Source organism: Ktedonobacter robiniae (assembly GCF_016587375.1).
Lineage (GTDB): Bacteria > Chloroflexota > Ktedonobacteria > Ktedonobacterales > Ktedonobacteraceae > Ktedonobacter > Ktedonobacter robiniae.
On the sequence record NZ_BNJG01000003.1, the window covers coordinates 687,698 to 745,368 of the forward strand.

Below are 57,671 nucleotides of genomic sequence, written 5' to 3' on the forward strand. Positions count from 1 at the left end.
GGCGCGTCTGCGCACCTCGCGATCTGGAGAGTATGACATGTTACGCACGGTGCTCATGGGATACTCTTTCGTCTCGCCCTCTAGCTCCAGCGTTACCTTGAGCTGCGAGGTCAGGTTGCCATGCAGGCGACTCCAGGCCAGGCCACTACTCACATTCAGCTCAGAGGCCAGCATCTCCTCGGCAGGTGACATCAGGTGGCGCGCCTGAATCTGGGCGCGGCGCAAGAGATGCGCGTGTTGACGCGCCTGCTCGGATTTAGCGAGTAGCGCCTCCACATCCAGCGAGCCAATCCAGGCCGTGAAGCGCGTCCCCAACTGCGAGAGGCGCACATAGGCGTTCATCAGCTCACTCAGCTTCGCCTGAGCCAGCGTATCCTCCGAATTGGTATCTACAAAGCAATTGATGTAGGTAAATAGGGTCTCGCTGCGCTCCAGCACCTCGTTGTAGCGCGCCAGCACGGCCTCAAAGGCCTGCGCCAGGGCATCATCTACCACCAGCGCCGGGCGTTCGGCCACCTGGTACTGATCGAAGAGCGCGGCCAGCTCATCGATCTCGCGTATCCTGGCGACAAAGCCCTGCTCAAACTCAGGCGCTTGCAGGCCAGGATAGATCACGGTCATATCCCAATTGGGAAGCTTCTGTGTAGTAGTCACGTACGGTCATATCTCCTTTTCCATCCTCAATACTGCTATTGTAGCATGGAGCCTCGCGATCTGCATGGACCCTACAAGTTCTTTCGCTTCTGTATGTAGTACACAGGCCACTTCGCAATGCAGTGCGGCTTGCACATTGGCAAAATATGTGTTTTCCTGGAAACTGTAAAACTGTAGAATTGTAGGACTGTAGAATTGTAAAATGGTGAGTCCAAATTTCTAGAAAATGTCGTAAAGAAGGAGAAACAATGATGCAACTCCAAGAAGAACGCTTCTTCTCTCCTGATCCTGCGCAACGCCGAGTTGCTTTGAATTTATATACACAGGTCAAGGATCTGCCACTTGTCTGCGTTCATGGTCATGTCAATCCGGCGATGCTTGCCGCAAGCAGCTATGGCTGGGGGAGTCCTGTCGATCTCCTGATCATCCCCGATCATTATATTTTCCGTATGCTCTACTCCCAGGGTATTTCGCTAGAGGAGCTGGGTATAACTCCCAAGGCACAGGAGAGCCTCTTCACCCCGCCCGATCATCGCCAGATCTGGCAGACCGTCTGCGACCACTGGCATCTCTTCCGTGGCACGCCCTCCAGCCTCTGGCTGCGCGACGAGCTACGCAATATCTTTGGCATTGAGGAGAAAATGAACTCCGCTAATGCGCAAAAAATCTATGACCTCCTTGAAGAGAAGCTGCGTAGTCCAGTCTTTCAGCCGCGCCAGATGTTTGAGCGCTTTCACATTGAAGTGCTCGCGACCACCGACGCCGCTACGGATACCCTGGATCATCACCGAGCCATTCGCCAGTCTGGCTGGAGTGGACGCGTCATCCCTACCTTCCGCCCTGATGCGGTGGTCAATATCGATAATCAGCACTTCGCGGCCAATATAGAACGCCTGAGCGAGGTCTCGGCTAGCAAGATTAGCGGCTATCGCTCCTATATTGCCGCGCTTGAGCAGCGGCGGCGCTTCTTTAAGGAGATGGGGGCTACCGCCACAGACCACGGTGCGACCTCTACCTATACCGAGCACCTGAGTGAGACCGAGGCCGAGCGTATCTTCCAGCGTGCCTTGCGGGGTGAGGCCTCGACTGATGACGCACGCCGCTTTACGGGCCATATGCTCATTGAAATGGCTCGCATGAGTGTCGAAGATGGTCTCGTCATGCAACTACACCTCGGCAGCTATCGTAACCATAACGCTCTGCTTCACGAGCGCTTTGGAGCCGATATGGGCGCTGACATTCCGACGGCAAGCGAGTTTACGCATAACTTAAAGCCCCTGCTCGATGCCTTTGGACGCGAGCGCGACCTGACCTTGATTGTCTTCAATCTCGATGAGAGCACGTATAGCCGGGAACTCGCGCCGCTGGCAGGACACTATCCAGCCCTGCGCCTGGGGCCTCCCTGGTGGTTTTTTGATAGCCTGAATGGTATCCGCCGCTTCTTCGATAACATTATAGAGACGGCTGGTATCTACAATACGGTGGGCTTCAATGACGATACCCGCGCCTATCCCTCTATTCCAGCGCGCCATGACCTGTGGCGGCGCGCCAGTGCGGATTGGCTGGCTGGTCTGGTGGTACGAGGCATCATTGATGAAGAGGACGCCGCTGAAATGATAGTCGACCTGGCCTATCGGCTGGCCAAAAAGGCTTACAAATTGGAGGCATAGGAGCATCCTAAAGTTCAGCCTGGGCATAGAACTTTTCCCGCTTTCTCTACGTGTCACCTGAAGTGAGGGCTCCATGAGAAGAAGGTCTTTATGGAAAGAGCTGGCGTGGAGCACTGGCAGGTAATACTTAGAGAAAGGGGCATTATTGTGGGTAAGTTCATGAATGGCATTCTCGTTGGCGTTGGCGTAGGTCTGCTCGTCGCCCCAAAGAAAGGCGAAGAGATGCGCCGTATGCTAAGCGAGCGCTTCCTGAACCAGCCAAAGAGTCTGGAGAGTGAAAGCCGGGTCTCGCTCTCCCAGGAACCACGTATGGAACGTGGACCAGGGTCAACAGAACAGACTTCGACAATGGGACAGGGTCCATCGCTCATCCCGAAAGAGGAACCCACTCCCCATACTGTCATCACCCCACCTGAACCTGATATTAAGAGACGGCCCGATAAGCGCTTTGAGCGCTAAAAAGTGAAATTCACAAAGTATGTAGGGTCCGTGCATGCACGGACCCTACATACTTTGTGAATTTCACTTTGTGCCTGGTATTACTCCTCGCGCAGGTGGTGGCTGGCATCGACTCCATAATCCATGCCGTAGACCTCCTTCAAGCGCTGAATCTGCTCCTGGGTTTGTGGGCCAAAGGGTGCCTCACCAGCAAAGGCATGCAGGACAATGCCCTCCATAAGATCACCAAGTGACATATCCAGATACTCCGCAAGCCCTTTAAGAACCTTCACCATACGCTTCTCCATGCGCATACCTGTTTGCACACGCTCTACCACGATATCCTGATTACCATGCCTCTTGTCTGCCTGCTCCATACATTTCTCCTTTTCGCTATCTTTTTACCAATGTACCAATGTAACAAAAATAAGTATAGCCTATATTCTGGCCAGATGCAAGATTTACATTCACACTTTCAGGCATACAAAAATTTCTATTAGTACTTTTGTGCTGTTATTTTTTATTTCATTGTGTATCAAGATATATCAATGTATCCTGTAGGCAAGGCACAGCTATAAGAAACATATACTCTTGAGCCAGCCCTTCTGGCTGGCCGGCGTGTGTAGAAACGCTGTGTTGCGACCTCTTGAAGTCTGTTTATGGTTAGGAAGCGAGGCACTATGCGGAGGAGGAACACGAAGTCGACTTCATGGAAATGGACTTTCCCAGCTACATTTATGATGCTGCTCCTACTGGTTACCGCCATGATTGCGGCCCAGAGAACAGCGGCTCACGCCAAGTCTGCGCCCCGTTATACGATGCGGGGACATATTGCTCCAGTGCTGAAGCAGTACAAGCCAATGCACGCCGCGGATAGTCATCAAAGCATGCACCTTGCAGTCTCACTACGCCTACGTAATGAGGCACAGTTGGATGCACTGATAGCCGCACAGAATGACCCCCATTCGTCCTTGTATCACCGTTATATTACGCCAGAATACTTTACGGAACATTTCGCACCCGATGAACAGACTATTGAGCGCGTAAGCGATTATTTGCGGGCTAATGGTTTAAGCATAGACAACGTTTCTTCCAATCATCAGCTGATCAGCATGAGTGGAAGCATGGAGAATGCAGAGAAGGCCTTCGCTGTCTCGATCTCGGATTACCAGATCGATGGGCAGGTAGTCTATGCACCTACAGATGAGCCATCAGTGCCTGCTGAGCTGGGTGATGTGGTCCTGCATGTCTCGGGCCTGGACTCTATCGCCCACTATCGTCACTTTGCCCAGTTCGCGCCTCGTGCCAGCGCCGTCCCTGGCAGCGGTCCCGTTGGTGGCTATACGCCAGCCGAGCTGCGTGCGGCATATAATATCAACCCACTCTTGAACGCGGGTTACAATGGGAAGGGTCAGACAGTAGCGCTCTTCGAGCTGGATGGCTACACTCCCAGCAATGTGAATACATATCTTCAGCATTACAACCTGGGTTCAACCAAATATTCAAATGTGTTGATTGATGGCGCCAGAAATACGGCGGGCAGCGGCGCACCCGAGGTTGAGCTGGATATGGAGGTCCTCTCGGCTATCGCACCCCAGGCGACGCAGAAGGTCTACATTGGTCCCAACAGCGCGAATGGTGCCCTGGACATCTATAACCGCATTGTCAGCGACAATAGCGCTAAGGTGATTAGCATTAGCTGGGGTCAGTGTGAGCGCGATACTGGCACAGCCCTCGTCGACGCCATGGACAACGTCTTCAAACAGGGCGTGGCCCAGGGACAAGCCTTCTTCGCTGCTTCAGGCGACTCCGGGGCCTATGGCTGTGACGACAAACAGCTCAACGTCGATTATCCCGCCGGCGATCCCCATGTCGTGGGTGTGGGTGGCACGAAACTGAGCATTAATAGCGATAACACCTATGCCAGCGAGTCGGCGTGGAGCTCTCCAAGCGGTCAGCGCGTTGGTGGCGGCGGTGGCGGCATCAGCCAGCACTTCAGCCGTCCAGCCTACCAGGATGGCGTACAGTCGAATGCTAAACGTGCTGTGCCCGATATATCGGCAGACGCCGATATTAATAGCGGCTACTCACTCTACATTCAGGGTCACTGGGACATCGTTGGTGGCACCAGTGCTGCGGCCCCTCTCTGGGCCGGTATCGCTACCAACGTCAACCAGTACCTGCAAGCTCAGAACAAGCCAACTCTAGGCAGTGGACACGAGGCGCTGTATAGCCTGTACAAAAATCAGCAGCAGTATGCTCCCTACCACGACGTCACCAGCGGCAATAACCTGTACTACAAGGCCGCGCAGGGCTACGACATGGCCACTGGCATGGGTACCCCCGACGCCTGGAATATCGCTCGCGACCTCGCGGCTAAGAGCGATAGCACAACCAGCGGCGACAGCACTGGCACGACTACTGGTGGCGACACCAGTGGCAGTGGTAGCACCAATACCGGTGGTAACACTGGCGGAGATACCAATCCTCCTTGCTATCATCGCGGATATCGCCATAACAACTGTAACCCCAATACCAGCGGCTCTACGAATGGTGGCAACACTGGCTATCCGGGCTACCCCGGTGGCGGTTACCCTTATCCTGGTGGGAATAACGGCTACCCCGGTGGCAATAGCGGCTACCCCGGCTATGGCCCTAACTGGTAGCACATCCTCTATACTGGTATAAAAAAGCATGAACGTGGGTAATGGGCTGGTTATGCCAGCCCATTACCCACGTTCTCTACTACTAACTACTAAACTGCTGAGCTAGAGCGCGCAAACTCCATGACATGAGGATGCACCAGGTTCGCAAAGTCGGCATAGCGCACGCTCATAGTCTCTGTATGCGTCCCAACGGGAAAGGTAATCTCCTCCTGTGTTGTCAGGCTCTTCTCAACATAGACGGGTAAACCGTAGAGATTCCCAAAGGGAGGCATAGCGCCAACTTCACAATCTGGGAAGGCATCAGCCAGTTCCTTCTCCTGTGCCAGAAGCACCTCTTTAGCCCCCAGCGCGGTGCGAACTTTTTCAAGATCCACATAATATGAGGCGGGAAGCGACAGCTCGATCATCTTGCCATCGGCAAAGGCAATGACCTCCTTGGCAAACTTCTTGCTCGAAATGTGCTCGCACTCCGCAACCTGTTGAGCGCTCAAGGCCCGCTCATGCTGCTGCTCATGAAAAGGCACATGCTGTTCCTGAAGGTAGGTCTCCAGTCGCTCTTTACACTGCATTGAAACACCTCCATTTCTCAGCTACTGAAAAGCACTTGCGCATATTTACTGTCTATCTGAGGCGGGCAATATCAGTATAAAATGGAGGCGTAACTGTACCTTGTATAGCCTCAAACGTCCTTGCTTTGCACTACAGAGATAGAGAAATGAAGAGCAAGGTTGAGTACTAAACCTTACTCTTCATGGCTATTACCTATAAACAGGTAAAACTCGCATTGTACAATTGGTAGGCTGGTTCGTTTATACCTAAAGAAACCACATTCATAACTATGGAGGGCTAATTCTCTTGAGCGATTATCCACAATACCCACAACCACCCTATCAACCGCCCTACCAGGGCTCACAGCCTGATTATCCACCTCAGGCACCTTATGCGCCTTATCCACCACAGTCTGATCCGCAGGCACCCTATTCATCGTATTCACCGCAGTCTGGCCAACATGAGCCCTATCCGCCCTATCCTCAACCAGAGATGCAGGCACCCTATTCGCCCTATGCCCCACAGCCAGGTTATCCACCTTATCCTCAGCAACCGCCAAAGAAGAGCGGTCTTGGCAAGGGACTGGCAATTGGAGGCGTTGTCCTACTGCTCGTCCTGGTAGCGTGCGGCGTCATCACCGCATTGGCTTTCCGCGCCTCTAACACTATCACAAGCGCTACTAGTACTGCCACTACCAGCAGCAACAACGATACGAATACTGGAAGCACGCCCGATACAAATCAGTCATCAGGGGGCAGCAAACATTATACGGTAGGCCAGACCGTCAAAACGGGCGATACATGGGAGGTCACCGTTAATTCTGTGAAGACCTCTAACGGCGAGGACTATCTCAAGCCCGATGCTGGCAATATTTTTATTATCATCAATGTCACGACACACAATATTAGCGCTAAAGAGCAGATCATCAGTAGCCTGCTCAACTTTAGACTAAGAGAGGCTGATGGAACCGAGGCCAAGAGCGCCTTCCTGAGCTCTAGCGTTTCCAATCCACCTGATGGCAAGGTTGCCACCGGCGATAAGGTCAGAGGTGACCTCGTCTATCAGGTGCCCGCCAACCAGAAACAATTCACCTTCCTGTTTGACAACGATATCATGGAGAGTGGACAAACCATCTGGGATATCAACATCTAATTTCGTTGTCAAGCATAGACAAACCCATACAAACAAAAGAGCCGGGGTATCCCGGCTCTTTTGTTTGTATGGTAGTGTTTCTCTTTAGCCAGTGAGAATCTGGCAGATTCTCACTGAAACTTCTATTTGCCTTAAAGCGTGGAAAGGGAGACATTCTTAAATGCAAGGCCGATGCTTTAAGCAAAATAAAAAGAAAAGCTGCATGATAAAGGAGTGTAATGTCTATGAATTTTACGAATCAGCAACAATATGCGAACGCCTGGCAGCAAGGAAACTATAACCAGATCCCCCACCAGGAAGCCTGGCAGAACTATAATCAGTTTGCCCAGCAGGCCTCGCCACAGGAGCTAGAGCAGGCCCATCAGCAGGTCTATGCGCAGATGCCACCTGAGCAACGCGGTGGACTCTTGCAGAATTTGCTTGGTGGATTGACACAACGGGGATTCTCCCCTCAGCAGGCGGGAGTACAAAATACAGATCCCTATTCGATGTCGCCTGCTGAGGCCGCGCGCGTGACCAGTTATACTCAGCAGAAAGATCCCGACCTGCTGAAACAGATCTTTGGCCCCGGTGGCGCGCTCAGTAGCCCCCTTGCAAAGGTCGCAGTAGCAGGTGTGGCGGCCTATGCGGCCAATCGCTTCCTGGGCGGACAGGGCAATCCACTGGGTAGCGCATTCGGTGGCAACAACAACAATAACAATCATGGTGGCTTACTCTAAAAGAATGCTGTTTGTGGGCGAGGGAGGTATACAACACCTCCCTCGCCCATTTTATTTCTCCCTTGATATCACCTTTCTACCACTCTGCTATAGCGCCATCTACAGTATGCTAGACGGGGTTATGCCAGGTATGACCACGCGTCGCAGCCTTCCTAGCTGCATATTTATCGATAGATATGCCCAGGACCAGAGGGGGCCGCGATATATCCATCCCGAAAAATAGCATCCAATACCCTCTCTTATGCTTAGTAACTGTCGATTATTGTATATGTAACATATGTGTAGACGTATTACATGTTACGTTGTACCTAAACATGGTCATAGCGAAACTTTTTGGCCTCCAAGCTTCGTGCTCTAAGCGAGACATAGTTGTGTGCGTGTGTAGTAGAAGGGAGCAACATGTGAGAGGACCCACCACCGATCAACAACGGGATGTGCTCCTGAACACACTGAAAGATGCCATATTTATCGTCGAGGATAATGGGCTGTGTCATATGAACCGGGAGGCTTATCATTTACTCTCCCTGCCAGAAGGCCTTCCCCTTGAGCAAGCATGGCTAATGGGCCCGCTCTTTGAAATCTATGATGAGCGAGGGCGTCTCTTACCTGATACGCGTTGGCCGCAAAGCCATGTCTTTCGTGGCGAAGTGTTGATGGGACCCAAAGCAATGGATGTGTTTATCCGCACTTTTGATAAAAAAACTCATTTTGTGCATGTGCTGGGGACTCCCCTCTACCAGGAAGATGGCACGATTCGCTCTGTGCTCTTAATCTGTCGTGAGCTCCCTCTGGGCTAGAAGATCGCTTCTACCACCTTGTACCTCCTACCTTGAGACACTACATCAAAACTTCCAAAACTACCATATGCTTGAGCACAGCCCTGTTTTATGATGCCTCGAACGTGGTCTCTGGTATTCCTTTGAGGCGATCCGCGAGAGCAGTATAGCGCTTACGATCCAGAATACGGTTGACAGCCATACCAATTGCCTTTGTAGGGCCAACGAGAATAGCACGCCTCTGTGCTCGTGTCAGGCCGGTGTAGAGCAGGTTACGACTTAAGAGCATATAGTGCTGCGTAAAGAGGGGCAAAATGACGACAGGATATTCGCTGCCCTGCGATTTATGAATGGTTATGGCCCAGGCCAGGGAGAGCTCGCCCAGGTCGGCATAGTCATAATGCACCTCGCGCTCGGCAAATTGCACCACCAGTTCTTGCTCCTCCACATCAATGGCCTTAATCGTGCCCAGGTCGCCATTAAAGACCTCGCGCTGGTAGTCATTGACCTGCTGGATGACGCGATCTCCCACACGCAAATAGCCACTACCGCGTGCAAGCTCAGCGACCCCATATCGTCGCGGGTTGAGTAGTTCCTGCAAAAGGGCGTTGAGCTGGCGGGTACCGACATCGCCCCGTGTAGAGGGTGAGAGGATCTGGACCTCGCGTACCGGGTCGATTCCGTGCGCGGGCAGGTACTGCTGCACCAGGTGCGCGATGCCTTCCGCTCCCAGCTCAGGCTCCGCCGCCTCCAGCCATAAGCAGTCCGAAGCGCTAAACCTGGTTGTGGGAGTAAGTTGAGGAAACTGTCCGGCGTTGATACGATGCGCGTTCATAATGATGTGGCTCTCCGCCGCCTGGCGGAAGATCGAGGTTAGACGCACCACTGGCACCTGGCGCGAGGCAATCATATCGTAGAGTACCATGCCTGGCCCCACGCTTGGTAACTGGTCACTGTCCCCTACTAGCAGGATCTGGGCATGAGACGGCAAGGCCTTGAAAAGCGAGTGCGCGAGGAAGAGATCCAGCATCGAAACCTCGTCCACGACCAGGACATCTACCACCAGGGGATTCTCCTCATTATGGCGAAAGCCCATCGTCTTAGGATCAAACGCGAGCAGGCGATGGACAGTCTTCGCCTCGTGCCCACTGACCTCCGCGAGACGCTGGGCCGCGCGTCCCGTGGGGGCTGCCAGCAGCAGCGACTTGCCCATGGCCTTCCACAGGGCCACAATAGTACGCGTGGTAAACGTCTTGCCACAGCCAGGTCCGCCAGTCAGGACGAGCAGGCGTGAAGAGGCGGCCAGTTCCACTGCATGACGCTGCTCCTCTGAAAGCTCGATGCTTTTCTTCTGTGTATACCCCTCAATCCAGCGCTGGACACGCGCCTGGTCCACCTCCACTGGATGACGCACAAACGTGGAGAGACGCTGCGCCAATGCCGCCTCAGTATGGTAAAAGGCTGGTGAGTAGTAGATACGCTCCTGCGCCAGGTCCTCATAGCCTGCCTGGGCGATTAGTTCCTGCGCCTCCACCATCTGTCCAAGCAGAGCGAGGATGCGCTCGGCGGCAACGGGAAACTCGGACAGAGCTAGTTGTTCCACACCGCGCTCGACAAGGACCGTTTCTGGCAGAAAACAATGCCCCTCGTCCGAGGCCTGGCCGAGAATATGCAGGATTCCCGCCTGGTAACGAAAATCTGCGTCAGGCGCGATCCCCAGGTTGCGCGCAATGGTATCAGCGGTAATAAAACCAATGCCATAAATATCGGTGGCGAGTTGATAAGGATTCCTGGAAACGATCTCGATGGCCTCATCGCCGTACTGCTTATAGATTTTCACGGCATAGGTAGGGGAGACGCCGTGTCCCTGGAGGAAGATCATGACCTCTTTAATGGCTTTTTGTGCCGCCCAGGCGCTGGCGATCTTCTGCGCGCGCGAGGCCCCAATCCCAGGCACCTCCACCAGGCGCGCTGGCGTTTGCTCAATAATCTCCAGTGTATCAAGCTGAAAGTGGGCCACAATGCGTTTCGCCGTCACGGGTCCAATTCCCTTGATGAGTCCGCTCCCCAGGTATTTTTCAATGCCGGTCAGGGTGGCGGGCTTCGTCTCCTGAGCGGAGAGCGCCTGAAATTGCTCGCCATACTTGGGGTGCTCACGCCAGAAGCCGGTGAGGCGCAGGCTCTGCCCGGCGGCTATCGCGGGAAAGCGACCAACGACCGTCACCAAGTCACGCCGTCCAGGAACGTGGAAGCGCGCGACGGTATAGCCTGAGTCTTCCGCGTGGTACGTCACACGCTCAACAGTTCCCTGGATATACTCGCGTTTTGGTTGGGGGGATTGGTTGTTATGCGATTCTAGTTGTTCGGAATTGAAGGATGGCATGCCACTTTTGCTTTCTTTTGCGCCAAAGAGTGATACAAACAGTATAGCACAGCCAGGAGAAAGTTCACGCCACTAATAAGGGAGCGAGAAATAGAAGCTACTCCCCTGTTCTGGTTGGCTTTCAACCCAGATGCGGCCTTTATGCTGAGAGATAATGGCATGAGTGATATAGAGCCCTAAGCCCAATCCCTCTACTTTATCGCGCTCATGATGAGCACGATAAAAGCGCTCGAAGAGGTGCTTTTGATCTTCTTGAGAGATTCCCTGGCCCTTGTCATGTATTGCTACAACCACCTCGTTACGCTTCCCCTGCTGGCAGCGCGTTACCTCTACTTTGACCTCCGCATCAGCCGGGCTGTATTTCAAGGCGTTCGAGATCAAGTTATGCAAAACCTGCTCAATGCGATCTCTATCAGCAGAAACCACAAGCTCCTCTTCTGGTATTTCAAGCACAATACGGCCTTGCTGCGTAATATCCTCATACTGCTTAATTACCTGGCGAATCAACTCTACAATGTTAACTTCTTGCCTCTCACGCAGATCAAAGACCTCTCCTCGTATGCGCGCCACATCGAGCATTTCGGCAATGAGCTTGTTCATGCGCTTCACCTGGTAGACAACCTTTTCCAGCATATCTGATTCCTGGTCGAGTTGCTGCAGACTACGCTCTAGTTCAGAATTTTTCTGCCTATTTTGCATCCTCTGGAGCATCTGCACATTACCCAGAATTGAAGTTAAAGGACCTCGCAACTCATGCGTTACCAGGGATATAAACTCATCCTTTAACTTATCCAGTTTCTCTATATCCTCACGTGCCTGCACCTGCTCAGTTACTTCAACTGCAGCCAGGAGCATATACCGCACGCGCTCTGGCGTCTGCTTATCAGCCTGATTATCTACAATCGGAGTTAAAGTATAGTCCCAAATAATCCTGTTATGGCCTTCCTCATCAATAACAGAAAGCTCTGGAATGCGCGTGGCTTTACGTTCTGCAAGCACCTGCTCCCAAAGGGTGATCCGTTCTTCCGAGGAAAGGGCCAGGCGTAAATCTTCCCAGGCTCGACCAATAAGCGTATCCTGAGGATAACCAGTCATATGGGCCACGCTCTCAAGATAGCGAGGGCTGGCAATCAACAACAGATGCGATTGTGCATCAAAGAGGGCCAATGCTCCGGCGGGAAAGTTATGGAAGATAAGCTCAAATTGCTCACGCTCATGCTCAACTTCTAATAAACGCTTTTTGGTTTCATCAATAGCATAGACAATAACCCCATCTACTTTACCACTCGCATCATGCGAGGGAACCAGGGTATAGGTGAAATACGCCTCCGCCTGCTCGCCTGCCTCATCTCCTGACTGCGAAAGGAGCACGCGTTCTAACGTTCGTACTGTATCGAAGCGATACGCATCGCGCGCCAGGTGCAGCATTTCTATCCCTTGATCAAAAAAGATATCGAGGACCTCGTCAAGGGCGCGTCCATGCACAGGCCGCTTTTCAAGAAGAGGCGCGTAACGGGGGTTATAGGCATCGATGACCAGGGTTGGCCCACGCAGCACCAGGATATAAAAGGGAGCTAACGCAACCATTTCCGCGAGTCGCGTACGCTCGTTTTCCAGTGTCGCGGTTATTTCCTGCAACTCACCGCTACGGGCGCGCAGTTCATCATTGGTGGTCTCTAACTCTTCGTTGGTGGCCTGTAGTTCTTCATTCGTGGTCTCTAACTCTTCAATACTGGCCTGCAACTCCTCGTGCGTCAGCATCAATTCTTCATTGGCGACCTGGAGCTCCTCATTGGCATCCATCAGTTCTTTGTTGACATCGCTCAGGCGTTTATTAGCGATTCCCAGTTCGCTCATCAATTGTGCTTGCTCGGCCTGAATCGTCTCTAGCTGTCGGCGAAACTGCACCTGTTGTGTCACATCTGTAATACTGACCACCGCCAGGTCAGGCGAGCCTGCTTCGGTTTGCATTAATGAAATAGAGAGGCTTATGTAGCGTCCGTTACCTCCCACAGTCGTATCTAGTTCTACCTCCATAGGGTTGACCGCATTGCGCTCACGAAAAACGCCATCAATGGCGGCGCGTGTATCGTGATAGGGAATGCCCCGCACGGCATGCAGAAAATCCTGGTCAGTTCCCGCTTCACGCAATCCCAGCAAGCGCCGTGCCGCTCCATTGACAGTCAGGATGCGATACGAGCGATCAATGACCACAATACCAATGGGCAAGAAGCGGAGGAGCAGTTCGTTGAAGCGTCGCAGCTGGCCTATTTCTAATGGAAGCGTTGTGGTTTCATGTTCGTTATGCTGTTTCCCCATATTTCTATTCTGCTGCTTCATTGATTGCCCCTCCATGTGGGAAGCCGTTCTATCGGTAAGAATCTGGCGGCGCACTGAAGGAAGTCCATTCCCAATGCAGCGATATACCTTCCACTGTTTATTTATAAGCTCATAAAAGGATTGGATTGGGCAGACTGTCTCGGCTTTCCCTAAAAATAAGTAGCCATCAGGCGAGAGGGAGAAGGCAAATTGATTGAGTACGTACTCCTGGAGTTCAGGAGTGAAATAAATAAGGACATTGCGACACAGCACCAGGTCAATACGTGGGAAGGGGGCGCTCCGGCTCAAATCTTGCTGACCAAAGATCACCATCTGGCGCAAGGCTTTAGAGATACGATAGCCATGATCGGTATACTCAAAGAAACGATCCTGGTACTCTTTAGGCGTGCCCTTAAGCAGGTTTTCCCCATAGACGCCTCTGCGCGCAAAGTTGATCGCAGCCTCATCTAAATCGGTAGCAAAGATCTTAATGCTCCACTCCAGCATCTCCGCGCCCAGCATCTCGGTGAGCAACATCGCCAGCGAGTAGGGCTCTTCTCCTGCCGCGCACCCTGCTGTCCAGAAGCGCAAAACACGATCCCGTTCACGCGCACGCTTGATGAGTTTGGGCAGGATCTCGCTCTTCAAATAGGAGAAAGCCTCGGCATCACGAAAGAACTGCGTCACATTAATGAGAAAAGCCTTGACCAGTTCACCTATCTCCGCCGGGTAAGTCTTAAGATATTGGGCATACTCGCGCATACTCCGGTTATGAGTCACGACCATGCGCCTACCGATGCGTCGTAAAATAGTCGATGTCTTGTAAGGTCGAAAATCAATACTGGCCTGGCGGCTCACCTGCTCAAGAATATCGTGCAGAACATCTTCAGTTCGCGCCTCCACCTGTTGGAGATGCTCACCGGTTAAGAGTTCCTGAAGAAAGGGGCCAATTTTCTCGATGGAAAGCTCAAAATCAACAATAGTAGGTGGTAGTGACGGAGGCATAGAGGGATAGCGCGCCGTCTGCGGATCTTGCACCACAACCACTCCTCCTCTATTTTTGACATCCACCGCGCCGACAGATCCATCCGAGCCAGAGCCTGTCAGGATTACAGCAATCAATTGCTCACCATAGGCCTCGGCCGCCGTAGAAAGCAAGATATCCACTGATGGTCGTGGGCGTCTGGAATGATTCTCCTGCACTTCAACAAAATGATCACGGATACTGACCAGGCGATCAGATGGCACAACATAAATTCTTCCAGCTTGCAGGCGGCTACTCGACATCACCATTTCCACTGGAAGTTGAGTACGACGCTGCAAAATGGTATCTAGTGAACTTGGGCGGTTCGGTTCGAGGTGTTGCGCAAGGACAATAGGAGCTGGAAAATCGGTTGCAAGGGTACTAACAAATATAGAAAGCGCCTCCACTCCTCCCGCCGAAGACCCTACGACGATCAGGTTCCCCGTAGCTGACTCCTTCTGCTGTTCATCTTTTTTCATTGAGACAACGCTCGCTTCCAACTAAAAAAGGATGCAGAAATCCTGGATTGACAACATACGCCGCCGATCTTCACTATAGAACTATTTCTCAGGCCTGTCAATCATTTTGTGAGAGAAGTGCATTGTAGAGGTAAAAAATTTGTGGGGCTTTCATTCCATAGGCGGCTCAGCCTCAAGTTCTCGCGCCATCTCAGGTTCTGAGAGCTTCAGTCCCCCTTCGACTAGCAAATGGCGCAACGTCTGAGCATGTCTTTTCGCCTCCGTCAAGCGCCCCTCAAAGCCATGCGCCAGTAAAGCTCTACCGTGCTCATGTGCGTTATTGGTCAGGCGCTGGAGCAACTCCACTTTCTCTTCAAGGGTCTTCAAGGCCATCCAGAGAGCCTTATCTAAGGATTCGGACTGCTCAAGCAACATACTCTCTGTGGAAAAGGCATGACCCACGCGACAGCGAAAACGTTGCAGCCTTCCATCATGCATTTCCCAGAGCACGCCACCACATTCGGGACAGGAAAAAAACCGAGGGATTTCCGTTCAGTTCTTCCTTCTGGAGGTCATTTTGCTCCATGGTTGTAACCTTCTCTTCTTTCCACTCGCTCAGGGGTACTGCCGGAACCTGCAAACTTCCATCTGTCACAGGCTCATGTGCGAGACGAGTGAGAAGTGGTGCAATTTCTTTGAGCGGGAACGTGTAGTCGACATCGACGTATTCGCGAGCACTTTGAGGCATACTTGGGTAGAGGGCATCCCGCGGGTCCTGCACAATCGCGATACCACATTTGTGTTTAATGGTAAAAAGCCCTGACGTTCCATCATCCAGGCCGCCCGTAAGCACCACCCCCACGACGCGCCTCTCATAGGCATGCGCCGCCGAGCGAAAGAGGGGATCTACGGCCGGCCGATGCCGATTCTCTTTCGGCCCTCGTACGATATGAATACGCCCCTCCTCAAGCAACATATGATAATCTGGCGGGGCAATATAAATTTTGCCATGCTCAATCGGTGCGCCATCAACTGGATGCACCGCTGGCAAATGGCCAGAACGGCTCAAAATATCTGGCAAGCGGCTTGGCCGTCAGCCGAGATATGCAAGACAATAAATAACGAGGCTGGTAGCGTCGGCGGCAAATCTCGTACGAGATGCATTAATGCCTCCACGCCGCCCGCTGATGCCCCTATAACAATGATATCGTGGCCTGCCATCTTGTACCCCGACTTTCAACCTCTATTTCCTGGCTTACTATAACCAGGTCTACAAAGAAATACACGATTTACTCACACAAAAAGTTTTTTTTCTCTCTCTTGCAAAATGTTACCTTCTATACAATTCTATTCGTGTTTCTTTCGAAGCTTCGATAACCATCTACAACAGTAGAGTAGAGAGAGGGCTGACAGATCTTATGCACGAGCTTGATAAGCAACATGACGACCAGGAGAAGAAAGCCGCGCACGCAAAGGAGCATTCAGAGCACCCCAAGGGCGATCAAAAGGCCCAGACGGAGCAACCACCTGCGGGTATGGCAACTGATCCTGAAGCTACACGCGATCCCAACTATGCCAAACGCATAGAAGAGAAAACCAAAAAACATTAACATAGCTATTTTTGGGCATGAGAATAGGAAGTGAAGGTGTTTGCGGTATCTTCACTTCCTATTCTCATGCCCAAAAATAGTTGCAGATATGGAATAAACTATGTATATAGAACGTTTTCATACCTGCCCCCAATTTACCACTGAGCATTTAACAGATACATCACCCCATCATAGCTGTTGAGCAGCGCTTTTAGGGGCTCCTCGTCTTAGCGAGAAGAGCCCTCTGGACACTCGTCCTTTGCATTTTTTATACATTCGCTTTTCTACTGGCGAAAAGCCTTCTTACCATGAATAATTTTGATGATTTTCAAGGAGATTCTATGTCACACGTCATGACACCTCTGGAACGTGTGGAACAGATACCTCATGTTTCAGAACAAACACAGCAGACAGAGAGATCTCCTCTCTCATATTCCACCGTTATGCCTCAGGATGAAAGGCTAACAAGTGACTCGCCAGAAGAGTGGTTTTTGGAAGAGGGGGAGGAGGAACAAGATAATAGCCAGCTTCCAGTTGAAGCTGAGATAGATACACCTCTTATAGAGGAGCATACACCAGAACAATCAGCAAGCCAGCCAGAGGTCGCAGACGACCTCTTAACCCTCTACCTCGGAGAAATGGGACGCTCTCCCCTTTTAAGTGCCGAGGAAGAGATAGCCCTGGCCAAATATATCACCCAGGGAAAAAAGGAGGCCTGGCAGGCTGAGCAGGCCCACAGGCTTCCCCGTCAACGTATTATGCACCTGGCAGAAGAGGCGCGCGCACGCCTGATTGAGGCCAACCTGCGCCTCGTCGTCAGCATCGCCAGGAGGTATATGCATTGTGGGCTATCGCTATCAGACCTGATTCAAGAGGGAAACATTGGCCTGATGACTGCGGTCGACAGGTTTGACTATACGCTTGGCTACCGCTTTAGCACCTATGCGACCTGGTCTATTCGCCACACAATCGGCCGGGCAATCGCTGATCGTGGTCGCACCATTCGCCTACCAGCCTATATCGTAGAGACGATGGGACGCTTTGCCAAGACGCGTTCACTCCTCTTCCAGAAGCTGGGGCGTGAACCCGATATTCAGGAGCTGGCGCAAGCCATGGGAATGGATATCGAGGCCACACGTGAACTCTTGCAACACCAGCAACGTACACTCAGCCTGGACACGCCTCTCGATGACGAGAGCGAGATCTCGCTGGGCGACATGCTTGATGATCCCTATGCTGCAGTACCTGAAGAGACAGTGGCTCATCAACAAATGCGTGCCTCTATCGGAGAGCTTCTCGCGCATCTCAATGAGCGTGAACGTTCAATTATCGAGCTGCGCTACGGTTTCCGCGATGGCGAAAACCATACTCTCGCGGATATAGGCGAGGCGCTTCACCTCTCGCGTGAGCGAGTACGCCAGCTGGAAACGAAAGCCCTTAGTAAACTTCGGCAAGGCTGCGATAGCCAGTTACAAGACTTCCTTCTATGATACTCTCGCTCCTTTCAGGAGAGCGAGAGTATCTCTCTATTACCCCGAACTTTTCTCCTCTAAATTGTAGGGTCCAAGCTGGCTTGGACTCCTCTCGCTGTCACGAAGACAAGGCCATGCAAGCATGGCCCCTACAATTGTATTGAGCGACTGCACCACTACACATGGACATGAGCAGGAATCGCGCAAAGGTAGGGCAGATATTGTCCACGCAGGCTGTATGGAAGACGCCCCACAACCAGCGTCCCTTCTTCCTCATGCTGCTCATACTCAATATGGCCCCTACGATGGAAGAGATCTACCAGTTCACCTTTACTATATGGCACAGTTGCACATATAGGCACCATATTTACCGCCAGCACCTGGGACATCTTCTCGCATAACGTATCCAATCCTTGTCGATGTAAAGCCGAGATAACTACCGCATCAGGGAAAAATGACGTATCAACCTGCGGTGTTTTCCCTAGCAAGTCTATTTTATTCAAAGCCGTGATGCGTGGTAAATGCTCGGCATGCAAATCTTTGAGTGTACGCAGCACCTCCTCATACTGCTCATGCATATTAGGATGGCTGATATCAACAACTTCTAGCAAGAGATCGGCATCCGTTACCTCTTCGAGCGTGGCGCGGAAGGCTGTGACCAGGTCTGTAGGCAATTTCTGGATGAAACCAACGGTATCAGTAAGCAAGGCCTCCTGGTTGTTTGGCAACGTCAACTGACGCGTTGTCGGATCGAGCGTCGCGAAGAGCTTATCCTCGACGAGCACATTCGCGGCGGTCAGAGCATTAAAAAGGGTTGATTTCCCCGCGTTGGTATAACCAATCACAGCGACGACCGGAAGCGCGTGTGAAGCGCGCTGCTGACGGCTCACCTGGCGATGCTGACGGACCGCTTCAATTTCACGTTTGATCTCACTCATACGCCGTCTAATACGGCGCCGATCTATCTCCAGCTTTGTTTCACCAGGGCCACGCACACCTATCGCGCCCCCCAACGTTCCACCACCTACACGAGAGAAGTTGATAGCATGCTCACTCAGGCGTGGTAAGCGATAGGCCAACTGTGCCAGCTCGACCTGGAGCAAGCCCTCGCGTGTGCGCGCATGCTGCGCGAAGATATCCAGGATGAGTTCTGTTCGATCAATCACACGGGCATGCAATTGATCTTCCAGGTTATGCTGCTGGGCCGGACGAAGCTCATCGTCGACCACAACAACATCGAATGCCAACTGCCCCTCTAAGGCCTTGAGTTCCTCAAGCTTGCCCTTTCCTATATAGGTAGCCGAATCAGGATGCTCCAATTTCTGCGTCATCATACCCACAGGTTCGGCACCAGCCGTTTGCGCCAACGTTGCCAGCTCTTGCAAAGAATCTTCAACACTCAAGAGCTGCGCTCCATTGCCTGTATCAACAGCTATAAGAAACGCACGCTCATTTCCTCCGCCTGTAGTTTGCGTATCTTCTCGTTGCGACATCTCTTCTTTCCCTCTCTACCATCAAAGTTCTATGACAACACAAATCATAGAAACATCACGCCGAGGACAAGAGAGGAGTTCCATAAAGAGCCTGGTAGAGAGTATAAGATGCGCCGTGGTAGCCACAGACTACCACGGCGCATCTTATACTCTCTATGAGCAGGCGCTACTCCCAGACTCTGGTCTCGTTGACCTGCTCCTTCGCCCTGAAAGCTTTCTCCAGGTCAATATTAAAGGTATTTGCCAGGTCCAGTATATAGCTCAGGACATCGGCGAACTCCTCTTCCAGTTCGATATCGCGCTGCTTTGCCTTCTCTTCGTACAACCCTGCCACCTTGCGCATGGCCTTAGCAAGTTCACCAACTTCCTCGATAAACAACACAAATTTCTCCGATGGACTATCCTTTGTCCAGCCACGCTCCTGGCAGACAGCGGCAACGTAGTTTTGCAGATCACTCAATGTGGGTCTTTCGGGCAATTGTGCCATAAAATCACTCTCCATAAAAATAGTTTACATCGCTGTATGGAAACATGCCAATGTCATTTCCTAGTGTCGCGCTTCTCTCTTTCTCCTCGTATTATAGCGGATCAGATCCCTCCTGATTGTCCACGATGAGCTCATCCTCCTCCGCTGGTAAGGCCAGGGTGACCTGCACCTCCTGGCCTGTTGGGGAGCCAATGGTGAGCGTCCCATCATGGGCAGTGGCAATCTTGTTTGCCAGGTAGAGTCCCAAACCCAATCCGGCCGACTGCGAGCCTGCCACGAAGGGATGAAAGAGCGTCGCCTGCAGATCAGCGGGGAGACCTGGTCCTTGGTTGCAGACTGTCAAGACTACCCACGGTCCATCCATCCGTCGCTCGATGTGCATCTCCACGGTGATGGGGGTCTGTTTCGGCGCGTATTTCACCGCATTGGCGAGCACATTCTCAAGCAGTTGACGCAGTCGATCCGCGTCTGCAGAAAGGATGACCTTCGCAGGCGCGTGGATATGGATTGGCGTTTCTGGCGAGTCGAAAGCACGAACCACGTCCTTTATCAGAGCCACGAGATCCATCGAGCATGCAGTGATGGCAAATATCCCTTGATTGAGCCGTGCTACATCGAGCAGATCGGAAATCACCCGCTCAAGTAGGCCCAGGGTGTGGTTCACGGCACTGACGTCACGAAGATCTTGCTCGCGCCCCTCTCGCTGCGCCCGCCGTTGCAGTAGTTCAATGCGCCCTTTGAGGGGCGTGAGATAATTGCGTAAGTCGTGAGCCATGATCGTGAGCAACTCCTCAGCCGCCAGGCGTCGGCCTTGCTCCACTGCCTCGTGTTTCAACCGTTCGGTGAGTTCGGCTCGATGGATCACAATGCCGATCCAGCGGGCGATGGCTTCCAGAAAGCGCAGGTCCTGCTCTGAGAAGAACTCGGGACGACTGGATACCACTAACAATACGCCCCGGCGAAGCGTCTCCACCTCAAAGACCGTCGCGATCTGCGACTTCACGCCGAGCCCGATCTTCAACCCCACGAGTTCCTCAGGGTCCTGGTCGGTATGATAGGCGATAAAAGGGGTGCCAGTAAGAAAGACCTCGACGGTGCGCCCCCCATTAGCCAAGGGCAAGCGATCCATTCCGATGGAACGCTGTTTCCTCCCCATCGGGGTATCGCTGGTCCCAAAAGCCACAAGCGTCTCGTTGGTCGGATCATGGAAGAAGATATCCACCTTATCAGCAGAGAGGACTTCTGCAATGAGGGATGTTGCTTGATTGAGGGTCACTTTGACGTTGGTCGCTGGCAGTTCCAGCAGTCCTTCAAGGGCGGCCAACTGCTGTTCCTGACGCTGATTTGTCTCTTCTTTGTCAAAAGAAGATTTCACTTCTGTATCCCTTTCTCCTCCTCTACAGAGTAATGTTCATTCTCTCCATGCGACAGCTTTCGCAGACAACCGAGTGCAAAGAACGTGAGCGGAAACCGAAAAGAGAAGCACGCGAAGGGAGCCCAAACCTACACGTGTATGAGCATCCATATTCGTCCCTTGTTCTCCTTAAAGCACGTTCCTTCATCGACAACAGTTGCAGGAACACATCCTCTCTTCCCCTTTGCAGTTGATAGGTTCACTGCTGTAAGCTTCCCCCAATTTGGTGGTTCTTACTTCTGGGCGATTTTATCTGCTGGCACCGTCTAATCGAGAATAATAGCGCCGCTTACTGCATCAACATGGATCTTGACGGCTGTTAGCGGCAGTTGGGCAGGTCCCTGCATGACTGCGGCCTGGTGGGCTGGGTCAAACTGCGCCCCATGACATGGACAAATCAGCAGTTTGCTGTCCGGATCGTAACCCACCTCACAACCTGCATGCGTACAAGTCGCATCGAAGGCCACAAATTGCTCCTCTGACAGGTGAATGAGTACACCAGGATCACCAGTGCTTGGGATAGTAAAATTCACGGCGCTATTGACAGGCACCGCCTTGACCTGGGCTATGGACGTACCAGAAGCAGCCTTTCCCGCGCCAGCAGTTCCACCACTACTCGCAGCACCACTCGCGGTCGTTGTGTCTGGTCTACCAAAAACATGCAGCACCGAACCCAGAAACGCCAGGCCAGCCATACTTACGCCCCCCACAGCCAAGCCCTGCAGAAAGGTACGCCGCTTCTCACGCTGCTGCTGCGATGCCGAAAAACGCCGCTGTGATCCTCTGCGAACCGTCTCTGGCTCTGCCGCACGCCAGGTGTTCATGCCAAGGATCAGGACACCCAGAGTAAGCACAATCAGACCTCGCCTGGTTGCACCTTGAGGGAAAAACACACGTTGCAGCCAACCATCAAAGGTGGGGAGTCCCGTGCCAACCGGTCCCACAAGAAAAAGTGTCAGCCAGCTCCAGGCAAAGACGATGTCCGCGCCGTAAAAGTAGGGGTAGACATGCCAGCTTGCCGTTAATAAGAACAGAATGCTCAAGACTATTCCGAAGAAAGACGCAGGACGGAAGAATAATCCCACCAGCGTACCCAGGCCAATAGCCAGCTCGCCTAAAGCGATCGCCCAGCCAAATAATACGGCATGCGAAACTACCACTTTGACCAGGAGAAAATGCAGCGGCGAGCCCTGCGCAAAACCGATAATTTGATTACCAATATAACCCGGCGTCCCCTTGTGAAAAAACTGGGGATCCATGAGCTTTTGCACACCAGCATACACAAAGGTCGCCCCTAGAAACAAACGTTGAGGGAAAAGCATCCACCCACGAATGGGTGAAGGCCTATCATCTGACAGCGCAGGGGAATCGGACCGGCTGGTAGACATATGAAGCGTAGATTTATCAGCTATAGATGATGATGTATGTGCCGATTTCATCAAACAGACTCCGATCAGTTAAGACATCAGGATCTTATGAAAGGGTAAACAACAGTTCCGCAAGCTAAGTTTTCTTGCTTGTTTAAAAGGGACCACAATTATCCCTCACTATATAAGCCAAAAATGAGAATACTATGAGAATATCCACATAGGGAAGCCATATAGCCCTCTTTGGTTGCTTCCTTTCAGGCCTCCACGCCACCAGACTCAGGAGGTATGGTATGAGGGGTGGTGTGTGCTAGCTCTGCTAGCACACACCACCCCTCATACCAGGACGAGCGCCGCAGGCGCGAGAAGTCAAGTACAGAAGTTACACATCGGGTTAAATGACTTCTAAAGCGTCGCTTTCGGGGAGAGTGGGATGAGGCATATGCGGCTCCGTTTGATACCAATAGGCTACTGAGGCAATATCATCCTGTAGCGGCAAGTAACGCCCGCCACGACGCCAGCTTAAGCCCTGAATTGTTACACGCAGATCCTCTTCAAAGCGAATGGGATCCATAATATGCCAGCGGTACATGCCAAACCGTTGCTGACTACGATAGACACCATCTGGCTGTATGACCTGGGGCAGGCCCTGGAAAGGCGTAGAATATGTGCCATACTCCGTCGAGCGCGCGTCTACTTTCGATTCCAAAAAGCTGCGCCCCAGTGTCTCTCCATCGAAGACCAAGTAGTCATTTCTGGGGCGTAGGAAACACCAGGCCCCACCAAAGTAGTCTTCCGTTCCTGTTCCACAGATAGTAGGAAAATCCTTATCGCCATCCAGGTAGAATTTCATCTCCCCTTCACCCCACCAGCCAGCATTATTGCTCTGCCAGGCAATATAGGTGCCAACATAGTGACCCATTCCCCGAACGTTGTCCAGCAACGTATGCACTTCCTTATAAGATAGAGGATTGCTTCTCCGCCATTGCGCATGAAAATAGGCTGCATCCTCGGGAACCTCAGTCAGGGTATAAGTGATCTGGTAGTAAAGAACGACCTCCCTGTCACTCAGGTTCTCAAGCGTAATCCGCGCTGACGCACGAAAAGGCATCTCCCAGTAGGAGTTCATGCCACCCGAAGAGTTTACCGCAAGAGGCAGTGAGTTAATCTGGCAAGGTTCGCACCAACCACTGGCAAAGAAGTCGCCATAAGGAGTCTCGATAGAGGGATTCTCCTCGCCATCCCAATAAGCGCGCAAGACCAGGCTACGCCAGTTCCCCGGAAAGGTTGTCATCCACATATGCTGGATGGCTCCTGGCCCCTCAATCTCAGCCAGCGTCACGCTGCTCCGTGGCGGGATAGCAATTGAGGGTGATATCTTCCATCCCTGACCCAGATCACGCGCACTGGCAGCTCCCGTTCCCTCGGTCGCCATTCCCCCCTTGCCCTTCTCTCCAGTGAAGTTCTCGGCGCTGATTGAGCGCGTTTTGGCTTTGGAGAGCCGGGAAAGATTGCCTAGCCCCATACCAAGCCCATTAAACTGAATATGATCTGTCATACCTCTACATCCTTCCTTTGATGTGTCTACAGACAAGTATCGCATGCCCACATACAACGATACAAATAAACCATAGACACTAACATATACAAAGCCAGAGTCCTTTTAAGGTCTCGGCTCACTACCCTGAACGCTGCAGATGCTACAGCCAAACAAGCTTGACGCAACGATCCTTCGGGTGTATACTATTATTAGTAAGTAACAAACAAATAGTTAGCAAAGAAGGAAATGCTAATCACCTGGCTGCATGCTGCTAACAGATTCTGGACTATGCGCGTTATCCGCTACGCATCGCCCCACAAGGAGCTCTGATGGAACTAGGTTTCTATACATTCGCCGATATTGCGTCGACCTCCCAAACAGAGGAGAAGATAAGCCCGGCACAACGCTTACGCAACCTTATTGAGGAGATTGAGCTGGCCGACCAGGTTGGACTCGACGTATTCGGAGTTGGCGAGCACCACCGCCCTGAATACGCTGTCTCGACGCCCGCGGTCGTGCTGGCTGCCGCCGCTGAGCGCACAAAGAAGATTCGCCTGACAAGCGCAGTCACGGTCTTGAGTTCAGATGATCCTGTTCGCGTATTCCAGAGCTTTGCGACGCTCGATCTGCTCTCAGGTGGGCGCGCGGAGATCATGGCTGGTCGCGGCTCTTTCATTGAATCGTTCCCGCTCTTCGGCTATGACCTCGATGACTACGAGGAGCTCTTTGCTGAGAAGCTTGATCTCCTGCTCCGCCTCCGTCAGGAAGAGCATGTCACCTGGACTGGAAAGCACCGTCCCGCCCTGGATGGACTCGGCGTCTACCCACGCCCTCTGCAAGAGCCTCTGCCGATCTGGGTCGCCGTTGGCGGCACTCCTGCCTCAGTGGTGCGCGCGGGAACTCTTGGTCTGCCTCTGGCGCTGGCAATCATCGGAGGAGAACCAGCACGTTTCGCACCACTCATCAAGCTCTACCGTGACGCAAGCCAGCACGCCGGACACGACGCAAGCACCTTGCCCGTAGGCATCAACTCGCATGGCTATATCGCCGATACCTCGCAAGCGGCGAGAGATGAGCACTCCCAATACTATATCACCATGATGAACAAGCTGGCAGTGGAGCGCCGCTGGCCCAGGATGGGTCGGAGGGAATACGACTCGGCCTGCTCGCCGCGAGGCGCCCTGGTAGTTGGCAGCCCAGAGGAAGTCATCGACAAGATCCTCGCACAGCATGCGATCTTTGGACATCATCGCTTCCTTATGCAGGCGAGTGTTGGCGCGATGCCTCATCGCCAGATCCTGCATGCCATCGAGCTCTTCGGCACCAAAGTAGCCCCTGTCATCCGGCGCGAGACTGGCTCTCCCTCCACCCCGGCTTCGCCCCTGGTCAATACCCGTCCTTAAGCTATCAATACATAGGGAGTGTAGGCATGTATGGCAGGCGGATGCCTGCCATACATGCCTACACTCCCTATGTATTGGCGCGCCTGCGGCGCGAAACGTTAAGCAACAGACCGGCCTTCTTTATTCATAAATGGAAATATACTATTCGTGGTGATAAAATACATTTATTCAGCTACCCTCCCATAAACGCAATAGCAAAACGGATGTGTTTTCTTTCTATATACGAAACACATTACTCTTTTTATGGAGGTAGTGCGCCAGAACAATATAGCAGTAAAAACCATGTTATTTTGTAGTAAAGAGATGACCGAGAGATGCCCGGATGCTCTCTCTCACTCCCCAGGAGACGTTCTTCAAGGAGGATGCTATGTCTCGCTTGACACAGAAAATTGCTTCCCCACTCATCATCGTTCTGTTTATTTTGAGTGTGGCCTCGCTCGCGGCGAGTTATCCCTCGCGGGCATACGCCGATAGTCAGGATGTGCGTGCCTGGCTGACAACACCTGAGCAGAGCAATCTGCTCAAAGAGCAACCAGCTATTTCTTTCTCTAATCACGCCGACCCCAATACCGCTACGATCACCGTCAACACAGAGCAAAAATACCAGAGTATGACCGGTTTCGGCGCATCCCTGACTGCATCGTCGGCAGTCGTTCTCTCACAATCCAATATTGACCAGAAGCAGGTGATGCGCACACTCTTCGATCCCCACCAGGGTATTGGGCTAAGTTATTTGCGCCAGCCTATGGGATCATCTGACCTGGCACCACCCCTGGATGCAAGCAAGAATTGGGTAGGAGAGTACACCTACGATGATATGCCTGCGGGACAGACAGATCCCACACTCAGCCATTTCTCGATTGCGCAGGATGATCACTATCACATTACCTCACTCTTGAAAGAGGCCCTGCGCATTAATCCCCGGCTCAAAATTATGGCAACTCCCTGGTCGCCGCCCGCATGGATGAAGCTACCCGGAAATAGTTGGGGCCATTGCACCAACTGCGATGGGGGAAATCAGGGCTTCTATGATGGGAGCAATAGCTGGGATAATACGCCCAATGACTATGTGTCTATTACCTTTAACGGCACACAGATCAAGTTCTATGGCGTTGTCGGCACAGACCATGGCATCGGCGCCTTCTCCATTGATGGAGGTTCCGAGACCATGGTTGACTTCTACGCGCCCACCAATGCTGGCAACACACTGGTCTACACCAGCCCGGTCCTGAGCGCGGGCCAGCATACACTGAAGGTTCGCGTCACTGGTCAGCAGAACAGCAGCGCGCACTGGAACGGTATTAACCCTGATCGCGTCGATATTATCTCAGCGAGCGGCGTTACTACTGTCGATGACAATGTACAGGGTTCGGGGCTCAACCAGTTCTCCTATGGCGGCTCTGGCGTCGCCAGTATCAACCAGGGCTATCTAAACCCGAAGTATTACCAGGCCTATGCGCAGTACTTCGTTGCCTTCATCAAGGCCTATGAGCGCGAGGGCATTCCAATCTACGCGATCACGCCACAGAACGAGCCACAGAATGGCAACTATATGCCAACCATGCTCCTGCCCGCGACCAGCCAGACTGCCAACGACACGACCATTGGCAATGAAGCGGACTTCATCACGAACCTGGCAAGTGCCTTCCAGCAGAGTCATGTTCAGACCAAAATTCTGGCCTTTGACCACAACTGGGACACGCCAGAGTATCCCAGCGCCATCCTGAATAGTCCCGCTGGCAAGTACGTGGATGGGATCGCATTCCACTGCTATGGTGGAGATCCGAGCGCGCAGGATCAGTTCTATGGCCAGAAGGATATCTACGAAACCGAGTGTTCGGGAGGACAGTGGGAGAATAACAGTAATCCTACCTTCGCCGCGACCCTTCAGGATGTCATGGAACTGGGAATTGGCTCAACGACCCATGGTGCAAAAACGGTTGTACGCTGGGGCCTGGCACTTGATCCCAATGGTAATCCGCACCTGGATACGGCTGGATCATGTGGTACATGCCGGGGCGTCATCTCAATTGCCGCGGATGGAAGCGTGACCAAGAATTCTGACTATTATGGCCTGGGACATTTCAGCAAATTTGTCGCTCCTGGCTCCTGGCGTATCGCCTCAACCGCCAACAGTAGTAACCTTGAGAACGTCGCGTTTCTTAACCGGGATGGAACGCGCGTGCTGGTTATCTACAACCATAACGCGAGTAGTGCTGGAGCAACAACCTTCCAGGTACAAGTAGGTCACAAAGTCTTTTCGTATATACTGCCCGCTGGCGCGGCTGTCACCTTTACATGGCATGAGGAAGAGGAATAAAATATGCACTCGCTCTATCCAACTCTCTTGAGAGAGTAGAGACACAAAACGGCGTGATTCCACGCTGCTAAATCCCCATAAAGGGCACAGGGCATGCGTCTACATATGATGATCGTTATATGTAGACGCATGCCCTCGTCCATTTTCAAGATTTTGAGTCGGAGTGAACCCTTCCGCTCATCTGTTTAGCTCCTTTTTATCGCTTCTCTTTTCACTGTCCACGCCCTTCCTCAACCCTTGGTCTGATCGTTTGGTTCACTCCAGGCACAAACACCATTGCAACTCAAGTATATATTGAAAAAAAGGATGCAGATGCAGTCATGGCGAGGAGAAAAAGCGGCGAAAAAGTCTCTTCGGAAGACGCTTTCATAGTGAGGTATGAATGCCGTTGTACCACAATACTGCGGTCAAATCGCAACATTGTGGCATTAGTTGTCCCTGAAAGGAGCAGAGTATACCATGGGCACGCTCACCATAAAAGACGGCACAACAATCTATTACAAGGATTGGGGATCGGGACCCCCTGTTACCTTCAGCCATGGCTGGCCACTGAATGCCGACGCCTGGGACGACCAACTGCTCTTTATCGCTTCCAACGGCTATCGAGTAATTGCTCATGACCGTCGAGGTCATGGTCGATCCAGTCAGCCCTGGGAAGGCAATGACATGGATACCTACGCTGATGATCTCGCAGTGCTCATTGAAACGCTTGATCTCTCCAACGTGACGCTGGTCGGCCATTCAACTGGCGGAGGAGAGGTGGCTCGCTACATTGGTCGTCATGGAACCTCACGCGTCAGCAGGGCCGTGCTCGTAGATGCAATCCCCCCACTCATGCTCAAGACAGCAACCAATCCGGGTGGACTGCCCATTGAGGTCTTTGACCAGCTCCGCGCTGCCATCCTTCAGGATCGCTCACAATTCTACAAGGATTTCAGCGCCTCCTTCTATGGTGCGAACAGACCAGGGTCCCAGGTATCTCAAGGCATTCGAGATATGTTCTGGTTATGGTCAATGCAGGCTGGCCTCAAAGGTGCCCATGACTGCATCAAAGTTTTTTCCGAGACAGACCTCACAGAAGACCTCAAGCGCTTCAATGTACCAACGCTGATCATTCACGGTGACGATGATCAGATTGTACCCATTGACGACTCGGCTCGGCTCTCCTCAAAGATCGTCAAAGATGCCACCCTGAAGATCTATCCGGGAGCACCTCATGGCCTTCCCAACACACATAAGAAGCAACTCAATACTGACCTGCTCTCCTTCCTCAAGTCCTAGATGTAGCGGTACGACAGCTTCCAACTGGACAAAAGGATACTGGAGGTAACACTCTTTTTCTGCACACCATCTATGAAAGGGATACATCGATGGCAACCATCTCTTATCGAAACATACCAATTGATGGTGTCAATGTATTTTATCGTGAAGCAGGAACACAACATGCGCAAACACTTATTTTGCTACATGGATTTCCTTCGTCCTCACACATGTTTCGCAACCTTCTTCCAGCACTCGCCGAACATTTCCATGTCGTGGCACCAGATTATCCAGGGTATGGGTATAGCGAGTGTCCAAGTATTGAGCAATTCACCTACACGTTCGATCACCTGGAAGAAGTGATAGAAAAGGTTGTAAGTGCGCTCAAGCTTCCCTTCTTCAGTATCTATGTCCAGGATTATGGCGCTCCCGTGGGATTTCGCCTGGCAGTGAAGCATCCAGAGATGATTGAGGCCATTATCAGTCAGAACGGCAATGCCTATCAAGAGGGGTTAACCTCCTTTTGGGACGCGGCGCGACCGTTCTGGTCCAATCGCAACGCCGAAACAGAGAAACCTATACGAAACTTGTTAACACAGGAGTCAACCATCTGGCAATATACTCATGGGGTGCGCCAGAAAGACCATATCAGCCCCGATGCCTGGACGTTTGACCAGTTGGGACTCAATCGCCCAGGCAATGCAGAAATACAACTGGCGCTCTTTGAGGACTATCGCAATAATCCGCCGCTCTATCCACAATGGCATGAGTACTTCCGGCGCTACCAACCACCGCTGTTGGCCGTGTGGGGTAAGAATGATCCTATCTTTGGACCTGATGGCGCAGAGGCATTCAAACAAGATCTACCACAAAGTGAGGTGTATCTATTGGATACTGGTCACTTTGCGCTCGAGGAAGATGGAGATGTGATCGCTCAACATATCATTCGCTTTCTCACGACAAGGAAACCAGAATAAGCCTCGAATGAGGGATTGTCCTGCACTTACCAATGAAAAGGCGGTGCGTTACCCGCAACGGCTAGAGCATCGTGCAGATCAAGCGCCAGTGCGAAGTGGCCGAGGTGGGTTGTAGCGAACTGGAGTTTTCACCTCTTCGCACATACTCGTTCCTTCACTGAGAGCGCTTAAAAGTACTATTTTATTTGATCGAAGATTGTTGCTAACGTTCCTTTAATTGGGGTACACTTCTTACAAGTGTATTCTGTATCTGATCAACACACCTGGGCAATTTTTCCACCTCGCAAAGAGGAAACGGCCGGCTTGGCAAAGAGTTGAGATAAGCTTAAAATGGCTTACATGCTACCGTTGGTAGTAAAGAGCAATGGAGGCTATAGGTATTTCCAGGGAGCGCATGTAGCATGACTGATTATATTGGGCAGCAGCTCGGCAATTACCAACTCACACGTCTTGTAGGAGATGGAGCCTTTGCCCAGGTTTATCTAGGAGAGCACATCTATCTCGGCACACAGGCCGCAATCAAAGTGCTCGATACGCAACTGACAAGCGATCCGGTCGACTGGTTCCGCACCGAGGCTCGCACCATCGCGCGCCTGGTGCATCCAAATATCGTGCGCGTCCTGGACTTTGGTATAGAAGGCAATACGCCCTTCCTCGTCATGGAATACGCGCCCAATGGCACACTTCGTCAACGTCACGCCAGCGGCAGCCCCCTCCCACTGCCAACTGTGGTTTCTTATGTGAAACAGATAGCCGAAGCCTTACAATATGCCCACGATGAAAAGTTGATTCACCGCGATGTAAAACCAGAGAATATGCTGCTGGGGAGACGCAATGAAATCCTTCTGAGCGACTTTGGTATCGCGATGATGATAAAGACATTTAAAGACGGAAATGTAGAGGATGTAGCAGGAACCCTGGTATACATGGCGCCGGAACAACTACAAGGGAAGCCACAAACAGCCAGTGATCAATATGCTTTGGGCATCATCACGTACGAGTGGATCACCGGCGAACGCCCATTCAATGGTTCGCCAACAGAAGTGCTCTCACAGCACCTTCTTGCCCTGCCACCCCCATTGCGCAAAAAGGTACCGACCATTGCCCCTGTCGTCGAGCAGGTCATCATGAAGGTGCTGGAGAAGTCCCCGGAGAAGCGCTTCCGCAGTGTACGAGAGTTTGCACTCGCCCTGGAACAAGCCAGTCGCTACCAGGCACTCACTCCTAGCAGCCAATATGGGGCTTTCGCTCCTGAGCAGGGAAGTCTGGAGGGTGGCACGAGCCAGGCAGTTGCGGCACCCTCTTTTTTCGAGGAGCCCGTTCCCGCCATGGTAAAGAATACGACGCCCCCGCCTCCTTCCATCCTGCCTCCTCTGAGACCTGCCAGACCAGGCGAGCCTATAGGAACGGTTCTCTGCAATTATCGCGGGCATCTCCAGGGCGTACGCTCTCTCTCGTGGTCACCCGATGGTACACGCATTGTTTCCGCCAGCCATGAGAAGACAGTCCACATCTGGAATGCTATGACAGGTTCCACGATTAATATTTACAATGATCAATCCAATATCATCGATCTCGTGGCCTGGTCGCCTGATGGTACGCGCATTGCCATGGTTGGGGCTAATGCACACATCCAGGTCTGGGATTTCGCCACTAATCGCCTGGTCGCCTCCTACCGTGGACATCTGGGGAACACCGTCAATGCCATTGCCTGGTCGCCTGGGCAATTCTTTCTCGCGTCCGCCGCAAGTGACGGCAGAGTACATGTGTGGGATGCGATGACGGGTCGACTCATTACCATCTATCAAGGACATGCTGGCAGTGTCAATATGCTGGCCTGGTTCCCCGATGAGGCTTCGCCGGCCCCTGGACGCGATTACCGCATCGTCTCCGGTGGCGATGATCGTTCGGTACAGATCTGGGACGCGTTCACGGGAACAAACATTATGCACCATCAAGGGTATCCAGCAAGGGTTACAAGCGTTGACTGGTCGCCAAGGGTCTATTCATCTTTGTCTCTTGGATCAAGTTTTTCAGCGAGTATCCTCAATAGCTCACGTGTTGGCTGCGGCAGAGACGATGGGATGGTACAGATGTGGGACACGGCGACCAACCGGGAGGTGCTCAGTTATCGCTATGCCGCTCCCATCTCCGTCGTCGCCTGGTCGCCCAATGGAGCACGCTTCGCCTATGGCGGTAAGGATGCAAAGGTCGAGGTGTGGGATACCAGGACAAATCTCAGACTCTTCACCTTTTCTCATGCGGCCCCCACACAGGTCCTGGCCTGGTCGCCCAGTGGCAAGCACATCGCCTCTGGTGGAAGTGATGGCACCATCCAGGTATGGGTCGCGCCCTGATGGCACGACCCATGGCAAGTGGATAACCTTTGTAACCTGATGCATCCTCCTAATTGGGATAGTACAAAGATTCGTACAAAAATGGGCCATTTGCTAGGAGCAGTCTGAATTTCACCCGAGTCTCCATCTGGAAACGCTCGGAGGTCACAGGGCAATTGACCAGTTTTTGCCCTGAACCAACGAACAGGAGAGAACAGGAACTGATACGTATTTTCAACAGATCCTGCTGTTAGAGAAGATAGGCTTCCCAAGCTTGAGCCAGGCGCTTCATTCCCCCCTGAAGTATCTCTTCGTCGAGAAGAAAAGGCAAACGGACATAGGCCTAATGCGAAGCATCAAACGAGAATAACGTTCCTGGACAAATCACCACGCCAGAACGGAGAGTCTGAAGGGCAACCGTCAAACGGCGATATAATGGCCCTTTGCCTGTTGACCAGGGGCCAAGGAGATGGGCAATCTGCTGAATCTCCATTTTTCATACCAATCTCCCTTTAATTGGACCTATTTTTCCGAACCATATTCTTTTATAGTGGATGGCAAGTGAACCTGTCAAGAATGCAAGTACGCAAGAAAAAAGGAAAAAAAGATGTGGTTTCGTATTCTGGTGCTGGCTATCGGTGGTTTTGCGCTCGGAACAAATGGTTTTGTGGTGGTCGGCATTTTACCTGAGATCGCTCATGAGCTCCACGTGCCGATTGACCTGGTTGGTCAACTGGAAACCGTTTTCGCGTTGACCTATGCGCTGGGAGCGCCTGTGCTGGCTGCTGTAGCTGGCAATATCGCGCGCAAGCGTTTATTGTTATTCGGCCTCCTGCTGGTGGTCATGATGAACCTGCTGGCTACGGCTATCCCCAACCTGGCTGTCTTATTCGTCACGCGCATGCTCTCGGCCATAGGTGCGGCTCTCTATACCCCCACCGCATCCTCAGTTGCTGCCTCTTTCGCGCCTGAGGAAAAGCGCGGGCGGGCCCTAGCGCTGGCGATGGCAGGGTTGACGCTGGCGATGGTCCTGGGGGTACCGCTGGGCATCTTTATTAGTTCTGCATGGGGCTGGCACATGACCTTTGCGTTCATTGCTTGCCTGAGTGGACTGGCCTTTCTTGGCATTCTCGTGCTCTTCCCTACCATTGCCAATCCGCCCAAAATTGGGCTGCGCGCCCGCCTGGCTCTCTTACGCCGACCAGTGTTGCTGGTAACCTTGTTGAACACCGCTCCGTGGGTCCTGGGGTACTTTGTCGTCTACACCTATCTCAGCTCTATCTTGCAGCAAGTCACCCACCTGGACGGAGTCGGAATCAGCAAAATGTTCCTGCTCTTCGGCCTGGCGGGGATCGTGGGAAATGCCCTGGCAGGATATAGCACGGACCGTTGGGGAGCGATGCGTACGCTGGTCTTGGCCTCGCTCGCCCTGGGACTGATCCTCTGCGCATTCCCTTATGTCGCCACTTCGTTCACCGGAGCAGCCGCGCTCATCCTCATCTGGGGAGTTTTTGACTCAATGACTATCCCTCCTCAGCAGCATCGTCTGCTGGCACTGACCACAGAAATACCTGGTGTGATCCTCTCGCTCAACAGCTCGGTGATCTACCTCAGTAGCGCGGGCGGGTCAGCACTGGGTGGATTGCTTATCCATTTCACCTCTCTCACTGCGCTCGGTTGGGTCGGCGGCATCTGCCAATTTCTTGCGCTGGGCGTCCTGTTCTGGAGTTCGCACCTGATGAACAAAGCTCAGCAAAAAGAGTTGAAAAGAAAGGAAGAACCATGTCCGGCCAGCATGTCCGTCTCACAATGACCCTATTCCTCGCTTACTATCACGTTGATGTCTTCAGCGCCCGCTCATTTACGGGCAACAGTCTGACTGTCTTTCCGGCCAGCGAAGGGTTGAGCCGCGAGCAAATGCAGCGTATTACTTAGGTGCGGCTAGCGTTCTGCATGAGCTGAACAGCGCGGAGGAATCCCGCACCTGGAGTTTCATTCTCCCGCAAAAGACCGTACAGGTGACGACGAGGCAAGATGGAAACCATTATCACGCGCTCCTCGATCAGGGTCAACCAACATTTTTCGGCAAGGTAGAGCAGGGGCTGGCTGGCGAACTGCTCGCGGCGCTGAACCTGACACCAGCTAATCTTGCTGCTGAGCTCCCCCTGGAGGTCATCAGCACTGGGCTGCGCTATCTGATCGTGCCTATCAGGCAGGGACTGGCGCATGCCCGGATCGTGCATCCCGCCTTTGAAGGGCTCCTGGCAAAGGCAGGCGCGCAGTTCGCCTATGTGCTCGACGTTCCAACCCTGGAAGGCCGGCACTGGAATAACGATGGGCGACTTGAGGATGTCGCGACAGGGAGCGCCGCCGGAACAGTTGGTGCGTACCTGGTAAAGCATGGCCTTGTCCAATCAGACCAGGATTTCCTGCTCCACCAGGGACGTTTCACCGGCAGACCCAGCCAGATGCACATTCGTATTAAGGGACAGCTTGACGCTATCCAGGCGGTACTGGTAGGCGGCGATGTCTCGCTTATCGCCCAGGGAAGGCTGCTTTCCCTCCCGGGCGAATCTGTGAACAGAAACTGATAGCTCTGCTCACAGATGCTCTTTCTCAAAGGGAAGATACATCCAGAGAAACGGAGAACATGATGAATCGTGAAGGATTGAACAGCTCAGAAATCGAAGCGCCCGTTGGTCCATTTTCTCATGTCGTCAGGGCTGGCGACTTGCTGTACATTTCTGGGCAGACTGGACAGAGGTCGCACACTGGCACACCAATTGGAAACGACATTGCGGAACAGACGACGCAAATCTTCGAGAACCTCAAAGCGGTCCTGAGGACAGTCAATTGCGATTTGAGCCATATCGTCAAGGTGACGGTGTTTCTCACAAATATAGATGATTTTGCCGCCATGAACGCCGTGTATGCCCACTATTTCGATCTCCCTTATCCCGCGCGCTCGACCATTGCGGTCAAAGCGCTTCCGCTCGGTGCGCTGGTAGAAGTTGAGTGTATCGCGAAGGTGGAAGATGAAAATACCTCTGATGGAAGCGAAAGACCATCTTTGTAGCCTTGAAGGAGCCTGACAGAGGAAAGCCCAGGATACGGTAAAAACCACTCATAGTGATAGATTTTTATCCGTATCCTGGACTTTCCTCGAGTGTTCAAGCAAACCTGGACTTCCTCCGCTCGCCAATATTGGTTATGCACGGCGTGCGCGCGCTTTGGCAGCCTCTTCCTCGCGATTCTTTGGTGAAGTGTGCGTCTCCAAAGAATCAAGGAGCGTACTGGTGATGACTGCTATCTCAGCAACGGCGGCATTGAAGGCGGCTTCATTGGCCTGCGATGGCTTATTGTAACCGCTAACCTTACGCACAAATTGTAAAGCCGCCTGGCGAATTTCTTCTTCAGTCGCCGGCGGCTCAAAGTTAAAGAGCGCCTTGATATTTCTACACATATGTCTCCCCTCATTTCCCAGATCAATTCTCTACTATATAGGTATTCTCACCAACAGCAGCCAAATCGGAAAAGGGGTCCAGGGGGTTTCCCCAGCCCCTTTTTCTTTCTTTTCACTCATCCTATAGAATAGGCTGTTAAGAGAGTCACATACGCAATGATACGCACCGATGCCGCGATAATCGTCATAAAGGCGAGTTTTGATTGAAGTATGCCTGGTATGTTGAATGCATAGCCAATCACCAATACCAGAAAACCAAGGCTCATGATCAAGCTAAAACGGGTAGATTTTGACACATAAAGTGTGGCATACCGGACGAAGGCGCAGGTATAGATAATCATGCGGCAGGCATTGAGCGCCAGAGATATCTGAGGGCCGGGAACCGGTGGGTAGAATGGCGTTAAAAGCACTACAATAAGGAAGAGCGCCATCTCAACTACCTGCCAACGTTTGAGCTGCTGCATCTGGTCATGAGACTTCACCAGAGAACTTAGAAAGATAAAGAGACCCCCACCACACGCACCAAACGACCTTGTCCAATCCGTCGCAAACGTGTTGCCCCCGATATGTGCATCGCCAATGGTACCGACAAACGTACCTAAAGAAATAGAGGCCATCGCAAGCCCCAACACAAAGAGCATATCACTACGAGAGAGCCGGTAGACATAAAAAGCTCTCAGAGAAATAATGAGACAGACAGTGCCAATTGGAATAGACATCAAATTTGCAATTTGACTGATCATATACTATTTCCCCTGACTAACATGTTTTTCGCGTTTCTAGAACAGTGAATCGATAATCGAAAAATTCTCGAGAGGCTTTTCGTCCAGCGTTGAGAGCTGAATTTTCTGCTGATTGAGTAAATAGCGAAATGTCTCAGTGCCCTCTTGTGGTCCAAAAGCGAGGCCTTTCATGAGGTCGGCCATGGTCTTGCGCCCATCAATTGCCGCATAGAGACGCCTGGCGTTCTTGTCCTCAAGGATCGCTGCATTCGCGAATGGGTTATCCGCCTGAAACGCCTCCAGGTCTTGCGTGCGTCGGGGCACAATATCTGCGAGCGTCAGGCCTGAAAAAAACTTCCTTGACTGCTTATCGAGAGTTGGCGACAAGAGAGCATCAGGAGCGGCAAGAAAGCGACGATTGATCAAAATACGCAAGGCCTGCTCTAAAATAAAGGCGATGGCGCGCTCCTGCTCTTTTGAGAGGGGAGCTTGTGAGAAGAATGAGACAATTATGGTCAGAGGCGTAGAACTCTGCTTTCCCTCCGACTCTCTCCTCGCGGGAGGGAGCAGCATCTCATGCTGCAAAAAATATCCAGCCCAATATTGTAAGCCATAGCGAGTCAAGAAGGAGGCCAGTACAGGAGAGAAAACATCTGCAACAGGGAGAGATGCTATACCATGTTGCTCCAGCAAGAGACGATCCACCACAGATACTATATACTGATTTATTGTCGCCTGTTGCGGTAAAGATGGGAGCTGGCTCGCGCTGGCTCGCGCCTCAGCATGCAACTCTCCATTACGATCCACTTGCATTGTCCAGAACTGGACAACAGGTATGCCCAAATATTGTCCAATCTTGTCCGACAACCAGAGCAACACTTCATCTACGTGATGCATGGTAACCGTTGCTTGCAAAAGCTGAGCCACGAGAGAAATCGGCTGCTTTCTCTCTCCCATTGATTGAGATGGGTCAGGTACATGATGCTTATCTTGCATAGATGCCTTTCTATACAGGCGTGAATGATACCAGCCACGGAAAAATCCAGCGTCTGTGATTTTCTACAAGGATTGTTGTATGAAAAGTAAACGCCACGGTTGCTCTTTTTTATCGGAAAGCTAATTACTTCTGCTGGGAAAACCCCGGGCGCGTTCGCGCTCGGGGTTTTCCCAGCAGAAGTAGACGTAAACATGGGTTTACATATGCTATATACTATCGGAAGTAGATAACGTCGTAGCTTGTAAGTATGAAGATATTTAGACAGGAAATACTCACAAGTATTGCATGAGGACGAGAGAAGTACATGCCGAAACAAACCACCCACCTCCCTACAAAGAGCCAGCGTCAGCAAGAGCGCCGTGAGAGACAGCGCCTCGAGAGAGAGAGGCAGTTACGCGCCAAGCGCAACCGGAACATTATCATTGCAGCTGTTATTGTTGTGGCCCTCCTGGCAATTGGTGGCGTCACCTGGACATTATGGAAGCCTGCTCAGGCCGCCAACTCTTCCAGCACCTCCGCAACAGCAACCGCTTCCAGCAATACGAATACCAGCGACAACCCCTTGTATCCCTCCGTTAATGGGATCGCTTGCCAGGGCAACGAACAGCTTGACTACCATATCCATGCCCATCTATCCATCTATATCAATGGGCAGCAGGTTCAAGTTCCTCAATCTATTGGCATTGCCAGCGACAACTCCTGTATTTACTGGCTCCATACTCACGATACTTCGGGCATCCTTCATATTGAGTCGCCAAAGACCAAGACGTATGCGTTGGGGGACTTCTTACAGATCTGGCATGGGCGCTTCCCCGAATTGCAGTATCCCGCCCAGCTCAGCCAGACCAGCGGCTGGACTGTCTACGTAAACGGCAAGCAATATAACGGCGATATCAACTCAGTCCCTCTGAACGCTCACGCTTTGATTACCCTGGCCTACAACTCACCAGGCATCACTCCCGATACCACGTACAACTGGCAGGGCCTGTAATCTCTAACCAGGTTTCTCATAAAGAAGGAGGCACCAGGATTGCCTGGTGCCTCCTTTTGTTCTTTAATTAGTTTTGGCGCTGGCCAGCCAGTGTAAGACGTTGACACGATGCTCTTTATAGTGCTCATAGGTATCGCCAGCGATGGACTCCCAGACTACATTCCCTTGCTCGCGCCAGGGGAAAGGCTCGTTCAAGGACTGCTCACTCAAGCCCTCAAGCGCGCCGAGTACCCCCTGGTATCCCTCCTGTAGATTGGCGAGCACCTCCTTTAGAGAGCGATCCTTGTTCTGCTGATAGAAATGTTCGTTTTCCTCATCCTCCGTTTCCAAACCAGGGACGAACGCGTCCGGTTTCTGACCAGTAGGTATCGCTCGCAAGGAAGCTAGCAAATAGTTTTGCCAGACCGCAAGATGAGCCAGGTTATCCTTGACGGACCAGACCCCGTTGACTCCCGGCGTAGTCGCTTGCTCCTCACTTAAAGAGCTTACAAGCTCCATCAACTGCCCATAGCCCTGCTGAATATGCTCTTGCAGATCCTTCTTTTGCATATGCTTCGACATAGAAAAGCATCCTTTCACTTTATAGTAATGGTCATTACCCTCTAATGATACTGTCAAAAGCGGATAAGGTCATTCCTGATTGCAGTTTCAGAAGACTCTTGACAGAAGAAAAATATGCAAGGTATACTTGATTTGAGACCGATTGGTCTCAAAAATTTGCCGCAAAAACAAACCGATCGGTCTGATTATTGCCAGCCCTCTCCTGCCTATGGCAGTCACGACAAAGGAGAAAATCGTGCGCAACACTGTTCTATCTCCCTCGCCCCATCAAAAAACAATCATGACGGCTGCCGGGCCAATTTACCTGCGCTCCCACTGCTCGCCCCTCTTTATCCAAGAGCTTGATCCGGATAGTGGCATGCGTGCCTTTACGCGCCTGCCGGAGCATGAACATGCGCTCCTCTTGCAGATCGCGGAGCGGGAGGATACAATGCTCACCATCGCCTATACACCGGCTGGCACCATTGTTGGACACATTGCCCTCTGCCCGGTTGATGCCTGGTGGCAAAATCTGGAGGCTGCCTATGAGATCGGCCTGGAGGTCAGTTCCAACTGGAGGCAGCTTGGCATCGCACATCAGCTAATGCAACTGGTCTTTGCGGAGACAACCTATGAGGAGATCATTGTGCTCGGTATGGGACTCTACTGGCACTGGGATATGGCTGGCCTGGGGCTGGACGCTTTCAGGTACCGCGAGATGCTGGAACGTTTCTGCGCGGCCTATGGCTTCACAGAATATCTGACCTCTGAACCAAATATTCGCATGCATCCGGCTAATATCTTCCTCGCCCGCCTGGGCAAGAATGCCAGGCAAGCATTAGTCAAGCAATTCTTTGCTTGCCTGCTTCGCTCAAATACACTGCCAGGGCTATAAGGAATATGCCCGGAAGGAGCAAACAATGAGTAAAGGGAGCGAGACGCGCAAAATGATCCTTGCCCGCGCGGCCCCCGTTTTTAATCAACAGGGCTACGTCGGCTCCTCGCTTACAGACCTGATGCGCGCAACCGGCCTCGAAAAGGGCGGCATCTATAACCACTTCTCCAACAAAGAACAACTGGCACTCGAAGCCTTCGAGTACTCCCTATCCCTGCTGGAACAGAGCATGCGGCAGGCGCTTCAGGAAAAAAAGCACGCCCTTGATCGCCTGCTGGCCCTGTTAAAGTATTTTCAGGGTATCATCGAAGATCCACCAGTAGAGGGAGGCTGCCCCATTCTAAACCTGGCTGTAGAGGTGGATGATACCAACCCCATCTTACGTACGCGGGCGCGTCAGGCCATGGATAGGCTCCAGGAGACACTACGGCGCATCATTATACGAGGGATCGAGCGCCAGGAGTTACGCGCAGACATCGATATAGAGACCTGGATCACAACCTGTATTGCCACCATGGAGGGCGCGATCATGCTCAGTAAGCTCTACCAGGATCCTGTCTATATCCGCCGCGCCGCTGCCTCCATGGAGGCAAGTATCAAGTATACTCTCGCCCTGCTTTCGCCTTCCTAGCGCTCAGAAGCTAGCCTTCAGGAGGAATTTCGCCGGAGCCGCGCATGATAAGCCGGGTGGGAATGATCACGCGCTGGGGCGGGCGCTCATCGCCCTGGATACGCGCGAAGAGCAGTTCGGCCGCCTGGCGTCCCATTTCGGCGGCATCATGTGCGATCACCGTGACTGGCGTTGGCAACATATCCGCTAGCTCGAAATCGTCGAAGCCAACAAACGCCAGGCGACGCGTGACACCACGCAATGCACGCAGCACCGCGACGCTGATACGGTTACTGGTAGTAAAGACCGCGGTTGGAGGATGCGCAAGATTCAACAGACGGTGTGTCGCCGCCGCTGCCTTCTCAGCATCATCGCAACCAAAGCAGAGCAGATCGTCTTCAAGAATAATTCCCCAATCGGTCAGCGCAGTACGATAGGCCGCGACGCGCCCTGAGCCTGTATAGACGGATGGATCACCACAGATCAGGCCAATACGTCGGTGCCCCTGACGCAAGAGGTGCTTCACAGCCGTATAGGAACCTCCATAGCTATCCAGCAAGATCATATCTACGTCCAGATTCGCTGGCGGACGGTCCACAAAAATCACCGGTGTCCCTCGCTCCATTTCGCTCTTCAGGTAGGAGTGGTCGGAGCCAGCAGGAACGATCAGCAAGCCTGCAACCCGGCGATGAGAGAGCGCACTCACCTGCTCACGCTCACGCTGCGGATTCTCCTCCGAGTTGCTGAGGATAAGCATATGATTATAACGTCTCGCGACATACTCAACACCTTGCGCAAGCTGCGAATAAAAGGGATTGGCAATATCTTCGATGACCAGGCCGATGGTAGAGGAGGTCTGGCCCTGGCGCAGATTGCGTGCCAAGTCGTTGCGCCTGAAACCAAGCGACTTGATAACGGCCTCGACCCGCTCCCTGGTAGCCTGGGTCACACTCGCCTCCTTATTCACCACACGCGAAACAGTCTTGAGGCTGACACCCGCCATCTCCGCCACATCCTGCATAGTTGGTCGCAACTTATTTCCCTCAGTATGCAGAGGCTCTAAAGAGGTGAGAGAGAGGTTAGTACCTTCCTGCCTCACCAATTGTTTCTCTGACGGAGAGAACTCCGTCTGCTCGTTACTCACTGCAAATCCTCCGGATCCGCTTTTTATCTATAAGTATAACCTAAAATTTCTTCTTCAACCTCTTGACAACGATGTCATTTGCATGGTACAGTAATGACATCGTTGTCAAACATATAGCAGAGCGTATAAGCGCTTGATGACATCGTTGTCATTACTATTAAACCAGAATGGCATACACTTGTAAAGTGTCAGGTGATCAATGAATGATGCACCTGTAGAATTGTTACTGCGCTGATTCAAAGAGGTGATCAACTTGGATATGAGCGTTCACCAGGAAACAGCAGGCGTGCGAGACGATGCTAATGTGACGCAGCAACAGGCAAAGAATGCTCCACAGAAGCAGGGAGGCAGGCAAAGCGCTCTACGGCGTAGGCGCTGGAATGGGAGGGAGACCCTGGCGGGTTATCTCTTTATTCTCCCCTCTATCATTGGCTTCATGGTCTTTGTCCTGTACCCACTCGTGACCTCAGTGTACTATTCATTGACAAAGTGGGATGGCGTCACAACCCCGGTTTTCGTCGGCCTGAAAAACTATATTTATATCTTTACCAAAGACCCATCGTTCATTCCCACGCTTAAAGCCACGGGTCTCTTTGCCCTGCTAAGCGTTCCCTCGTCGCTGATTCTAGGCTTGTTACTGGCGGTCCTTCTCAATCGCAACCTGCCAGGCATCAAGTTATTTCGCACGGCCTTGTACCTACCAGCGATTCTTCCCGCCATCGCGACCCTGACACTGTGGAAGTTTATCTACAATCCGCAGATCGGCCTGGCAAACCAGGTTTTGAGCTTCTTACACCTTCCCACAAGCACCTGGCTCTCCAGCTACACCATGGCGCTTCCTGCCATAGTCATCACTGGCCTCTGGGGCATTGGTAGCACAATGATTATCTTCCTTTCGGGCCTGCAGGCGGTTCCCAAGGAGATTTATGAGGCTGCAAAGATCGATGGCGCGGGTTCTCTCAGGCTCTTCTGGCATACAACCCTTCCTATGATCAGTCCAATCATCTTCTTACAGCTTATCCTGCAAATCTTTGGCGCGTTACAGGCGTTTAACCAGTTCAACATCCTTCCCGGTCCCGGCTTCTCCACTGAAGTGCTGATGGTCCATATCTATCACACTGGCTTCGGTAGTATTAGCCAGTTCCCGCAGATTGGCTATGCCACGGCAGAGGTCTGGATACTGTTCTTTCTGATCATGCTTGTGACGATCTTCACTTTCCGCTTTTCATCAATGTGGGTGTATGAAGAAAATAGCGTAGATTGAAGGCGCTCTCTCTAAAAGCGCAAACAATCACGGATTGTATACACATTTAGCAATGTATACACATGCACTGCACACATTGGAGGATTTTCACGCTCAAAAAGGGGTTGAATGTATGAGCTTGAGCATCAATAAGACCCGTCAGGTGACCCCCGAGGCCAAACGGGCGGTCAGGTATGACAAGATCACCGGCAACATCATCTGGTACATCGTCGTCATTGGCCTCTCAGCGGCAATGCTTCTTCCATTGCTATGGATGATTACTGTCGCTTTGAAGAGCAATAGCGATATCTATCACATACCACCCGAATTCTGGCCCAAAGAGTTCCACTTTGAGAACTTTATCCTGGGACCTGCGAGCATTAACTTCGCTCGCCTCTTCTCGAACACTGTTATCGTGAGTGTCTTGAGCACCTCCGGCTCGGTCATCAGTTCCATGCTCGTGGGCTATGGGCTCTCACGTATTCGCTTCCCCGGACGCAAACTCTGGTTCTACCTATTTGTGGGAAGTATGATGTTGCCTGGCATCGTGGGCCTGATCCCGCTCTTCCACATGTATTCCGACCTGGGTTGGTACGATACCTGGCTACCGCTCATCGTGCCATCTTTCCTGGGTAATCCGCTCTTTATCTTCCTGGCACGCCAGTATTATATGAGCATTCCCACCTCGCTCGACGAGGCCGCACGCCTGGATGGCGCGAACCACTGGACCATCTTTACCCAAATCATGATCCCACTCACGCGCCCGGTCTGGATCACGATGATCATTATGGCCTTCACGCTTTCATGGAACGACTATCTCAATCCCCTGGTCTATCTCTACTCCGATGACAAATGGACCTTGTCGCTGGGGATGGCCACCCTATCCGGGGCCTTCGCGGGCGTAGCAACGACAAAGTGGAATTTGTATATGGCGTCTAACTTGCTCTACATGTTGCCGCCATTGATCATCTTCTTCTTCGCCCAGCGCTACTTCATGCAAGGCCTGGGAGCACTCGGAACCTCAGCTCGCGATAAGTAAGCCGCTTCACTGAAAGCCTTGAGCATACCCGGCTCTTTCGCGGCATGGCGAAGACAACGTTGTCATTACGAGTGATAGACTTTCTGGATATTTTTCTATTTTTCTCAATTCAAAGGAGTTTGCATCACAATGACGAAGAAAAGGATATTCAAGACATCGATCGTCTTGCTCCTGTTGCTGCTCACATCACTGAGCATCGCGGCATGTGGCGGTAGCGATACCGGCGGTGGCCCCAAAACGGTAACCGTCATGACCTGGGAGACGGTTGACACCAACAAGCTGATCGACCAGGCGCTAGCAGCGTTCATGAAGCAGAACCCGGATATCAAGGTTGAGCGTGTCCCCTCGCCTAACAGCGATTATGGTCAGAAGCTTAGCTCACTGGTGCTGGCCAAGAAGCTCCCCGACATCTTCTGGGCCGGTAACGACACCGAGCAGCAGTATGGCGCACAGGGTCTCCTCTATGATTGGAGTAGCCAGGCCCAGCAGAGCTCCAGCGACTTCGATATCAACAAGTTCGCGCCTAACTCGCTGACTAACTGGAAGACCAGCGATAAGCTCTACGGTCTACCCACCCTGATGAACACCTACGGCATCTGGTACAACGAAGACCTGTTCAAGCAGGCTGGTCTCCCCCTGCCAAAATCTGGCTGGACCTATGACGAGATGTTGCACGACGCCCAGGTCTTGACGCAGAAGGACGGCGGCAAGGTCTCGCGCTATGGTCTGTGGAACACACCCGATGATCCCTTCCAGACCAATAACTGCGCTGTCTCCGCTGGTGGTACCTCCTTCGAGGATAAGCTTCTCAGCCCCAGCAGCGTAAACGCCAGCCCCGAGTTTCTTAATTGCGCCAAAATGTTCGCTACCGCCGTCCAGAATGGTTCTGTCACACCTCCTGGATACAATGTCGATAGCGCACAGGATAGCTTTGTGGCTGGCAAGATTCCGATGCTCTACAATGGTCAGTGGCTGGCGGCTGGTTTCTTGCAGTCCAAGCCCGGCTTCAAGTATGGCTTCGCACCCCTGCCCCAGGTGAAGCAGAATGTGCAACTCTACGACGCGGTCGGCATCGCCTCGCCCACATATGTGAAAAATCCCGACGCTACCTGGAAAGTCATGCAGTTCCTGGCCTCCAAAGCCTGGGAGACGGTCCTGCCTGGCTCGCCTGTCGCGCCCGCGGCCTATGTCCCTTCTTCGACACCCTACTTCGATACGCTAAAGAAAGATGACCTGAGCTCGGTCTCCGACTCGGTAAACTATATCCTGAACACACCTGATAAAGTGGGCATCCGCTTTGTCGCGCCCTGGTCATCCAAGGCTACCGATGTCATCACCGCCAACTGGAATGACATCCTGCTTGGCAAAAAACCTCTTGAGAGCGGCACCCAGCAGATGGTGCAACAACTCAACGACGTCATTAAATCAAACCAGTAAGTTTGAGTGGTAAATTCACGTAGTTCGTCGATGTAGGGTCCATGCTAGCATGGACTGCCGAGGCCCGCAGGCCGATACCCGAGCGCAAGCAGATCGCTTCGCTCGGGGTCCATGCCAGCATGGACCCTACACATGTTGTGAATTCACCATTTAGTAGCCGCGTACGCAAGTAGCGGGTGCACGCGGCTACTGGTTGTAATATGAGCGCCCAGGACGATTGGTGTTCTTTGGATAACAACAAGGAGGTTGGTATGTTCACGCAACGCTTTCGCGGCCAGGTCATAGGTATAATAGTGCTCTTCTGTCTTCTTAGCGCGAGTCTGGGAGTAGCTCTCGACACACACCAAGCCAGGGCGGCTGGTGACTACCGCTCATATGCCAATAGCAGTGCGGCTACGCTTCAGAGCTGGTATAACAGTTCAAATGGCCTCTTCAATAGCACTGGCTGGTGGAACTCGGCCAACGCGCTGGGAGCTATCATCGACTACTCATCAAACACAGGTTCAACGGCCTATACGGGCGATATCGCGACGACCTATAGCAAAAACTCAAGCGGTAATTTCCTCAACAATTACTATGATGATGAGGGCTGGTGGGGCTTAACCTGGGTCAAGGCCTATGACCTGACCAGTAATAACAGCTATCTAAGCATGGCCAAAACTATCTTTTCAGACATGGCTGGCGGCTGGGATAGCACCTGCGGAGGCGGTGTGTGGTGGAGCAAGGATCGCACCTACAAGAACGCTATTCCCAATGAGCTGTTTCTCGCGCTCGCCACAAAACTACACCAGCGCACCTCTGGCGATAGCGGCAGCGGCAGCTACATTGACTGGGCCAATCGCGAGTGGAGCTGGTTCAACAGCAGTGGCATGATTAACAGTTCCAACCTAGTCAATGACGGCCTGGATAGTTCATGTCATAATAATGGTCAGACGACCTGGACCTATAATCAAGGCGTGATCCTGGGTGGCTTAACCGATATGTATAAAATCACCAATGACTCGTCCTATCTCAGCAAGGCTGAAGCCATCGCCGATGCGGCAACAGGGACGTTGGTGAATAATGGTATACTTAAGGAGCCTTGTGAGCCTTCAAGTTGTGGTGGCGATGGTCCACAGTTCAAGGGCATCTTTATGCGCAACCTGGGCTATCTCTACAGCACTGACAACAAGCAGGCGTACAAGAACTTTATTACGCAAAACGTGGACTCGATCTGGAACAATGATCGCAATGGTTCCAACCAGTTGGGCCTGATGTGGTACGGACCCTTTGATAGCGCCGATGCCGCGCGCCAGAGCTCGGCACAGGATGCACTCAACGCCGCTATCCCATTCAGTACCAGTAGCGGTACCAGCAATGTCGCGCTCAATAAAACTGCCACCGCTGACAGCTCTTGTAGCTCATCGGAGACGCCTAACAAGGCCGTTGATGGCAGTGTGACAAATGACAGCAAGTGGTGCTCGGGTGGAGCCAGTGGTCAGTACTGGCTGCGCCTCGACCTGGGAGCCAGCTACGCCATCAGCAGTTTTACTGTAAAGCACGCGGGAGCGGGCGGCGAGAATACCGCCTGGAACACACGCGACTTCAACATTCAACTGAGCAGCGATGGCTCCAACTGGAGCACAGTCGTCAATGTAACCGGGAATACGGCCAGCATCACGACGCATTCCATCAGCACGACAACCGCGCGCTATGTAAAGCTGAACATTACCAATCCACAGAGCGATCCTAACTATATCGCGGCTCGCATCTACGAGCTAGAGGTATATGCTACAAGCTCCACCAGCAATGTCGCGCTCAATAAAACGGCTACCGCTAATAACTCCTGCACCTCGTCAGAGACGCCCAATAAAGCGGTCGATGGTAGTGTAACCAATGATAGCAAGTGGTGCGCTGGAGCAACTAGCGGTCAGTACTGGCTACGCGTTGATCTGGGAGCCAACTATGCCATTAGCAGTTTCACCGTGAAGCACGCCGGGGCAGGTGGCGAGAATACCGCCTGGAACACGCGCGACTTTAACCTTCAGCTTAGTACGGATGGCTCCAACTGGAGCACGGTCGTCAACGTGACTGGTAACACTTCCAGCATTACCACTCACCCTATCAGCACCACGACTGCGCGCTACGTAAAGTTGAATATTACCAATCCGCAGACCGATCCCAATACCGTCGCGGCTCGTATCTATGAGCTAGAGGTCTATGGGAGCTAGTAAGAGACTTGAAGATCATCAATGGCTGCACCACGCGCGGCTAGACAATTCTTAGCGTGGAAAGATTTGGGAAATTTTTAATAATTAACTCTCGGGAGTACAGGGACGTGCTTGCGGCTCCTGTACTCCCTTTCGCGTCCACATGCACTCTATCAGGAAGGAAATCCACGAAACGTGTACCATTATCCAGCAATCGCAGCCCTGATCGAAGATGTAAAACAGCAGCTTGTCAGTTATCCCCAATTGCGCGATATGTTCACACAGTGCTATCCAAACACTCTGGAGACCACTGTTGAGTTACTCGACGATGACACGACCTTTGTAATGACGGGCGATATTCCCGCGATGTGGTTGCGCGACTCCTCAGCCCAGGTCAACCCTTATATCCCCCTGGCAAGAGAGGACGCGGCTCTACAACGCATGTTGCGCGGACTGATACAGCGCCAGGCACAATATATTTTACGCGACCCCTATGCCAATGCCTTTAACCGCGAAGCAAACGGCCAGGGCCATAAAGGCGATGCTCCGCCCGCAGGCCCCTGGGTCTGGGAGCGCAAGTACGAGCTTGACTCGCTCTGCTACCCCATTAAACTCTGCTATAGTTACTGGCGCCATACAGGCGATACCAGCAATTTTAATGAGACCGTCCGCGCTATGTTGCGCAAGATTATTGAAATTATGCGCATTGAGCAACAACATGATACACGCTCAACCTATTCCTTTGAGCGCCCAGATCCGTTGCTGCCATCCGATACTCTACCCTTCCAGGGGCACGGTACACGCACCAATTTTACCGGCATGGTCTGGTCGGGCTTCAGACCTAGCGATGATGCCTGTAGGTTTGGGTATTTGATTCCCGCCAATATGTTTGCCGTGGTCGTCCTGAGGTATACCTGCGAGATCGCGCGCGAGGTCTACCAGGACGAGGAGCTGGCCCAGGCAGCCGAGGCGCTGCGCCAGGATATTGACTTCGGCATTCAGACGTATGGCATCGTTGAGCATCCACGCCACGGGCGCATCTATGCCTATGAGACTGATGGTTACGGCAATTACAACCTGATGGATGACGCCAACGTTCCCAGCCTGCTCGCTATTCCCTACCTCGGCTATCGGCCTGTCGATGACATGCTCTACCAGAACACACGCCGCTTCGTGCTCAGTCCTGATAATCCATACTACTTTACAGGCAAACATGCCAGTGGCGTCGGCAGCCCCCACACACCCAGGGGCTATATCTGGCATATCGCCCTCAGTATCCAGGGCCTCACCAGTAACGATCCAGCCGAGCAAGAAGAGATCATTCGCATGTTAGTCAACACCACCGCCGAAACCAACTATATGCACGAGAGCTTCCACCCGGACAAGCCCCAGCACTATACCCGCTCCTGGTTTGCCTGGGCCAACAGCCTCTTCGGCGAGTTTGTCCTCGCCTATGTGAAAAACGCCTTGAGAGTATAGGCATTGAACATACCCAACCTATATCCAAATTGTAGAGATACAGCCGGGGTGAGCCCAGGGCTCACCCCGGCTGTATCTCTACAATTTTTAATTCCAGCCGAAGACAAAGGATGGTCGCGTGGGAAAGAGCGCCTTAAGTAGCAGCCTCGCTTCAGGGTTTACCCAGATGTCGGGAAACACGTGGCGAAGTTCCTCAATGCTGCGGTGGCCGAAGAGGACTTGTAAGAAGACCAGCGGCGGGAAACTGGCGCTCGGGTCGGCTCCATAGAGCGGCGTGCGCCAGGGCTCCACGGCAACGAGGCGCCCCAGCTCAAAGCGCATGCACAGGCCATCACGGTAGAAATCAAGTTTGAGATCGCCTGTATAGCCCGCGACGGATGAAGCTGCCAGACGCTTCTCAAGCGCGGGCGCGATATGCATGAGAAAAGCTGGCAGATCCTTCACCCGGACATACCAGGCGTAGGGAGGCTCGGTGGGATGGTCCAATACCTCGCCCAGCACATCATGAGCCGGATGGGTCGTGCCAAGAGAAAAGCTGATCTCCTGGAGAGCGGGAGTATCAGGCCGGCTCGTTTCCATGGCGAGGCCATAGCTACGTAGCACTCGTAGCAGAGGGGGCATAGCGCTCTGCATATTTATCCCAGGGGCAAACTCCAGCAGCCAGACCCCCAACACTTTGCCCCGGCGAGAGGCATCACAGGCCACGAAACCCACTGCCTCTCCAGAGGTATCCACTATGACCTGGAAATTAAAGGTATGCCTCAGTTGGGGATGCTTTTTCCAGGTTTCAATCTCATAGTGCCACAACGTGCGTGTACTGTCCGAGACCATGCTACTGGCCTGACGCTGGTTATAGAGCGCCTCGATCAGGGGAATATCCTCGACTGTGGCGGCGCGCAAGGTGAATGGCTCAGGCTCACCCTCCCTGGCCTCTGGTATTAACACGATTGGAGTGGCGCGCCTATCCTCTAATTCAAGCGCATATTCATAGCCAAACTGGCGATAGAAATAAGCAATACCAGTAATGGCCTGGACCAGGTCTCCTTCGGCCTCGCTGCGCGCATGAAACATCTCAAAGAGCGCGCGCACAAGCCCGCGATGGCGATAGGTGGGATCGGTTGCCACGCACTCTGGGCGGCCAACGCTAAAGGGAATACCTTCATACGTCCAGATATGCTTCCAGAAACAGGTCGTGGCAACAACGGGATTTCCATCTCTACTTGTATCCTCGACGATACCAAAATCATTGGGTCCCATCAAGGGATAATGACCACTCATGTACGTGCGAATACTCCTCATAGCACCGGTATTGAGTGGAGCATCAGCTTTATCGCGATGAACCATCCCATACAGCATCGCGATACGCTCAGTATCCTCGACCGTGGACCAGCGAAGTACTAGCCCGGCGCCTAAATCGCGACGATATGAGTGATGAATAGCTTCTTGCATGAGATTCTCCTCTGTAATATGCAACATGGGGACAGCATGATAGAACCAGGCAAAAAAAGCCCGGCAGGAAGCCCGTAAGGGTCAATGCTTGAGATTTACAGTACGAAGGTGAAAAAAGCTAGCGATTACTGCTGAATAGCGGAGACACCTGGCCTGCAAATGGGCACAATGATCCCTTGGGCCGGGAGTGAGTGGGTTTATGACGATGTGAGGGGATGAAGGACACGACTGAGTAGAGGTACTGTACGAGGCAATGTGAGTATTGCATATTTCCCCTCCCTTTTCTTGATCGTGCCTACCAAATATACAGATCAACAACAGGGGTTGTCAAGTAGAATTTTTTGTAGCGCTCCCTGTGAGCCTGAGCTTTCAAGCCTGCTGCGCTTGTGAGAGAATAAGAGTATGCTGCATAGTATTCTCTATGGGGTAATTCAACGCCAACAACATCTACCAGCTAGAGGAGAACACAATGGGTGTGCTTTCAGGTATTCGCGTCGTTGATTTTACGCGGGTCGTTGCTGGACCCTACTGCACAATGCTATTGGGAGATCTGGGAGCCGAGGTCATTAAAATTGAGCAGCCGGGGAAGGGCGATGATACACGAAGTTGGGGGCCTCCCTTTGTGGGTGGTGAGAGTGCCTATTTTTTGAGTGTCAACCGCAATAAGAAGAGCGTCTGCCTCGACCTGAACAATGAAGATGATCTGAAAGTGGTACACCGGCTGGTGGCAGAGAGCGATGTGGTGATTGAGAACTTTCGCTCAGGCGTTATGGAGCGCTTTGGCCTGGGCTATGAGGACTGGCGCGAGCGCCATCCACGGCTGATCTACTGCTCCATCTCTGGTTATGGGCGCAGCGGTCCCTATAAAGACCGCGCGGGCTATGATGTGATTGTCTCGGCAATGGGCGGATTGATGGGAATTACTGGAACGCCAGAGGGTGAACCCGTCAAGACGGGTGTAGCACTCACGGATGTGATTACTGGACTTAATGCCTTCTCAGCGATTCAGACAGCACTCTACCACCGGGAGCGCTGTGGGCAGGGGCAGCGCCTCGATGTTTCGCTGCTAAGTGCGGAGCTGGCGGCACTAATCAACGCGGCAAGCAATTATCTTATCGCGGGCGAGGTACCGCAGCCCCAGGGCAGCGCACATGGATCCATTGTGCCCTACCAGGCTTTTCGCGCCGCCGATGGCTATATCGTGATTGGCGCGGCCAATGATAAGCTCTTCCAGAAGCTCTGCCTGGCTCTGGCACACCCCGAATGGGCCGCTGACGAGCGCTTTCGCACCAATGCTGAGCGCGTAAAGAATCGTGAGGCCCTGATATCCTTAATCGAGGATGCGCTCCAGGCGGAGAGCGTCGCTACCTGGGAACCACTTTTAGCTCAGGCGGGCATAGCTGTTGGGCCAGTCAATCACATGAACCAGGTCTTTCAAGATCCCCAGGTTATACACTCCCAGCAGATTGTGAGCCTGACTCACCCCACCGCTGGCGATGTACGCCTGGTAGGGCCAGCAGTCAATTATAGCCTCACACCCGCTGAAATCACCAGCCCACCACCGCTGCTGGGTGAACACACCCAGAAAGTCATGCAACTATTCGACAATCCATCAGCACCTGGCGAATTTTAGCATGTGCCTAGTTCCTGAGCTTTTTTTGAGTTTTTTTCGTCCCTTTCTGAGGCTTTACTTACATCAACGTGTGTATGCTTTTCTTACTAAAGCTAAACACTCCTTGACTTTGTCTAATTTTAGAGAGAGCATACATACATGCAAAATATCAAGCAGCTTTCTTCGCAGGGGACTTCCAGGCGGATCTCTAGCCTTCAGCTTATCATGAGAGGTACCCTGGCGATTAGCGCACCTTTAGCCATGACTGGAATAATCAGCGACTTTCAGCTCTATCCGCGCATTCCCAATATCTCTATTCTGTATCTGTTGATTATTCTGGGGCTGGCCAGCCTCTTTGATTTCTATATAGCAGCACTCGCCGCGCTGACAGCATTTCTCGCCTTCGACTACTTCCTGGTACCCCCGCTATACATGTTCACCATTAACCGTTGGGAAGAGTGGATCGCACTCTTCATCTTTCTGGCTACGGCTTTACTCACCAGCCAGCTAACCGTCGCCCTACGCAGGCAAACGGCCAGAGCCACACACCGTGAGCGCGAGGCAAAAATTCTCTATGAAATGATTCACCTCACCAACTCCCAGGAGAGCTTCGAGACACAGGTTCAGATTATGATTGACACCTTGATGCATGTCTTTGGTTCCTGGGGCATCCAGGACTGTACCCTACTGCTGCCAGATCAAGAGGGTAATCTGACGCTGCCCGCCACCGCACCAATCCCCCTTACACAGGACGAAAGAATGCTGGCAGTAGCTGCAATGCACAGGCACGAAATTGTTGAAAAGCGTATTGCGCCCTCGCCTATCTCACGCGATATTGTCAAACATATCAGCTACTATGATACCGCAATCGGCCCCATTACCATTCTGCGCTTCATCCCGCTCAACGCCAATGGTGAGACGCTTGGTATTGTCTGCCTCAGAATTCAGAACCCCGTCTCCTGGTTTAGCAATATCGCCAACATGCAACGCGAGCAGAGCCGCACCCATTCGCGCATCGACTTCTTCTGGACCTTCCTCGAGCAAGTTGCTTCAATTCTTGATCGCTCACGCTTACGCTCTTTCTCTGCACCCAGGAAACAATTATAAGCATCTCTCCCTTTTTCTCCCTGGTAAGTTACTCTGATACGTAAAAAGCGTCTAGCACATATGAGACCCTACACAGAGGAGAGAAACTATATGCCACGCAAGAGGGATGAGCAACAGCCTGCGCTCTTTTCTACCTATCACTATGAGTGGAAGAGCATTCATCAACTCAAACTCAAGGACATCCTCGTTATCGCGGACGAGGAAAACAAGGTCAACACTATCAAACACGATGAAGCCAATATGAGCTGGCTTGTCACCTACACCAATCTTCGTACAAACGAAAAAGGGGAGCAGCTCTATTTCGCGCATGACTTTGTCTACGTACGCAAAGCTGACTAATAGCAATACAGTCGATTGAGCCATGTGTGGCCCAACGCGTACTTATGTAGCGTCGTGCGAGAGCACCAGATCAACTTACCTGCTTCAATCTTCTCTGTATTCTCAGCGTTAACAAGATCATCAAAACAATCGTGATAGCCGAGATCGCACCGTGAAAGGCCAGATTAAGCGCGTCGGGTGATACAACTTCGAAACCGATACAGCAGTAACCCAGGAGCGCGCTAAAGGCCAGCGCGACACGATGCTGATCCGTCCAGCGTGAGTTGTGAGCAGACCAGCGTAAGATCGAGATGGCCGCGATAACCCCAACTACGATATGAAGCAGGAAGAGAACGGCCGCAGGGATACCAAGGGTAAGCTTAAGAATCTCGTGTAGGAAAAGGAAAGCCATAGCGAGCAGAAACGCGCTTATACCTACAATCCAGGGGGTTGGCGCAGCATTGACAACATCTCGTGCTGACTGTGCCATTTTCTGTACAGGCACCAGGAGCGCACATACCAGAATCATCAGTACCATTACAGCTGTGACAAGCAGCCCGACAGGAGGCGCCTGAAAACCTGGGGTAATATAGGTCGCATAGAAGAGAGTGAGCAAGGCCAGGGCCAACACGAGTATGAAACAATTGATACAGAAGGCAATATTTCCCAACCAACGCTCTGTACGATGCTGCGGGAAGAGTAGCTCGGTTACCAGAATGGGTATAGAGATGCTCCATACTGTGTGCAACCCAAGAACAAATGAGGCCCAGACCCAATCAACGCCCCCAAACCGTCCATACGATCCCAACGCTCCTAGACCAGGGAAATTCGGATTGAAGAGGCTATGTAGCACTAACCCCTCCTCTACCAGGCCATAGGCAAAGGCCAGAATCGGTATCCAATACCAGGATAAGCCACGCCTGCGCACAAGCTCGCGAATGGCGAGAGCACCTGTGCCATAATACGCCATATTAAAAAGGAAGAGAAAGAGGAAAGAAGAATTAGGTTTCATATCCCCCAGGAGTAGCTCGGATACACATGGTGTAAGCACCAGTAAAACAAGAGCGGGTAAGAAATGGCGGCGTGCTTTCTTTGGGCTATTTTGTTGTTCAGTTCGATCAGCGTTTGTCACCGTATTCATGTGAGACTCCTCTGAAGAAAGTCGAGAGCTAGTGTTCTGCATCTCAATTCGTATGTAGCGTTTTATGTCCCATGTCAGAATTATAGTCTCGCTATGTCCTTTTTACTTCACCCACTGGGGTGATCATGGTGGTTGATTTGAGAAGTTTGTTTTATTACCCAACACTATCTACCTTTTACCCCGAAGGCTTAAGACTTGTATAAGGAATCTAGATAAGCATCAGGGAAGAGGCTTGTCCTGTCAAACCTTCTCTGTTACAATGTCTCGTATGAGTTGATATTGATCTATGCAGAGAAGGATACTCTCACCGTGGTTGATCGCGTCTTTTATAGCTCTTACTCTATTTTGCCCCCACCTGTGGTCCCTTCCCACCAGGGCAGGTAACGCGGCGTCGCTCTATAAAACCTTCTTGATAAGCGCATCCTTCTCATAAGGCCTTGCGCCTCTCTCTACACGCCTTCATCCTGCCCTCACACGCCATTTTTCAACTCTAAGTCTTTTTTTGAGGAAGGGATGCTCTATGCTTTCGCGCAATTCTTTTCGCCGTGATTTCTGGTTTATTCTCAGCGCTTCTATTGCCTGGGGGACGGTCGGAGTCGCCAATCAGGCGATCTATGCTCATACAACCAATGCACTTTCACTCGCCTTCTTTCGCCTGGCTATCGCTACGCCACTCTTTCTCATTGCCTGTAGCAAGCTACTAGGGCGGCGCCTCTGGCAAATTAAACCGCGTGACTTGCTGATCATGATCCTGATGGGGGGCATGCAGGCGCTGTACCAGGTGAGCTATAGCGCGGCCATCGCCTATACAGGCGTGACCATTTCTACATTGATCGCGCTCTGCGTGGCTCCAGTCATCGTTGCCCTCTGCTCGACCTTCTTGATGCGCGAGCACCTGACGCGCTCAACGCTGCTGGCGTTGGTCCTGGCCCTTGGAGGAACAGTGCTTCTAGTGGCAGCACGCTCTCATCCACAGCAAGCGAGTGTGTCTTTGTTGGGGATCGGGTTGGCCTTGCTGGCCGCCGCTGGCTACGCTTTCTTTATCCTACTGGGACGCCTCTTTAGCACTGGTTATCACTCGGTCCAGATTAACTTTGTGGCCTTCGGGACCGGCGCGCTTCTGCTGCTACTCTTTAGCACCTCGACGCCGCTGGTGGTCACTTACCCGCTCAATGACTGGCTCCTGCTGCTCTACCTGGGATGCATCCCTACCGCCCTGGCTTATGCCCTCTTCCAGGCTGGTATGCGCTCGATCTCCGCAACGATGGCGAGCATCATTACACTCTGCGAGGCACTGACCGCCGCGCTTCTGGCCTGGCTCATCTTTCACGAAGAGCTGGGGATCTTTGGTATCCTGGGCGCGTTGCTGCTCGTTGGCTCGATGCTTATTCTTATCTATCGAAAATAGCCTTGACAGGTAGGAAATATCCTACGTATAATATGCCTGGGTCATATACGTAGGGAATATCCTACGCATCATCCAGAGCACAAAGAAGGATATAATGCATGCTTGATTCTATCGACATGGTCTTCGCTGCTCTAGCCAACCAGACGCGGCGGGAGTTGCTGCGTCTGCTGCGTGATGAGGGACCCCAACCCGTTCAGCAACTGGCGGACCACTTTGCTATGCAGCGACCAAGCATCTCGGAACATTTAAAAGTATTACGAGATGTAGGACTGGTTAGCGAGCATAAACAGGGGCGGCAGCGCTACTACTCACTACAGGGGGCACCACTTCAAGAAATTCAGGAGTGGCTATTGCCCTATGAGCGGTTCTGGAAAGAGCGCATCGCCAGTTTAGAGCAACTACTTGCGGAGGAAAACCATGACTGAGGCTCTTACTATTTATTGCGACCAATTTCTCCCTTACACACCAGCCCAGGTCTGGAAGGCACTCACCATGCCAGAGCTAATTGCACGCTGGCTGATGCCTAACGACTTCCAGTTACAGGTAGGCCACCATTTTACCTTTCAAAACGTACCCATTCCTAACGTGAAATTCGGTGGCACGGTATACTGTGAGGTTCTAGGGTTCGAGCCTGAGCATTGGCTAAGCTTCAGCTGGGTTGATCGAGGTGAGGAGAATGGGCTAAACTCAATCGTAACCTGGCGCCTCGAACCAGAAGGCGAGGGGGCACACCTTTATCTGGAACACGCTGGATTTGATCCCAACCATCCACTCCAGCATTTGGGCTACCAGATGATGAGCAAGGGCTGGAGCCGCTTGCCCCAGCGCATTGCCGATATACTGGCGGAAGAAGAAAAGTAAACGAAATTACTTGGTTAAAAAAATTGCGGCTATTCATCGCGATGAATAGCCGCCGTTCTGCGTCGTTTAGTCAGCGAGGTATGGCGTTTGGACTGGAGCCGTCGTTCACGGCTTGCCATGCCAGGTCGTGTTGGTACACGTGGAGCATCAACATGCTGGAGTCGTTCCAGGCGTGCCGCCATCCGTTCAAAAGCCATTTCACGGTTGGCGTATTGCGAGCGCCGCTCGGTCGCGGTCACCACCTGGCCACTGGGACGATGGATCAGGCGCACACCGCTCTCAACCTTGTTGCGATGCTGCCCTCCAGGTCCACCAGCGATAAAAAACTCGATCGTACAATCGCGCTCCAGCGAGTCACGATCAATTGGATACCATTGCGTAGTCATCACCCCCTTGCGCTTGCTCTAGCTTACCACATAAACGCAAGAGGTTCATGGATGGGGCGTGCACTACTGACGTACGCGCCTACTCCTCCTCCTCGGGAACAGCCTGAGGTGGCAGCAGGACAAAGCTTAGCAAGAGGCCAACGAAGCCAGCGATCACAGGCGCTCCTGCCCAGA

General features: G+C 52.4%; 52 protein-coding genes and 1 pseudogene (2 of these 53 running past the window's edge). 31 read left to right on the plus strand and 22 right to left on the minus strand.

The window, feature by feature from the left end:
• A protein-coding gene (locus JMJ04_RS35645) for a M3 family oligoendopeptidase (RefSeq protein ID WP_201375127.1) crosses the window boundary here: on the minus strand, positions 1–654 show its beginning. Its footprint begins 1,152 nt before the window's first position; only the first 654 of its 1,806 coding nucleotides appear in the window; it begins with the start codon at positions 652–654; the stop codon falls past the left edge of the window.
• A 248-nt stretch (positions 655–902) separates the two neighbouring features.
• On the opposite strand from JMJ04_RS35645, the gene uxaC reads away from it, so the two are divergent.
• Both uxaC and JMJ04_RS35655 read left to right on the plus strand, forming a co-directional pair.
• Positions 903–2,324 (plus strand): glucuronate isomerase, encoded by a 1,422-nt coding sequence (uxaC, locus tag JMJ04_RS35650; protein WP_201375128.1) that lies wholly within the window; start codon positions 903–905, stop codon positions 2,322–2,324.
• 90 nt (positions 2,325–2,414) lie between these two features.
• The gene (locus JMJ04_RS35655) at positions 2,415–2,783 is read left to right on the plus strand and encodes a YtxH domain-containing protein (protein WP_201375129.1); all 369 of its coding nucleotides are present in this window, start codon (positions 2,415–2,417) and stop codon (positions 2,781–2,783) included.
• 80 nt (positions 2,784–2,863) lie between these two features.
• On the opposite strand, the gene JMJ04_RS35660 is transcribed toward JMJ04_RS35655, so the two are convergent.
• Positions 2,864–3,139: a hypothetical protein gene (locus tag JMJ04_RS35660; protein WP_201375130.1), complete on the minus strand. Its 276-nt coding sequence runs from the start codon at positions 3,137–3,139 to the stop codon at positions 2,864–2,866.
• Positions 3,140–3,499: 360 nt separating this feature from the next.
• On the opposite strand from JMJ04_RS35660, the gene JMJ04_RS35665 reads away from it, so the two are divergent.
• Positions 3,500–5,428, plus strand: a complete 1,929-nt coding sequence (locus JMJ04_RS35665; RefSeq protein ID WP_236038811.1) for a S53 family peptidase — start codon at positions 3,500–3,502, stop codon at positions 5,426–5,428.
• A gap of 89 nt (positions 5,429–5,517) precedes the next feature.
• Here JMJ04_RS35665 and JMJ04_RS35670 read toward each other — a convergent pair whose 3' ends face one another.
• Entirely contained in the window at positions 5,518–5,997 is a 480-nt protein-coding gene (locus JMJ04_RS35670) for an aminoacyl-tRNA deacylase (protein ID WP_201375131.1), read from the minus strand.
• 286 nt (positions 5,998–6,283) lie between these two features.
• Between JMJ04_RS35670 and JMJ04_RS35675 the strand changes: the two genes are divergently transcribed.
• From JMJ04_RS35675 to JMJ04_RS35685, 3 genes are all read left to right on the plus strand, one after another.
• Complete coding sequence (locus JMJ04_RS35675; protein WP_201375132.1) at positions 6,284–7,129, plus strand: DUF4352 domain-containing protein; 846 nt, start codon at positions 6,284–6,286, stop codon at positions 7,127–7,129.
• Positions 7,130–7,353: 224 nt separating this feature from the next.
• The gene (locus tag JMJ04_RS35680) at positions 7,354–7,848 is read left to right on the plus strand and encodes a hypothetical protein (protein ID WP_201375133.1); all 495 of its coding nucleotides are present in this window, start codon (positions 7,354–7,356) and stop codon (positions 7,846–7,848) included.
• Between the two features lie 401 nt (positions 7,849–8,249).
• On the plus strand, positions 8,250–8,645 hold the full coding sequence (locus JMJ04_RS35685; RefSeq protein WP_201375134.1) for a PAS domain-containing protein: 396 nt from the start codon (positions 8,250–8,252) through the stop codon (positions 8,643–8,645).
• 88 nt (positions 8,646–8,733) lie between these two features.
• Here the strand turns inward: JMJ04_RS35685 and recD2 are convergent, their stop codons facing one another.
• From recD2 to JMJ04_RS35705, 4 genes and pseudogenes are all read right to left on the minus strand, one after another.
• Positions 8,734–11,007 (minus strand): SF1B family DNA helicase RecD2, encoded by a 2,274-nt coding sequence (gene recD2 / locus JMJ04_RS35690; RefSeq protein WP_201375135.1) that lies wholly within the window; start codon positions 11,005–11,007, stop codon positions 8,734–8,736.
• Between the two features lie 72 nt (positions 11,008–11,079).
• Positions 11,080–14,829 (minus strand): CheR family methyltransferase, encoded by a 3,750-nt coding sequence (locus JMJ04_RS35695; RefSeq protein ID WP_201375136.1) that lies wholly within the window; start codon positions 14,827–14,829, stop codon positions 11,080–11,082.
• 150 nt (positions 14,830–14,979) lie between these two features.
• On the minus strand, positions 14,980–15,306 hold the full coding sequence (locus tag JMJ04_RS35700) for a hypothetical protein (protein WP_201375137.1): 327 nt from the start codon (positions 15,304–15,306) through the stop codon (positions 14,980–14,982).
• Positions 15,299–16,029: pseudogene (locus tag JMJ04_RS35705) on the minus strand (chemotaxis protein CheB). Before JMJ04_RS35705 ends, JMJ04_RS35700 begins: the two are co-directional and overlap by 8 nt.
• Before the next feature lie 197 nt (positions 16,030–16,226).
• Between JMJ04_RS35705 and JMJ04_RS35715 the strand changes: the two are divergent.
• Together JMJ04_RS35715 and JMJ04_RS35720 are read left to right on the plus strand one after the other, a co-directional pair.
• A complete protein-coding gene (locus tag JMJ04_RS35715; RefSeq protein ID WP_201375140.1) occupies positions 16,227–16,418 on the plus strand; it encodes a hypothetical protein in 192 nt (63 codons plus the stop codon).
• A gap of 320 nt (positions 16,419–16,738) precedes the next feature.
• Complete coding sequence (locus JMJ04_RS35720; RefSeq protein WP_201375141.1) at positions 16,739–17,887, plus strand: sigma-70 family RNA polymerase sigma factor; 1,149 nt, start codon at positions 16,739–16,741, stop codon at positions 17,885–17,887.
• 158 nt (positions 17,888–18,045) lie between these two features.
• Here the strand turns inward: JMJ04_RS35720 and hflX are convergent, their stop codons facing one another.
• From hflX to JMJ04_RS35745, 5 genes are all read right to left on the minus strand, one after another.
• The gene (gene hflX / locus JMJ04_RS35725; protein WP_201375142.1) at positions 18,046–19,362 is read right to left on the minus strand and encodes a GTPase HflX; all 1,317 of its coding nucleotides are present in this window, start codon (positions 19,360–19,362) and stop codon (positions 18,046–18,048) included.
• A gap of 166 nt (positions 19,363–19,528) precedes the next feature.
• The gene (locus JMJ04_RS35730) at positions 19,529–19,849 is read right to left on the minus strand and encodes a MazG nucleotide pyrophosphohydrolase domain-containing protein (protein ID WP_201375143.1); all 321 of its coding nucleotides are present in this window, start codon (positions 19,847–19,849) and stop codon (positions 19,529–19,531) included.
• Positions 19,850–19,940: 91 nt separating this feature from the next.
• Entirely contained in the window at positions 19,941–21,224 is a 1,284-nt protein-coding gene (locus JMJ04_RS35735) for a GAF domain-containing sensor histidine kinase (protein ID WP_201375144.1), read from the minus strand.
• Between the two features lie 305 nt (positions 21,225–21,529).
• The gene (locus JMJ04_RS35740) at positions 21,530–22,702 is read right to left on the minus strand and encodes a Rieske 2Fe-2S domain-containing protein (protein WP_201375145.1); all 1,173 of its coding nucleotides are present in this window, start codon (positions 22,700–22,702) and stop codon (positions 21,530–21,532) included.
• Positions 22,703–23,024: 322 nt separating this feature from the next.
• On the minus strand, positions 23,025–24,188 hold the full coding sequence (locus JMJ04_RS35745) for a glycoside hydrolase family 172 protein (RefSeq protein WP_201375146.1): 1,164 nt from the start codon (positions 24,186–24,188) through the stop codon (positions 23,025–23,027).
• Between the two features lie 311 nt (positions 24,189–24,499).
• Here JMJ04_RS35745 and JMJ04_RS35750 point away from each other — a divergent pair, with 311 nt between their 5' ends.
• The 5 genes from JMJ04_RS35750 to JMJ04_RS35770 all read left to right on the plus strand — a co-directional run bounded on the left by JMJ04_RS35750 (position 24,500) and on the right by JMJ04_RS35770 (position 32,487).
• A complete protein-coding gene (locus JMJ04_RS35750) occupies positions 24,500–25,573 on the plus strand; it encodes an LLM class flavin-dependent oxidoreductase (RefSeq protein WP_201375147.1) in 1,074 nt (357 codons plus the stop codon).
• 367 nt (positions 25,574–25,940) lie between these two features.
• Entirely contained in the window at positions 25,941–27,893 is a 1,953-nt protein-coding gene (locus tag JMJ04_RS35755) for a glycoside hydrolase family 30 protein (RefSeq protein WP_201375148.1), read from the plus strand.
• Between the two features lie 459 nt (positions 27,894–28,352).
• The gene (locus tag JMJ04_RS35760) at positions 28,353–29,174 is read left to right on the plus strand and encodes an alpha/beta fold hydrolase (RefSeq protein ID WP_201375149.1); all 822 of its coding nucleotides are present in this window, start codon (positions 28,353–28,355) and stop codon (positions 29,172–29,174) included.
• A gap of 89 nt (positions 29,175–29,263) precedes the next feature.
• On the plus strand, positions 29,264–30,130 hold the full coding sequence (locus tag JMJ04_RS35765) for an alpha/beta fold hydrolase (RefSeq protein ID WP_201375150.1): 867 nt from the start codon (positions 29,264–29,266) through the stop codon (positions 30,128–30,130).
• A gap of 401 nt (positions 30,131–30,531) precedes the next feature.
• The gene (locus JMJ04_RS35770) at positions 30,532–32,487 is read left to right on the plus strand and encodes a serine/threonine-protein kinase (RefSeq protein WP_201375151.1); all 1,956 of its coding nucleotides are present in this window, start codon (positions 30,532–30,534) and stop codon (positions 32,485–32,487) included.
• A gap of 322 nt (positions 32,488–32,809) precedes the next feature.
• Here JMJ04_RS35770 and JMJ04_RS35775 read toward each other — a convergent pair whose 3' ends face one another.
• Complete coding sequence (locus JMJ04_RS35775; protein WP_201375152.1) at positions 32,810–32,959, minus strand: hypothetical protein; 150 nt, start codon at positions 32,957–32,959, stop codon at positions 32,810–32,812.
• A 114-nt stretch (positions 32,960–33,073) separates the two neighbouring features.
• Between JMJ04_RS35775 and JMJ04_RS35780 the strand changes: the two genes are divergently transcribed.
• Genes JMJ04_RS35780 through JMJ04_RS35795 form a run of 4 tightly spaced genes read left to right on the plus strand, consistent with a single transcriptional unit; the run spans position 33,074 to position 35,542 of the window.
• Positions 33,074–34,279, plus strand: coding sequence for an MFS transporter (locus JMJ04_RS35780; protein ID WP_201375153.1), 1,206 nt, complete (start codon positions 33,074–33,076; stop codon positions 34,277–34,279).
• Positions 34,249–34,401, plus strand: a complete 153-nt coding sequence (locus JMJ04_RS35785) for a PhzF family phenazine biosynthesis protein (protein WP_201375154.1) — start codon at positions 34,249–34,251, stop codon at positions 34,399–34,401. Before JMJ04_RS35780 ends, JMJ04_RS35785 begins: the two co-directional genes overlap by 31 nt.
• A gap of 23 nt (positions 34,402–34,424) precedes the next feature.
• Positions 34,425–35,057 carry a PhzF family phenazine biosynthesis protein gene (locus JMJ04_RS35790; protein WP_236038977.1) on the plus strand — a complete coding sequence of 211 codons (633 nt, stop codon included), beginning with the start codon at positions 34,425–34,427 and terminating at the stop codon, positions 35,055–35,057.
• A 59-nt stretch (positions 35,058–35,116) separates the two neighbouring features.
• On the plus strand, positions 35,117–35,542 hold the full coding sequence (locus JMJ04_RS35795; protein ID WP_201375155.1) for a RidA family protein: 426 nt from the start codon (positions 35,117–35,119) through the stop codon (positions 35,540–35,542).
• A 132-nt stretch (positions 35,543–35,674) separates the two neighbouring features.
• Here JMJ04_RS35795 and JMJ04_RS35800 read toward each other — a convergent pair whose 3' ends face one another.
• From JMJ04_RS35800 to JMJ04_RS35810, 3 genes are all read right to left on the minus strand, one after another.
• Positions 35,675–35,929 (minus strand): DUF2277 domain-containing protein, encoded by a 255-nt coding sequence (locus JMJ04_RS35800; protein ID WP_201375156.1) that lies wholly within the window; start codon positions 35,927–35,929, stop codon positions 35,675–35,677.
• A gap of 116 nt (positions 35,930–36,045) precedes the next feature.
• Positions 36,046–36,672 carry a hypothetical protein gene (locus JMJ04_RS35805; protein WP_201375157.1) on the minus strand — a complete coding sequence of 209 codons (627 nt, stop codon included), beginning with the start codon at positions 36,670–36,672 and terminating at the stop codon, positions 36,046–36,048.
• Between the two features lie 36 nt (positions 36,673–36,708).
• Positions 36,709–37,548 (minus strand): hypothetical protein, encoded by an 840-nt coding sequence (locus JMJ04_RS35810; protein ID WP_201375158.1) that lies wholly within the window; start codon positions 37,546–37,548, stop codon positions 36,709–36,711.
• A 404-nt stretch (positions 37,549–37,952) separates the two neighbouring features.
• Here JMJ04_RS35810 and JMJ04_RS35815 point away from each other — a divergent pair, with 404 nt between their 5' ends.
• A complete protein-coding gene (locus JMJ04_RS35815) occupies positions 37,953–38,639 on the plus strand; it encodes a hypothetical protein (protein ID WP_201375159.1) in 687 nt (228 codons plus the stop codon).
• Between the two features lie 63 nt (positions 38,640–38,702).
• On the opposite strand, the gene JMJ04_RS35820 is transcribed toward JMJ04_RS35815, so the two are convergent.
• Positions 38,703–39,200 (minus strand): ClbS/DfsB family four-helix bundle protein, encoded by a 498-nt coding sequence (locus tag JMJ04_RS35820; protein WP_201375160.1) that lies wholly within the window; start codon positions 39,198–39,200, stop codon positions 38,703–38,705.
• Between the two features lie 235 nt (positions 39,201–39,435).
• On the opposite strand from JMJ04_RS35820, the gene JMJ04_RS35825 reads away from it, so the two are divergent.
• Both JMJ04_RS35825 and JMJ04_RS35830 read left to right on the plus strand, forming a co-directional pair.
• Positions 39,436–40,074, plus strand: coding sequence for a GNAT family N-acetyltransferase (locus JMJ04_RS35825; RefSeq protein WP_201375161.1), 639 nt, complete (start codon positions 39,436–39,438; stop codon positions 40,072–40,074).
• A 25-nt stretch (positions 40,075–40,099) separates the two neighbouring features.
• Complete coding sequence (locus tag JMJ04_RS35830; protein WP_201375162.1) at positions 40,100–40,705, plus strand: TetR/AcrR family transcriptional regulator; 606 nt, start codon at positions 40,100–40,102, stop codon at positions 40,703–40,705.
• A 10-nt stretch (positions 40,706–40,715) separates the two neighbouring features.
• Here the strand turns inward: JMJ04_RS35830 and JMJ04_RS35835 are convergent, their stop codons facing one another.
• Positions 40,716–41,828 carry a LacI family DNA-binding transcriptional regulator gene (locus JMJ04_RS35835; RefSeq protein WP_201375163.1) on the minus strand — a complete coding sequence of 371 codons (1,113 nt, stop codon included), beginning with the start codon at positions 41,826–41,828 and terminating at the stop codon, positions 40,716–40,718.
• Positions 41,829–42,087: 259 nt separating this feature from the next.
• Between JMJ04_RS35835 and JMJ04_RS35840 the strand changes: the two genes are divergently transcribed.
• The 5 genes from JMJ04_RS35840 to JMJ04_RS35860 all read left to right on the plus strand — a co-directional run bounded on the left by JMJ04_RS35840 (position 42,088) and on the right by JMJ04_RS35860 (position 49,215).
• On the plus strand, positions 42,088–43,092 hold the full coding sequence (locus JMJ04_RS35840) for a carbohydrate ABC transporter permease (RefSeq protein WP_201376145.1): 1,005 nt from the start codon (positions 42,088–42,090) through the stop codon (positions 43,090–43,092).
• A 112-nt stretch (positions 43,093–43,204) separates the two neighbouring features.
• Complete coding sequence (locus JMJ04_RS35845; protein WP_201375164.1) at positions 43,205–44,110, plus strand: carbohydrate ABC transporter permease; 906 nt, start codon at positions 43,205–43,207, stop codon at positions 44,108–44,110.
• A gap of 129 nt (positions 44,111–44,239) precedes the next feature.
• Positions 44,240–45,547, plus strand: coding sequence for an ABC transporter substrate-binding protein (locus JMJ04_RS35850; RefSeq protein WP_201375165.1), 1,308 nt, complete (start codon positions 44,240–44,242; stop codon positions 45,545–45,547).
• Positions 45,548–45,798: 251 nt separating this feature from the next.
• Complete coding sequence (locus JMJ04_RS35855; protein ID WP_201375166.1) at positions 45,799–47,757, plus strand: glycoside hydrolase family 76 protein; 1,959 nt, start codon at positions 45,799–45,801, stop codon at positions 47,755–47,757.
• 174 nt (positions 47,758–47,931) lie between these two features.
• Positions 47,932–49,215 (plus strand): glycoside hydrolase family 125 protein, encoded by a 1,284-nt coding sequence (locus JMJ04_RS35860; protein ID WP_201375167.1) that lies wholly within the window; start codon positions 47,932–47,934, stop codon positions 49,213–49,215.
• A gap of 87 nt (positions 49,216–49,302) precedes the next feature.
• On the opposite strand, the gene JMJ04_RS35865 is transcribed toward JMJ04_RS35860, so the two are convergent.
• On the minus strand, positions 49,303–50,664 hold the full coding sequence (locus JMJ04_RS35865) for a GNAT family N-acetyltransferase (protein ID WP_201375168.1): 1,362 nt from the start codon (positions 50,662–50,664) through the stop codon (positions 49,303–49,305).
• Between the two features lie 469 nt (positions 50,665–51,133).
• Here JMJ04_RS35865 and JMJ04_RS35870 point away from each other — a divergent pair, with 469 nt between their 5' ends.
• The 3 genes from JMJ04_RS35870 (at position 51,134) to JMJ04_RS35880 (ending at position 53,722) form a co-directional block, all read left to right on the plus strand.
• Positions 51,134–52,297: a CaiB/BaiF CoA transferase family protein gene (locus JMJ04_RS35870; RefSeq protein ID WP_201375169.1), complete on the plus strand. Its 1,164-nt coding sequence runs from the start codon at positions 51,134–51,136 to the stop codon at positions 52,295–52,297.
• A 138-nt stretch (positions 52,298–52,435) separates the two neighbouring features.
• Positions 52,436–53,383, plus strand: coding sequence for a DUF4118 domain-containing protein (locus JMJ04_RS35875; protein ID WP_201375170.1), 948 nt, complete (start codon positions 52,436–52,438; stop codon positions 53,381–53,383).
• A 90-nt stretch (positions 53,384–53,473) separates the two neighbouring features.
• Complete coding sequence (locus JMJ04_RS35880; protein ID WP_201375171.1) at positions 53,474–53,722, plus strand: hypothetical protein; 249 nt, start codon at positions 53,474–53,476, stop codon at positions 53,720–53,722.
• 70 nt (positions 53,723–53,792) lie between these two features.
• Here the strand turns inward: JMJ04_RS35880 and JMJ04_RS35885 are convergent, their stop codons facing one another.
• Positions 53,793–54,842, minus strand: a complete 1,050-nt coding sequence (locus JMJ04_RS35885) for a hypothetical protein (protein ID WP_201375172.1) — start codon at positions 54,840–54,842, stop codon at positions 53,793–53,795.
• Between the two features lie 520 nt (positions 54,843–55,362).
• On the opposite strand from JMJ04_RS35885, the gene JMJ04_RS35890 reads away from it, so the two are divergent.
• The 3 genes from JMJ04_RS35890 to JMJ04_RS35900 all read left to right on the plus strand — a co-directional run bounded on the left by JMJ04_RS35890 (position 55,363) and on the right by JMJ04_RS35900 (position 57,111).
• Entirely contained in the window at positions 55,363–56,250 is an 888-nt protein-coding gene (locus tag JMJ04_RS35890) for a DMT family transporter (RefSeq protein WP_201375173.1), read from the plus strand.
• Between the two features lie 98 nt (positions 56,251–56,348).
• Positions 56,349–56,675, plus strand: coding sequence for an ArsR/SmtB family transcription factor (locus JMJ04_RS35895; RefSeq protein ID WP_201375174.1), 327 nt, complete (start codon positions 56,349–56,351; stop codon positions 56,673–56,675).
• Entirely contained in the window at positions 56,668–57,111 is a 444-nt protein-coding gene (locus JMJ04_RS35900; RefSeq protein ID WP_201375175.1) for an SRPBCC family protein, read from the plus strand. Before JMJ04_RS35895 ends, JMJ04_RS35900 begins: the two co-directional genes overlap by 8 nt.
• Positions 57,112–57,140: 29 nt before the next feature.
• On the opposite strand, the gene JMJ04_RS35905 is transcribed toward JMJ04_RS35900, so the two are convergent.
• Both JMJ04_RS35905 and JMJ04_RS35910 read right to left on the minus strand, forming a co-directional pair.
• Positions 57,141–57,497, minus strand: coding sequence for a peptide chain release factor family protein (locus JMJ04_RS35905; RefSeq protein WP_201375176.1), 357 nt, complete (start codon positions 57,495–57,497; stop codon positions 57,141–57,143).
• A gap of 79 nt (positions 57,498–57,576) precedes the next feature.
• Positions 57,577–57,671, minus strand: partial view of a hypothetical protein gene (locus tag JMJ04_RS35910; RefSeq protein WP_201375177.1) — the 3' end only. It continues 1,030 nt past the right edge of the window; 95 of the gene's 1,125 nt are visible here — the last part of the coding sequence; its start codon lies beyond the right edge, outside the window; its stop codon occupies positions 57,577–57,579.

What these genes read in the sequence shown, in the direction of transcription:
- JMJ04_RS35870 (WP_201375169.1), top strand. Translation starts at nt 51,134, where the DNA reads ATGGGTGTGCTTTCAGGTATTCGCGTCGTTGATTTTACGCGGGTCGTT.
- JMJ04_RS35795 (WP_201375155.1), top strand. Translation starts at nt 35,117, where the DNA reads ATGATGAATCGTGAAGGATTGAACAGCTCAGAAATCGAAGCGCCCGTT.
- JMJ04_RS35765 (WP_201375150.1), top strand. Translation starts at nt 29,264, where the DNA reads ATGGCAACCATCTCTTATCGAAACATACCAATTGATGGTGTCAATGTA.
- JMJ04_RS35845 (WP_201375164.1), top strand. Translation starts at nt 43,205, where the DNA reads ATGAGCTTGAGCATCAATAAGACCCGTCAGGTGACCCCCGAGGCCAAA.
- JMJ04_RS35885 (WP_201375172.1), bottom strand. Translation starts at nt 54,842, where the DNA reads ATGAATACGGTGACAAACGCTGATCGAACTGAACAACAAAATAGCCCA.
- JMJ04_RS35900 (WP_201375175.1), top strand. Translation starts at nt 56,668, where the DNA reads ATGACTGAGGCTCTTACTATTTATTGCGACCAATTTCTCCCTTACACA.
- JMJ04_RS35730 (WP_201375143.1), bottom strand. Translation starts at nt 19,849, where the DNA reads ATGGCACAATTGCCCGAAAGACCCACATTGAGTGATCTGCAAAACTAC.
- JMJ04_RS35850 (WP_201375165.1), top strand. Translation starts at nt 44,240, where the DNA reads ATGACGAAGAAAAGGATATTCAAGACATCGATCGTCTTGCTCCTGTTG.
- JMJ04_RS35740 (WP_201375145.1), bottom strand. Translation starts at nt 22,702, where the DNA reads ATGAAATCGGCACATACATCATCATCTATAGCTGATAAATCTACGCTT.
- uxaC (WP_201375128.1), top strand. Translation starts at nt 903, where the DNA reads ATGATGCAACTCCAAGAAGAACGCTTCTTCTCTCCTGATCCTGCGCAA.
- JMJ04_RS35820 (WP_201375160.1), bottom strand. Translation starts at nt 39,200, where the DNA reads ATGTCGAAGCATATGCAAAAGAAGGATCTGCAAGAGCATATTCAGCAG.
- JMJ04_RS35745 (WP_201375146.1), bottom strand. Translation starts at nt 24,188, where the DNA reads ATGACAGATCATATTCAGTTTAATGGGCTTGGTATGGGGCTAGGCAAT.
- JMJ04_RS35755 (WP_201375148.1), top strand. Translation starts at nt 25,941, where the DNA reads ATGTCTCGCTTGACACAGAAAATTGCTTCCCCACTCATCATCGTTCTG.
- JMJ04_RS35750 (WP_201375147.1), top strand. Translation starts at nt 24,500, where the DNA reads ATGGAACTAGGTTTCTATACATTCGCCGATATTGCGTCGACCTCCCAA.
- hflX (WP_201375142.1), bottom strand. Translation starts at nt 19,362, where the DNA reads ATGTCGCAACGAGAAGATACGCAAACTACAGGCGGAGGAAATGAGCGT.
- JMJ04_RS35895 (WP_201375174.1), top strand. Translation starts at nt 56,349, where the DNA reads ATGCTTGATTCTATCGACATGGTCTTCGCTGCTCTAGCCAACCAGACG.
- JMJ04_RS35905 (WP_201375176.1), bottom strand. Translation starts at nt 57,497, where the DNA reads ATGACTACGCAATGGTATCCAATTGATCGTGACTCGCTGGAGCGCGAT.
- JMJ04_RS35775 (WP_201375152.1), bottom strand. Translation starts at nt 32,959, where the DNA reads ATGGAGATTCAGCAGATTGCCCATCTCCTTGGCCCCTGGTCAACAGGC.
- JMJ04_RS35890 (WP_201375173.1), top strand. Translation starts at nt 55,363, where the DNA reads ATGCTTTCGCGCAATTCTTTTCGCCGTGATTTCTGGTTTATTCTCAGC.
- JMJ04_RS35805 (WP_201375157.1), bottom strand. Translation starts at nt 36,672, where the DNA reads ATGATCAGTCAAATTGCAAATTTGATGTCTATTCCAATTGGCACTGTC.
- JMJ04_RS35695 (WP_201375136.1), bottom strand. Translation starts at nt 14,829, where the DNA reads ATGAAAAAAGATGAACAGCAGAAGGAGTCAGCTACGGGGAACCTGATC.
- JMJ04_RS35655 (WP_201375129.1), top strand. Translation starts at nt 2,415, where the DNA reads ATGGAAAGAGCTGGCGTGGAGCACTGGCAGGTAATACTTAGAGAAAGG.
- JMJ04_RS35815 (WP_201375159.1), top strand. Translation starts at nt 37,953, where the DNA reads ATGCCGAAACAAACCACCCACCTCCCTACAAAGAGCCAGCGTCAGCAA.
- JMJ04_RS35715 (WP_201375140.1), top strand. Translation starts at nt 16,227, where the DNA reads ATGCACGAGCTTGATAAGCAACATGACGACCAGGAGAAGAAAGCCGCG.
- JMJ04_RS35660 (WP_201375130.1), bottom strand. Translation starts at nt 3,139, where the DNA reads ATGGAGCAGGCAGACAAGAGGCATGGTAATCAGGATATCGTGGTAGAG.
- JMJ04_RS35875 (WP_201375170.1), top strand. Translation starts at nt 52,436, where the DNA reads ATGCAAAATATCAAGCAGCTTTCTTCGCAGGGGACTTCCAGGCGGATC.
- JMJ04_RS35700 (WP_201375137.1), bottom strand. Translation starts at nt 15,306, where the DNA reads ATGCATGATGGAAGGCTGCAACGTTTTCGCTGTCGCGTGGGTCATGCC.
- JMJ04_RS35855 (WP_201375166.1), top strand. Translation starts at nt 45,799, where the DNA reads ATGTTCACGCAACGCTTTCGCGGCCAGGTCATAGGTATAATAGTGCTC.
- JMJ04_RS35840 (WP_201376145.1), top strand. Translation starts at nt 42,088, where the DNA reads ATGAGCGTTCACCAGGAAACAGCAGGCGTGCGAGACGATGCTAATGTG.
- JMJ04_RS35680 (WP_201375133.1), top strand. Translation starts at nt 7,354, where the DNA reads ATGAATTTTACGAATCAGCAACAATATGCGAACGCCTGGCAGCAAGGA.
- JMJ04_RS35770 (WP_201375151.1), top strand. Translation starts at nt 30,532, where the DNA reads ATGACTGATTATATTGGGCAGCAGCTCGGCAATTACCAACTCACACGT.
- JMJ04_RS35785 (WP_201375154.1), top strand. Translation starts at nt 34,249, where the DNA reads ATGTCCGGCCAGCATGTCCGTCTCACAATGACCCTATTCCTCGCTTAC.
- JMJ04_RS35810 (WP_201375158.1), bottom strand. Translation starts at nt 37,548, where the DNA reads ATGCATCACGTAGATGAAGTGTTGCTCTGGTTGTCGGACAAGATTGGA.
- JMJ04_RS35665 (WP_236038811.1), top strand. Translation starts at nt 3,500, where the DNA reads ATGATGCTGCTCCTACTGGTTACCGCCATGATTGCGGCCCAGAGAACA.
- JMJ04_RS35880 (WP_201375171.1), top strand. Translation starts at nt 53,474, where the DNA reads ATGCCACGCAAGAGGGATGAGCAACAGCCTGCGCTCTTTTCTACCTAT.
- JMJ04_RS35800 (WP_201375156.1), bottom strand. Translation starts at nt 35,929, where the DNA reads ATGTGTAGAAATATCAAGGCGCTCTTTAACTTTGAGCCGCCGGCGACT.
- JMJ04_RS35670 (WP_201375131.1), bottom strand. Translation starts at nt 5,997, where the DNA reads ATGCAGTGTAAAGAGCGACTGGAGACCTACCTTCAGGAACAGCATGTG.
- JMJ04_RS35865 (WP_201375168.1), bottom strand. Translation starts at nt 50,664, where the DNA reads ATGCAAGAAGCTATTCATCACTCATATCGTCGCGATTTAGGCGCCGGG.
- JMJ04_RS35760 (WP_201375149.1), top strand. Translation starts at nt 28,353, where the DNA reads ATGGGCACGCTCACCATAAAAGACGGCACAACAATCTATTACAAGGAT.
- JMJ04_RS35830 (WP_201375162.1), top strand. Translation starts at nt 40,100, where the DNA reads ATGAGTAAAGGGAGCGAGACGCGCAAAATGATCCTTGCCCGCGCGGCC.
- recD2 (WP_201375135.1), bottom strand. Translation starts at nt 11,007, where the DNA reads ATGCCATCCTTCAATTCCGAACAACTAGAATCGCATAACAACCAATCC.
- JMJ04_RS35780 (WP_201375153.1), top strand. Translation starts at nt 33,074, where the DNA reads ATGTGGTTTCGTATTCTGGTGCTGGCTATCGGTGGTTTTGCGCTCGGA.
- JMJ04_RS35720 (WP_201375141.1), top strand. Translation starts at nt 16,739, where the DNA reads ATGTCACACGTCATGACACCTCTGGAACGTGTGGAACAGATACCTCAT.